At 68.3% G+C, this 57,671-nt stretch carries 49 protein-coding genes and 2 riboswitches (1 of these 51 running past the window's edge); of the genes, 28 read left to right on the top strand and 21 right to left on the bottom strand.

The window, feature by feature from the left end; all coding sequences use genetic code 11:
• The 15 genes from SAOR_RS05455 to SAOR_RS05385 form a co-directional block, all read left to right on the top strand.
• Positions 1-1,150, top strand: partial view of an FAD-dependent monooxygenase gene (locus SAOR_RS05455; protein WP_123591934.1) — the 3' portion only. Its footprint begins 92 nt before the window's first position; only the last 1,150 of its 1,242 coding nucleotides appear in the window; its start codon lies off the left edge, out of view; it ends in the stop codon at positions 1,148-1,150.
• Positions 1,147-2,346, top strand: a complete 1,200-nt coding sequence (locus SAOR_RS05450) for an FAD-dependent oxidoreductase (protein ID WP_123630549.1) — start codon at positions 1,147-1,149, stop codon at positions 2,344-2,346. Before SAOR_RS05455 ends, SAOR_RS05450 begins: the two co-directional genes overlap by 4 nt.
• Positions 2,347-2,405: 59 nt before the next feature.
• Positions 2,406-2,496, top strand: a riboswitch (glycine riboswitch).
• 13 nt (positions 2,497-2,509) lie between these two features.
• Positions 2,510-2,591: riboswitch (glycine riboswitch) on the top strand.
• A gap of 48 nt (positions 2,592-2,639) precedes the next feature.
• On the top strand, positions 2,640-3,752 hold the full coding sequence (gene gcvT, locus SAOR_RS05445; RefSeq protein WP_123630548.1) for a glycine cleavage system aminomethyltransferase GcvT: 1,113 nt from the start codon (positions 2,640-2,642) through the stop codon (positions 3,750-3,752).
• Between the two features lie 84 nt (positions 3,753-3,836).
• Positions 3,837-4,232 (top strand): glycine cleavage system protein GcvH, encoded by a 396-nt coding sequence (gene gcvH / locus SAOR_RS05440; RefSeq protein ID WP_123630547.1) that lies wholly within the window; start codon positions 3,837-3,839, stop codon positions 4,230-4,232.
• 46 nt (positions 4,233-4,278) lie between these two features.
• Positions 4,279-5,658 (top strand): aminomethyl-transferring glycine dehydrogenase subunit GcvPA, encoded by a 1,380-nt coding sequence (gene gcvPA / locus SAOR_RS05435; protein ID WP_123630546.1) that lies wholly within the window; start codon positions 4,279-4,281, stop codon positions 5,656-5,658.
• Between the two features lie 42 nt (positions 5,659-5,700).
• Positions 5,701-6,207, top strand: a complete 507-nt coding sequence (gene tpx, locus SAOR_RS05430; protein WP_123591939.1) for a thiol peroxidase — start codon at positions 5,701-5,703, stop codon at positions 6,205-6,207.
• Positions 6,208-6,273: 66 nt separating this feature from the next.
• Positions 6,274-7,758 carry an aminomethyl-transferring glycine dehydrogenase subunit GcvPB gene (gene gcvPB, locus SAOR_RS05425; protein WP_123630545.1) on the top strand — a complete coding sequence of 495 codons (1,485 nt, stop codon included), beginning with the start codon at positions 6,274-6,276 and terminating at the stop codon, positions 7,756-7,758.
• Between the two features lie 57 nt (positions 7,759-7,815).
• Positions 7,816-8,751, top strand: coding sequence for a carbohydrate kinase family protein (locus tag SAOR_RS05420; protein ID WP_123630544.1), 936 nt, complete (start codon positions 7,816-7,818; stop codon positions 8,749-8,751).
• Positions 8,752-8,788: 37 nt separating this feature from the next.
• Complete coding sequence (locus tag SAOR_RS05415; protein ID WP_123630543.1) at positions 8,789-9,328, top strand: GNAT family N-acetyltransferase; 540 nt, start codon at positions 8,789-8,791, stop codon at positions 9,326-9,328.
• A 78-nt stretch (positions 9,329-9,406) separates the two neighbouring features.
• Positions 9,407-10,198 carry a prolipoprotein diacylglyceryl transferase gene (gene lgt, locus SAOR_RS05410; RefSeq protein ID WP_123630542.1) on the top strand — a complete coding sequence of 264 codons (792 nt, stop codon included), beginning with the start codon at positions 9,407-9,409 and terminating at the stop codon, positions 10,196-10,198.
• A complete protein-coding gene (locus SAOR_RS05405; RefSeq protein ID WP_123591944.1) occupies positions 10,195-11,001 on the top strand; it encodes a thymidylate synthase in 807 nt (268 codons plus the stop codon). The genes lgt and SAOR_RS05405 overlap by 4 nt, the downstream gene beginning before the upstream one ends.
• A gap of 121 nt (positions 11,002-11,122) precedes the next feature.
• Positions 11,123-11,641 carry a dihydrofolate reductase gene (locus tag SAOR_RS05400; protein WP_123630541.1) on the top strand — a complete coding sequence of 173 codons (519 nt, stop codon included), beginning with the start codon at positions 11,123-11,125 and terminating at the stop codon, positions 11,639-11,641.
• A 33-nt stretch (positions 11,642-11,674) separates the two neighbouring features.
• Complete coding sequence (locus SAOR_RS05395; protein WP_123591946.1) at positions 11,675-11,941, top strand: acyl-CoA-binding protein; 267 nt, start codon at positions 11,675-11,677, stop codon at positions 11,939-11,941.
• Positions 11,942-12,123: 182 nt separating this feature from the next.
• On the top strand, positions 12,124-12,771 hold the full coding sequence (locus SAOR_RS05390) for an HAD family hydrolase (protein ID WP_123630540.1): 648 nt from the start codon (positions 12,124-12,126) through the stop codon (positions 12,769-12,771).
• Complete coding sequence (locus SAOR_RS05385; RefSeq protein ID WP_123630539.1) at positions 12,768-13,637, top strand: NAD-dependent protein deacetylase; 870 nt, start codon at positions 12,768-12,770, stop codon at positions 13,635-13,637. Before SAOR_RS05390 ends, SAOR_RS05385 begins: the two co-directional genes overlap by 4 nt.
• Positions 13,638-13,968: 331 nt before the next feature.
• On the opposite strand, the gene SAOR_RS05380 is transcribed toward SAOR_RS05385, so the two are convergent.
• The 10 genes from SAOR_RS05380 to pilM all read right to left on the bottom strand — a co-directional run bounded on the left by SAOR_RS05380 (position 13,969) and on the right by pilM (position 28,670).
• Positions 13,969-15,378 carry an FAD-dependent oxidoreductase gene (locus SAOR_RS05380; protein WP_123590897.1) on the bottom strand — a complete coding sequence of 470 codons (1,410 nt, stop codon included), beginning with the start codon at positions 15,376-15,378 and terminating at the stop codon, positions 13,969-13,971.
• Between the two features lie 77 nt (positions 15,379-15,455).
• Complete coding sequence (gltB, locus tag SAOR_RS05375) at positions 15,456-19,916, bottom strand: glutamate synthase large subunit (RefSeq protein ID WP_123590898.1); 4,461 nt, start codon at positions 19,914-19,916, stop codon at positions 15,456-15,458.
• A 222-nt stretch (positions 19,917-20,138) separates the two neighbouring features.
• Entirely contained in the window at positions 20,139-21,236 is a 1,098-nt protein-coding gene (gene aroB, locus SAOR_RS05370; protein WP_123590988.1) for a 3-dehydroquinate synthase, read from the bottom strand.
• Positions 21,237-21,334: 98 nt separating this feature from the next.
• Positions 21,335-21,865: a shikimate kinase AroK gene (gene aroK, locus SAOR_RS05365; RefSeq protein ID WP_123590899.1), complete on the bottom strand. Its 531-nt coding sequence runs from the start codon at positions 21,863-21,865 to the stop codon at positions 21,335-21,337.
• Positions 21,866-21,927: 62 nt separating this feature from the next.
• The gene (locus SAOR_RS05360) at positions 21,928-23,691 is read right to left on the bottom strand and encodes an Ig-like domain-containing protein (protein ID WP_123630538.1); all 1,764 of its coding nucleotides are present in this window, start codon (positions 23,689-23,691) and stop codon (positions 21,928-21,930) included.
• Between the two features lie 48 nt (positions 23,692-23,739).
• Entirely contained in the window at positions 23,740-25,812 is a 2,073-nt protein-coding gene (locus SAOR_RS05355) for a type IV pilus secretin PilQ (protein ID WP_245965400.1), read from the bottom strand.
• A gap of 74 nt (positions 25,813-25,886) precedes the next feature.
• Positions 25,887-26,393 (bottom strand): pilus assembly protein PilP, encoded by a 507-nt coding sequence (locus SAOR_RS05350; protein ID WP_123590902.1) that lies wholly within the window; start codon positions 26,391-26,393, stop codon positions 25,887-25,889.
• Entirely contained in the window at positions 26,390-27,031 is a 642-nt protein-coding gene (locus tag SAOR_RS05345; RefSeq protein ID WP_123630536.1) for a type IV pilus inner membrane component PilO, read from the bottom strand. The genes SAOR_RS05350 and SAOR_RS05345 overlap by 4 nt, the downstream gene beginning before the upstream one ends.
• Positions 27,028-27,636, bottom strand: coding sequence for a PilN domain-containing protein (locus tag SAOR_RS05340; RefSeq protein WP_123630535.1), 609 nt, complete (start codon positions 27,634-27,636; stop codon positions 27,028-27,030). Before SAOR_RS05340 ends, SAOR_RS05345 begins: the two co-directional genes overlap by 4 nt.
• The gene (gene pilM, locus SAOR_RS05335) at positions 27,633-28,670 is read right to left on the bottom strand and encodes a type IV pilus assembly protein PilM (protein ID WP_185015561.1); all 1,038 of its coding nucleotides are present in this window, start codon (positions 28,668-28,670) and stop codon (positions 27,633-27,635) included. Before pilM ends, SAOR_RS05340 begins: the two co-directional genes overlap by 4 nt.
• A gap of 277 nt (positions 28,671-28,947) precedes the next feature.
• Here pilM and SAOR_RS05330 point away from each other — a divergent pair, with 277 nt between their 5' ends.
• Genes SAOR_RS05330 through SAOR_RS05315 form a run of 4 tightly spaced genes read left to right on the top strand, consistent with a single transcriptional unit; the run spans position 28,948 to position 33,892 of the window.
• Positions 28,948-31,329, top strand: a complete 2,382-nt coding sequence (locus SAOR_RS05330; RefSeq protein WP_123630533.1) for a penicillin-binding protein 1A — start codon at positions 28,948-28,950, stop codon at positions 31,327-31,329.
• Positions 31,330-31,373: 44 nt separating this feature from the next.
• Positions 31,374-32,006: a hypothetical protein gene (locus SAOR_RS05325; protein WP_123630532.1), complete on the top strand. Its 633-nt coding sequence runs from the start codon at positions 31,374-31,376 to the stop codon at positions 32,004-32,006.
• Positions 31,984-33,459, top strand: a complete 1,476-nt coding sequence (locus SAOR_RS05320) for a DHA2 family efflux MFS transporter permease subunit (RefSeq protein WP_123630531.1) — start codon at positions 31,984-31,986, stop codon at positions 33,457-33,459. Before SAOR_RS05325 ends, SAOR_RS05320 begins: the two co-directional genes overlap by 23 nt.
• Positions 33,419-33,892, top strand: coding sequence for a universal stress protein (locus SAOR_RS05315; protein ID WP_123590908.1), 474 nt, complete (start codon positions 33,419-33,421; stop codon positions 33,890-33,892). Before SAOR_RS05320 ends, SAOR_RS05315 begins: the two co-directional genes overlap by 41 nt.
• Before the next feature lie 263 nt (positions 33,893-34,155).
• On the opposite strand, the gene cysQ is transcribed toward SAOR_RS05315, so the two are convergent.
• A complete protein-coding gene (cysQ, locus tag SAOR_RS05310) occupies positions 34,156-34,953 on the bottom strand; it encodes a 3'(2'),5'-bisphosphate nucleotidase CysQ (RefSeq protein WP_123590909.1) in 798 nt (265 codons plus the stop codon).
• A 59-nt stretch (positions 34,954-35,012) separates the two neighbouring features.
• Complete coding sequence (locus SAOR_RS05305; protein WP_123630530.1) at positions 35,013-36,332, bottom strand: DEAD/DEAH box helicase; 1,320 nt, start codon at positions 36,330-36,332, stop codon at positions 35,013-35,015.
• A gap of 335 nt (positions 36,333-36,667) precedes the next feature.
• Here SAOR_RS05305 and trxA point away from each other — a divergent pair, with 335 nt between their 5' ends.
• Entirely contained in the window at positions 36,668-36,994 is a 327-nt protein-coding gene (gene trxA, locus SAOR_RS05300) for a thioredoxin TrxA (RefSeq protein WP_123590911.1), read from the top strand.
• Positions 36,995-37,349: 355 nt separating this feature from the next.
• The gene (gene rho, locus SAOR_RS05295; protein WP_123590990.1) at positions 37,350-38,606 is read left to right on the top strand and encodes a transcription termination factor Rho; all 1,257 of its coding nucleotides are present in this window, start codon (positions 37,350-37,352) and stop codon (positions 38,604-38,606) included.
• Between the two features lie 85 nt (positions 38,607-38,691).
• Here rho and SAOR_RS05290 read toward each other — a convergent pair whose 3' ends face one another.
• From SAOR_RS05290 to rph, 9 genes are all read right to left on the bottom strand, one after another.
• Positions 38,692-39,294 (bottom strand): PqiC family protein, encoded by a 603-nt coding sequence (locus SAOR_RS05290; RefSeq protein ID WP_123590912.1) that lies wholly within the window; start codon positions 39,292-39,294, stop codon positions 38,692-38,694.
• A complete protein-coding gene (gene pqiB, locus SAOR_RS05285; RefSeq protein WP_123630529.1) occupies positions 39,291-40,931 on the bottom strand; it encodes an intermembrane transport protein PqiB in 1,641 nt (546 codons plus the stop codon). The genes SAOR_RS05290 and pqiB overlap by 4 nt, the downstream gene beginning before the upstream one ends.
• Complete coding sequence (locus SAOR_RS05280; RefSeq protein ID WP_123630528.1) at positions 40,932-42,191, bottom strand: paraquat-inducible protein A; 1,260 nt, start codon at positions 42,189-42,191, stop codon at positions 40,932-40,934.
• 76 nt (positions 42,192-42,267) lie between these two features.
• Positions 42,268-43,563, bottom strand: coding sequence for a citrate synthase (locus SAOR_RS05275; protein ID WP_123590991.1), 1,296 nt, complete (start codon positions 43,561-43,563; stop codon positions 42,268-42,270).
• 34 nt (positions 43,564-43,597) lie between these two features.
• A complete protein-coding gene (locus SAOR_RS05270) occupies positions 43,598-44,869 on the bottom strand; it encodes a malic enzyme-like NAD(P)-binding protein (protein WP_123630527.1) in 1,272 nt (423 codons plus the stop codon).
• 120 nt (positions 44,870-44,989) lie between these two features.
• On the bottom strand, positions 44,990-45,178 hold the full coding sequence (locus SAOR_RS05265; protein ID WP_123630526.1) for a CPXCG motif-containing cysteine-rich protein: 189 nt from the start codon (positions 45,176-45,178) through the stop codon (positions 44,990-44,992).
• A complete protein-coding gene (gene hemW, locus SAOR_RS05260) occupies positions 45,178-46,323 on the bottom strand; it encodes a radical SAM family heme chaperone HemW (protein ID WP_123630589.1) in 1,146 nt (381 codons plus the stop codon). The genes SAOR_RS05265 and hemW overlap by 1 nt, the downstream gene beginning before the upstream one ends.
• Before the next feature lie 28 nt (positions 46,324-46,351).
• A complete protein-coding gene (rdgB, locus tag SAOR_RS05255; RefSeq protein ID WP_123630525.1) occupies positions 46,352-46,960 on the bottom strand; it encodes an RdgB/HAM1 family non-canonical purine NTP pyrophosphatase in 609 nt (202 codons plus the stop codon).
• Between the two features lies 1 nt (position 46,961).
• Positions 46,962-47,687: a ribonuclease PH gene (rph, locus tag SAOR_RS05250; protein ID WP_123590993.1), complete on the bottom strand. Its 726-nt coding sequence runs from the start codon at positions 47,685-47,687 to the stop codon at positions 46,962-46,964.
• A 130-nt stretch (positions 47,688-47,817) separates the two neighbouring features.
• On the opposite strand from rph, the gene SAOR_RS05245 reads away from it, so the two are divergent.
• The 7 genes from SAOR_RS05245 to SAOR_RS05215 form a co-directional block, all read left to right on the top strand.
• Entirely contained in the window at positions 47,818-48,681 is an 864-nt protein-coding gene (locus SAOR_RS05245) for a YicC/YloC family endoribonuclease (protein WP_123630524.1), read from the top strand.
• Between the two features lie 343 nt (positions 48,682-49,024).
• Entirely contained in the window at positions 49,025-49,879 is an 855-nt protein-coding gene (locus SAOR_RS05240; RefSeq protein WP_123630523.1) for a cyanophycinase, read from the top strand.
• A complete protein-coding gene (gene cphA, locus SAOR_RS05235; protein ID WP_123630522.1) occupies positions 49,876-52,509 on the top strand; it encodes a cyanophycin synthetase in 2,634 nt (877 codons plus the stop codon). Before SAOR_RS05240 ends, cphA begins: the two co-directional genes overlap by 4 nt.
• A 40-nt stretch (positions 52,510-52,549) precedes the next feature.
• Positions 52,550-53,734, top strand: a complete 1,185-nt coding sequence (gene iadA, locus SAOR_RS05230; RefSeq protein ID WP_123630521.1) for a beta-aspartyl-peptidase — start codon at positions 52,550-52,552, stop codon at positions 53,732-53,734.
• 96 nt (positions 53,735-53,830) lie between these two features.
• On the top strand, positions 53,831-55,135 hold the full coding sequence (locus tag SAOR_RS05225) for an ATP-grasp domain-containing protein (RefSeq protein WP_123630520.1): 1,305 nt from the start codon (positions 53,831-53,833) through the stop codon (positions 55,133-55,135).
• Positions 55,132-57,174 carry a CocE/NonD family hydrolase gene (locus tag SAOR_RS05220; RefSeq protein ID WP_123630519.1) on the top strand — a complete coding sequence of 681 codons (2,043 nt, stop codon included), beginning with the start codon at positions 55,132-55,134 and terminating at the stop codon, positions 57,172-57,174. Before SAOR_RS05225 ends, SAOR_RS05220 begins: the two co-directional genes overlap by 4 nt.
• The coding region (locus SAOR_RS05215; RefSeq protein ID WP_123630518.1) for a M20 family metallopeptidase at positions 57,174-57,671 on the top strand (498 nt) is incomplete at its 3' end. The genes SAOR_RS05220 and SAOR_RS05215, both read left to right, overlap by 1 nt.

Below are 57,671 nucleotides of genomic sequence, written 5' to 3'. Positions count from 1 at the left end.
GCTGGTCGAGGCGGTGCGCTTCGACACGCCTGCGGACGAGCCCACGGATGAGCCCAAGGTCGACAATATGCGGGCACGGACCACGGCCATTGCCTGGGGCACGCGGGCGCTGTTCGAGCAGCTCGGCCTGTGGTCGGCGATGAGCGCGGACGCCGCGCCCATCGAACGCCTGCACGTCTCCCAGCAGGGCGCGTTCGGCCGGGTGCGCGTGGATGCCGCCGACTACGACCTGCCGGCGCTGGGCTATGTGCTGCCCAACACCGCACTGATCGCCGCGCTGCGCGAGCGGCTCGCGGGTCTGGCGGGGGTCGAGATCATCGCGCCGGCGCGCTTCGAGGCGTTGCGCCAGGCTGACGGGGCCGTCGAGATCGACATCGCCCGGGACGACGGCGCCATGGAAACCCGCTCGACCCGGCTGGTCATCGGCGCCGACGGCGCGCGCTCGTCGGTGCGTCAGGCGCTGGGCATCGGCGCCCGCGTGGACGACTACGCCCAGCGCGCGCTGGTCACGGTGATCGAGCCCGAACGCGCCCACGGCGGCTGCGCCTTCGAGCGCTTCACCCCGGACGGGCCGGTGGCGCTGCTGCCGCGGACGCCGACGAGCTGTGCTGCGGTGTGGACGCTGCCGAGCGAGACCGCCGAACGCCGGGTCGCCGCGGACGAGGCCGATTTCACCGCCGCCCTGCAGGCCGCCTTCGGCCAGCGTCTGGGCCGGCTCGCGCTCGCCGGCCCGCGCGGCTCGTATCCGCTGGCCCGGGTGCTGGCCGATCGCGCCCGGGCCACGCGGGCGCTGCTCATCGGCAACGCCGGCCACGCGCTGCATCCGGCCGCCGCGCAGGGCTTCAACCTCGCGATCCGCGATGCGCTGGTGTTCGCGGCCATGCTGCGCGAGCGCCGCGCCGCCGATCCCGACTTCGACCCGGGCGACGCCGACCTGCTGGCCGCCTGGGCCGAGGCCCGGCGGCCCGATCAGCATCGCGTGGCCAACTTCACCGACGCCATCGTCCGGGTGTTCTCCAACCGGGTGCCGGGGCTGGGCGCGGCCCGCGCGGCCGGGCTGTTCGGGCTCTCGCTGGCGCCGGGCCTGCGCGACGACATGGCCCGGCGCAGCATGGGGCTGGCACTGGTGCCGGCCGGGGCGCGGCCATGAGTGCGCCGCGCTTCGACGTGGCCGTGGTCGGCGGCGGCATGGTCGGCGCAGTGCTCGCGGTGGCGCTGTCGCGGGCGGATTTCTCGGTGGCCCTGGTGGAGGCCGAGCGGCCGGCGCCCTTCGACGACGCCTCGGACTACGACCTGCGGCTGTCGGCGATCGCGCCGGGGCCGCGGCGGGTGCTCGACAATCTCGGCCTGTGGGCGCACGTCGAGGCGCGGCGCTGCTGCGCGTTCACCGGGATGAAGGTCTGGGACGCCGGCGGCGGGCCGGAGCTGTTTCTGGAGCACACCGCGGTGGGGCTGCCCGAGCTGGGCCATATCGTGGAGAACGCGCTGGTGGTGGACGCCGCCTGGCGCGCCCTCGACCGCGTCGAGCTGTTCTGCCCGGCGCGCATGGCGGGTCTTTCCCGCGACGCCGACTGCGCCCGGCTCGCGCTTGACGACGGCCGCGAGCTCACCGCCGCGCTGGTGGTCGGCGCGGAGGGCGCGAGTTCGCCGGTGCGTGCGGCTGCGGGGATTCCGACGACGGGCTGGGGCTACGGTCAGCGCTGCACGGTGGGCGCGGTCACGCCGGCCCGCCACCACCGCCACATCGCCTGGCAGCGCTTCACCCAGACCGGCCCGGTGGCGTTTCTGCCGCTGGCCGACGGGCGCTGTTCGCTGGCCTGGCACGCCGACGACGCCCTGGCCGCGGAGCTGGCCGAACTCGACCACGACGCCTTCTGCGCGCGGCTGACCGAGGCCAGCGGCGGCGTGCTCGGCGAGATCGAGCGCATGGACAGCCGTGCCGCGTTTCCGCTGAAGCTGCTGCACGCCGAGCGCTACTGCGATCATCGCGTGGCTCTGGCCGGCGACGCCGCGCACGTGCTGCACCCGATGGCGGGGCAGGGGGTCAATCTCGGCCTGCTGGACGTGGCCGAACTGGTGGCCGCACTGGAGGCCGGACGCGCGGTGGGCCGGGACGCCGGCGACACGCGTTATCTGCGCCGCTATCAGCGCGCGCGGATGGCTGAGAACCTGATGATGATGGGCGCGACCGACGCCCTCAAGCGCGTCTATGGCAGCTCGAATCCGCTGGCCCGCCGGCTGCGCGAGATGGCCGTGGGCGCGGCTTCGAACCTGGCGCCGATCCGCCAGCTGATGATCCATCACGCGGTGGGCCTGTCCGGCGACGGTCCGCGGCTGCTGCGCTGAACGCCACGCCGGCCGCGCTTGGATTGGGGCGCCGGCCCCGGTATAGTCGGGCTTCGATCGCCAAGCGCGTGGGAGAGAACGGGCCCGGCCCGTCGCCGAAGGCGCAATTTCCGCCCGGAAACGCTCAGGCAGAAGGACCGCGCGCCCGTCCGGCCATCCGGACACGATCGACTCTGGAGAGCAGTCCCCGAGCGGGGACTCACCGACGGGGCCAATCTCTCAGGTGAAAGGACAGAGGGGCGGCAGGACGAAAGTCAGGCCGCACCGTGGTCCAACCAACCGAAGAGGCCCGCATGGCAGATCGTACGCCGCTCCACGACGAACACGTGGCGCTCGACGCCCGGCTCGTCGATTTCGCCGGCTGGGACATGCCGATCGACTACGGCTCGCAGATCGCCGAACACAAGGCGGTGCGCGACAACGCCGGCATGTTCGATGTCTCGCACATGGCGGTCGCCGACATCACCGGCGACGACGCGCGCGCATTCCTGCGCCGGGTGATGGCCAACGACGTGGCCCGGATCGACGAGATCGGCCGCGCCCTCTACACCTGCATGCTCAATACCCGCGGCGGCGTGATCGACGACCTGATCGTCTATCACCTGGCCGAGGGCCACTACCGCGCGGTGCTCAACGCCGCCACCACGAACAAGGATCTGGCCTGGCTGCACGGCCAGATCGGCACCTATCGCGTGGCGGTCGAGCACCGCAGCGACCTCGCGATCGTCGCCGTGCAGGGCCCGCGGGCCCGCGAGCTGACCACCAAGGTGCTGGACACGGGCCTGGCCGAGGCCGCGTTCCGGCTCAAGCCGTTCAGTGCGACCACCGAGGGCGACGTCTCCGTCGGCCGCACCGGCTACACCGGCGAGGACGGCTTCGAGATCGTGATGCCGGCCGGCGATGCGGCGCCGTTCTGGCGCGCCCTGAAGAGCACCGGCGTGGCGCCGGTGGGGCTGGGCGCGCGCGACACGCTGCGCCTGGAGGCCGGGCTCAATCTCTACGGCCAGGACATGGACGAGGACACCACGCCGCTGGAATCCGGGCTGGCCTGGACCGTGGCCTTCGAGCCCGCCGACCGCGAATTCGTGGGCCGCGAGGCGCTGGAATATGCCCGCGCGGAGGGCGTGACCATGCAGCGCGTCGGGCTGGTGCTGGAAGGCCGGGGCGTGATGCGCCACGGCGCGAAGGTGCGCGCGGCGGGGTCGAACGTCGCCGCGGCGGCCGCCGCCGGCGAGGTCACCAGCGGCAGCTATGCGCCGACGCTGTCGCGCTCGATCGGGCTCGCCCGGATTCCGAGCGACTGGGACGACGGTGTCGAGGTGGCGATCCGCGACAAGTGGCTGCCCGCGCGCCTCGTCACGCCGCCGTTCGTGCGCAACGGCAAGTCCCGCATCGACGACGCGTAGATCGACGACGATCGGCCGGAGGCATCCGGCCGCATTCTTTTTCCGCATCCAGGCTGCAGGCAAACAAACCGCAAGGGGAATCCGATGAGCGACGTACCGAAGGAACTGTCCTATACCAAGACCCACGAGTGGATCGGCAACGACGGCGACGGCACGATCACGGTCGGCATCACCGACCACGCCCAGGCTTCGCTCGGCGATCTGGTGTTCGTGGAGCTGCCGGAGGCCGGCAAGAAGGTCGGCGCCGGCGACGCGGTGGCCGTGGTGGAATCGGTCAAGGCCGCCTCCGACATCTATGCGCCCGTGGCCGGCGAGGTCGCCGAGGTCAACGAACAGCTCGAGGACGCGCCGGAGCTGGTCAACGAGGACCCGTTCGGCGAGGGCTGGCTGTTCAAGATGCAGGTCGACGACGCCGATGCGCTCGACATGCTGCTCGACGCCGACACCTACGAGGGCATCGTCGAGGACGAGGAGGACTGAGCCGGCCGCCCGCCGCCGTCCGCCTTTTTCCCAACCGCGAGGTTCCATGCCGTTCATCCCGCACACCGAAGCCGACGTCCGCGACATGCTGGCGGTTATCGGCGCCGAGACCATCGATGACCTGTTCGACGAGATCGACCCGAGGCTGCGCAACGTCAGCCTGGACGCGATCCCGGAGGGCGCCAGCGAACAGGAGATCACCCGCCTGATGCGCGAGCGCGCCGGCCGGGACGAGGGCGGTCTGTGCTTCATCGGCGCCGGCGCCTACGAGCACCACATCCCGGCCGCCGTCTGGGAGATCACCACCCGCGGCGAGTTCTACAGCGCCTACACGCCGTATCAGCCGGAGGCCAGCCAGGGCACGCTGCAGGTCGTCTACGAATATCAGACGATGATGTGCGGGCTGACCGGCATGGACGTGTCCAACGCCTCGCTCTATGACGGCGCCTCGGCGCTGGCCGAGGCCGTGCTCATGGCCGTGCGGGCCAACCGCAAGTCGAAGTCGCGGCGCGTGCTGCTGCCGAAGTCGGTGCACCCGTTCTACCGCCAGGTCGCGCGCAACATCTGCGCGAATCAGGCGATCGACTTCGAGGTCGTGGACTTCGACGCCGAGCACGGCACGGTCGACCGGGCCGCGCTCGACCGCTGGGCCGGCGAGGACGTGACCGCGCTGGTCATCCCGCAGCCCAACTTCTTCGGCGCGCTCGAGGACGTCGATGCGCTCACCGACTGGGCGCATGACAACGGCGCGCTCGCCATCGGCGTGGTCAATCCGATGTCGCTGGCGCTGCTCAAGGCGCCGGGACGCTGGGGCGGCGGCGACGGGGCCGACATCGTCGTCGGCGAGGGCCAGCCGCTCGGCGCGCCGCTGGCCGGCGGCGGGCCGTACTTCGGCCTGCTGTGCTGCCGGAAGAAACATGTCCGCCAGATGCCGGGCCGCGTGGTCGGCCGCGCGCTGGACGCCGACGGCTGCGACGGCTACGTGCTCACGCTGCAGCCGCGCGAGCAGCATATCCGTCGCTCCAAGGCGACCTCCAACATCTGCACCAACCAGGGCCTGCTGGTCACCGCGGCCACCATCCACATGAGCCTGCTCGGCCCCGAGGGGCTGCGGCGTACCGCGGCGACCTGTGCCGCCAACACGCGCGCGCTGGTCGAACGGCTGACCGCCATCGACGGCGTGAGCCGCGTCTTCGACGGCCCGTATTTCCACGAGACGGTGCTGCGCCTGCCGATGGCCGCGGACGCCGCGCTGGAAGCGCTCGCCGAGCGGGGCGTCTTCGGCGGCCTCGCGCTCGCCGACCACTACGACGGCCTGAACGATACCGTGCTGGTCTGCGCCACCGAGACCAAGACCGCCGGTGATCTCGACGCTTACGCCGAGGCCTTGGCGGCCGTGCTCGAAACCCATGCCGCGCCGGCCTGAACCGGCCCGCGGCGACCGAATCCAACCATACGAGGACCTGCCATGACCCAGAGCATCACGCTGCGCGGCACGCCGGCCAGCGTCGCGGGCGCGCTGCCGGCGCCCGGCGACCGGCTGCCCGACTTCACCCTGACCGGCACCGATCTCGGCGATCGTCATCTCGCCGATTTCGCCGGCCAGCGCAAGATCTTGAACATCTTTCCGAGCCTGGACACGCCCACCTGTGCGCTCTCGGTCAAGCGCTTCAACGCCGACGTCGAGGCGCTCGACAACGTCGCGTTGCTGCAGGTCTCGGCGGATCTGCCGTTCGCGCATTCGCGCTTCTGCAGCGCCGAGGGGCTGGCCAACGGCGTGACGCTGTCGATGATGCGCGACAAGTCGTTCGCCGAGGACTACGGCGTGCTCATGGCCGATGGGCCGATGGCCGGCCTGTGCGCGCGTGCGGTGGTCGTGGCCGATGCCGACGATCGCGTGCTCCACAGCGAGCTGGTCGGCGAGATCTCCGACGAGCCCGACTACGCGGCCGCGCTGGCCGCGCTCGCGGGCTAGCCGTCGCCGCCGATTCCTGTTTTTCCAGCGGCGGCGCGCGATGCGTCGCCGCAGCGAGGTAACGCCATGACCGAGCAACTGATCTTCGAACGCGGTCAGCCGGGCCGCCGCGCCCACGCCCAGGCGCCGCGGCAGGCGCCGGCGGTGGACGACATCCCGGATGCGCTGGCCCGCGACTCCGACATCGGGCTGCCGGAAGTCTCCGAGATGGACGTGGTACGCCACTACACCCGGCTGTCGCAGCTCAACTTCTCCATCGACACGCACTTCTACCCGCTGGGCTCGTGCACGATGAAGCACAATCCGCGGGCCTGTAACACGCTGGCCTCGCTGCCCGGTTTCCTTGATCGGCATCCGCTGGCGCCGGCCAGCCATGGCCAGGGTCAGATGTGCTGTCTCTACGAGCTCCAGGAGATCCTCACCGAGGTCACCGGCATGGACAAGTGTTCGCTCACGCCGATGGCCGGCGCCCAGGGCGAGTTCACCGGCGTGGCGATGATCAAGGCCTACCACGACCATCGCGGCGATCATCACCGCGACGAGATCCTGGTGCCCGACGCCGCCCACGGCACCAATCCGGCGACCGCCACCATGTGCGGCTGCCGCGTCATCGAGCTGCCCACCGACGCCGACGGCGATGTGGACATCGCCGCCCTGCGCGAGAAGGTCAGCGAGCGGACCGCCGGGATCATGCTCACGAACCCGTCGACGCTGGGCGTGTTCGAGCAGGACATCCTCGAAATCGCCGACATCGTCCACGGCGCGGGCGGGCTGCTCTACTACGACGGCGCCAATCTGAACGCCATTCTCGGCAAGATCCGCCCGGGCGACATGGGCTTCGACGTCATCCACATGAACCTGCACAAGACCTTCTCGACCCCGCACGGCGGCGGCGGGCCGGGCTCCGGCGCGCTCGGCGTGGGCAGCCACCTGCGCAAGTTCATGCCGATCCCGACGATCGGCCGGCGCGGCGACGGCGCGGAGACGCGCTACTACTGGATGACCGAGGCCGATCTGCCGCACACCATCGGTCGCCTGTCGGCGTTCATGGGCAACACTGGCGTGCTGATGCGTGCCTATATCTACGCCCGCCTGCTCGGCCGCGACGGCATGACGCGGGTCGCCGAGTACGCCACGCTCAACTCCAACTATCTGATGGCGCGGCTCAAGGACGCCGGTTTCGAGGTGGCCTTTCCCGATCGGCGGGCCAGCCACGAGTTCATCGTCACGCTCAAGCGCGAGAAGTCGCAGTTCGGGGTGACGGCCGCGGATTTCGCCAAGCGGCTGCTCGACTACGGTTTCCACGCGCCGACGATCTATTTCCCGCTGCTCGTGCCGGAGTGCTTTCTCATCGAGCCGACGGAGACCGAATCGCGCGAGACGCTGGATGCCTTCGTCGAGGCCATGGTCGCGATCCGCGAGGAGGCCCGCGCCGATCCGGAGACGCTGCGTCAGGCGCCGACGAGCCTGCCCGCGCGCCGTTTCGACGAGGTCGCGGCGGCGAAGCGGCTCGATCTCGCGTACGATGCGGGTTCCTCGGCCGCCGCATGACGGGCCCGCGCGCGCGTTTCGCCGCGGCCGAGAATTTCATTTGATCAAGGAAGGTTTATGTCTGCTCTGATCTGCGGTTCTTTTGCCTACGACACCATCATGGTCTACACTGGGCACTTCAAGAACGAGATCCTGCCCGACCGGGTGCACATGCTCAACGTGTCGTTCCTGGTCCCGGAAATGCGCCGCGAGTTCGGCGGCTGCGCCGGCAACATCGCCTACTCGCTCAAGCTGCTCGGCGGCGACGGCGAGCCGATGGGCACCGTCGGCAAGGATTTCGACGATTACGCGGCCTGGATGGACAAGCACGGCATCAGCCGCGATCGGCTCAAGCAGATCGACGACGCCTACACCGCGCAGGCCTACATCACCACCGATCTGGACGACAACCAGATCACGGCCTTCCATCCGGGCGCGATGAACCACGCCCACGAACAGACCGTACCCGCGAACGCGGGCATCGATCTGGGTATCGTCTCGCCCGACGGCAAGGACGGCATGGTCGCCCACGCGGAGCAGTTCGCCGAGGCCGGCATCGACTTCATCTTCGACCCGGGCCAGGGCCTGCCGATGTTCAACGGCGACGAGTTGAACCGCTTCATCGATCAGGCCAGCTATCTCACGGTCAACGACTACGAGGCCAGCCTCATCACCGACCGCACCGGCCTGACGCACGAGCAGATGGCCGCGCGGCTCAAGGCGCTGATCGTGACCCGCGGCGGCGAGGGCTCGCTGATCTACACCGGCGGTCGCAAGATCGAGGTGCCGGCGGCCCAGGCCACCGCGCTGGCGGACCCGACCGGCTGCGGCGACGCCTACCGCGCCGGGCTGATCTACGGCCTGCAGCAGGGCATGGACTGGGAGACCATCGGTCGTGTCGCCTCATTGGCCGGCACCATCAAGATCGAGCGTCCCGGCACGCAGAACCACCACTTCACGCTGGATTCGTTCAAGGAGCGCTACAAGCACGAATTCGGCCAGGACATGGTGTAGCCGACCGCCCCATGTCGTGCGGTGTCCGGGTGGCTGCATGATCGTCATGCCACGCACGCTGGATACCGCACGGCTGCACCTGCGCCCGCCGGTCGCCGCCGACGCCCCTGCGGTGTTCGACTACGCCGGCGATGCGCGGGTCACCCGTTTTCTGGACTGGGCCACCCACCTCGATCTCGATGACAGCCGCGGCTTCATCGACGATGTGCACTGGGGCTGGGAATCCGGCGACGATTTCTGCTGGGTGCTGATCGATCGCGCCTCGGATGCGCTCGTCGGCACGGTCGGATGTCAGTTCGATGCCCACGGCGCCCAGTTCGGTTATGTGCTCGCCCACGACGCCTGGGGCCGGGGGCTGGCCACCGAGGCCACGGCCGCGGTGTTCGATGCCGCCCGCGAGATCGACGACGTCGCCCGCTTCTGGGCCACCTGCGACGTCGACAACCGCGCTTCGGCGCGCGTGCTGGATAAACTCGGCATGCGCGAGGAGGGCGTGCTGAGGCGCTGGTCTGAACGTCCGAATCATCCCGGCGCGAGCGGGCCGCGCGATGTCCGCGTATTCGCCTGGGTGCGCTGACGCCCGGCCGACGCGGATGGCCCGGGCGTGTCGCGGCACATGCCCGATGGCCGGCGACGGCTGCTAAACTCCGCAGCCATGTTCGTACACCCATCCATCGATCCGGTGGCGGTCTCGCTGGGACCGCTGGACGTGCACTGGTATGGCCTGATGTACCTGCTGAGCTTTCTGCTCGGCTGGGGCCTGGGCATCGTGCGCACGGCGCAGGCGCATGTGCACTGGTCGCGCGAGGAGGTCGGCGACCTGCTGTTCTATGTCGTGCTCGGCGTCGTCATCGGCGGGCGCGTGGGCTATATGCTGTTCTACCAGCCCGGCCTGCTGCTCGACAATCCGCTGCAACTGTTCTACATCTGGCAGGGTGGAATGTCCTTCCACGGCGGCATGCTGGGCGTTTTCGCGGCCGCGGCCTGGTTCGCGCGGCATACCCGACGCGGTTTCTTCGACATCACCGACTTCGTCGCGCCGATCGTGCCGGTGGGGCTGTTCTTCGGCCGTATCGCCAACTTCATCAACGGCGAGCTGATCGGGCGCGTGACCGATGTGCCCTGGGCGATGGTCTACCCGCATGTGGACATGGCCCCGCGCCATCCCTCGGAGCTCTACGAAGCCGGGCTCGAGGGGCTGCTGTTGTTCGCCGTGCTCTGGCTGTTCGCCCGCCGTCCGCGGCCGCGCATGGCCGTCTCCGGGCTGTTCCTGCTGGGCTACGGCTGTCTGCGTTTCTTCGCCGAGTTCTTCCGCAAACCGGATGATTTCCTCGGCTTCGTGGCCTTCGACTGGATGACGATGGGTCAGATCCTGTGTGTGCCGATGATCGTGGGCGGCGTGCTCCTGCTGGGCCTGGCCTACCGCCGCGGGCGGGCCGCGGCATGAGTGCGCTGGAGCAGCCGTATCTGGAGCTGATGCGCGAGGTGCGCGATCACGGCACCCGCAAGGCCGATCGCACCGGTACCGGCACGGTCTCGGTGTTCGGCCGGCAGATGCGCTTCGACCTGCGGCGCGGATTTCCGGCGCTCACGACCAAGAAGCTGCACCTGCGCTCGATCATTCACGAGCTGCTGTGGTTCATCGCCGGCGACACCAACATCGGGTATCTCAAGGACAACCGCGTGTCGATCTGGGACGAGTGGGCCGACGCCAACGGCGATCTCGGGCCGGTCTACGGCTATCAGTGGCGCAGCTGGCCGGCGCCCGACGGCGCCAGCGTGGACCAGCTCGCGCGGGTGATCGACTCGATCAGGCTCAATCCCGACTCGCGCCGGCACGTGGTCACCGCCTGGAATCCGGCCCAGGTCGACGACATGGCGCTGCCGCCCTGCCATCTGCTGTTCCAGTTCTACGTGGCGGACGGTCGCCTGTCCTGCCAGCTCTACCAGCGCAGTGCGGATATCTTTCTCGGGGTGCCGTTCAACATCGCCTCCTATGCGCTGCTCACGCACATGGTCGCGCAGGTCTGCGACCTCGAGGTGGGCGATTTCGTGCACACGCTGGGCGATGCCCATCTGTATCTGAATCACCTGGAACAGGCCGACACCCAGCTCGCGCGCGAGCCGCTGGCCGCGCCCTCGCTCTGGCTCAACCCGGCGGTGGACGACCTGTTCGCCTTCACCTTCGACGACATCCGCTTGGTGAACTACGAAAGCCACGCCGCGATCCGCGCGCCGGTGGCGGTCTAACCGGCGCACGGAATCATCGGGCGGCGCGGGGAGCCGACATTGGGGCGCGCATGTCGCGCACGGACTGGACGCGAACCGGCCGGCCTTCGACAATAGCCGGCCGCCTGCAGACCCCGAACGCATGTCATCCTCCGAAGCCGCCGCCCCCGAACTCACTCTGATCGTGGCCATGGACACCGCCGGCGTGATCGGCGCCGAGGGGGGCATGCCCTGGCATATTCCCGACGATCTGCGCTGGTTCAAGGCGCAGACGCGCGGCAAGCCGATCTTGATGGGCCGGCGCACGTTTGACTCCATCGGCCGGGCGCTGCCCCAGCGGCGCAATCTCGTGCTCACCCGGGATCCCGGGTTCGCCGCGCCGGGCTGCGAACGCGTGGCCGATCTGGACGAAGCGATCGCCGCGGCCCGCGCGGACGGCGCCGCGGAGCTGATGGTCATCGGCGGCGCCCAGGTCTACGCGCTCTCGCTGGCGCGGGCCCATCGTCTGCTGGTGACGCGCATCGACGGCCACTACGCCGGCGACACGCACTTTCCCGCGGTCGACTGGTCGGCCTGGCGGCTGGTCGAGACGCAGTCGGTGGCCGCCGCCGGCGAGGTGCCCGCCCACCGTTTCATGACATGGGTGCGGGCCGCGGCTTAAACTGGAGCGGTTACTCACTGCCCCGGAGCACCCATGGCGGACCTGAAGGCCGATTTCGAGCAGGCGCAGGAAGACGTGCAGAAACTGTCGTCGCGCCCGAGCAACGACGATCTACTCGCCCTCTACGCGCACTACAAGCAGGCCACGGTCGGCGACGTGGAAGGCAAGCGTCCGGGGTTCACCGATCTCAAGGGCCGCGCCAAGTACGACGCCTGGGCCAAGCTCGCCGGGACCAAGGCCGATACCGCCATGCGCGGTTACATCGAGAAGGTCAACTCCTTGCTCGACGCCGACAGCTGAGCCTCGGGCCCGCCGCATGTCGCCGGCCGGGCGCGATACGCTGGATGCGTAGCCGTGGTCGCCGGATCACGGGCCGGGTCGGCGGCATGTGAGCCGTCGATCGCCGCCGCTCTGGTCGGTCTGCCGTGGCCGGGCATGACGAACGCATCCCGACCACCGCCGTCGACGTAGAGTCCCGCGCAATGACCGATTCCATTGACTGGCTGGTATTCGATCTCGGCGGCGTGCTGGTGGACGTGGCGCCGCCGGCGGATACGCTGACCGACCTTGCCGCGCGCAGCGACACGGCCGTCGAGCGGCTTGCGCCGCTGCTGCGCGAGCGCTTCACCGCGCGCCCGTTCTCGCTCGCCGAACGCTTTCAGGTGGGCGAGCTCGACGCGCGCGCTTTCCACGCCGCGCTCAACCGGAAACTGACGACGCCGCTGGACTTCGACACGCTGACCGCGGCGCTCGAACGCATGCTCCGGGGCGAAAAGACCGAGACTGCGGCGCTCGTGGCCCGGCTGGGCCGTTGCCATCGCCTGGCCTGCTACAGCAACACCAACGCCGTTCACTGGCGTTATATCGCGCGTGAGTTCGGTTTTTTCGCGCACCTCGATCGCGCCTTCGCGTCGCAGGAGGTCGGCTACGCCAAGCCCGATTCCCGGGGCTTCGCCGCGGTGGCCGCCGCACTGGGCGCGGCGCCGGGCGCATGCCTGCTCATCGACGACCGCCGGATCAACGTCGAGGGCGCCCGCGCGGCGGGTTGGCAGGCGCTGGTCTTCCACGACGCGACTGCGCTCGAGGCCGATCTCGCGGCCCTGGGCGTGAGCGCGCCGGCCGCGGCATGACGCTGCCGCGGGAGATCGCCGGGGACTCGCCCGCGCGTGCCGATCACATCGCCCGGCTGCGCGATTTCATCGCCGCGCATCGGCGGCTTTTCGTGCTCACCGGTGCGGGTATCAGCACGGCCTCGGGTATCCCGGACTATCGCGACCGCGACGGCGGCTGGAAGGGGGCGGCGCCGATCCAGCATCAGGCGTTCATCACGCATCTGGCCAAGCGGCGGCGCTACTGGGCCCGCAGCATGGCGGGCTGGCCGCCGGTCGCCCGCGCCCGCCCCAACGCCGCACACCGGGCGCTGGCGCGGTTGGGACGGGCGGGGCGCGTGCGCCTGCTGGTCACGCAGAACGTGGACGGCCTGCACCAGGCGGCGGGCAGCCGCGCGGTGATCGATCTGCACGGCCGTCTCGATCGCGTGGTCTGCCTGGACTGCGACAGCCGGCTGTCGCGCCACCGCGTTCAGGAGATGTTGATCGAAGCCAACCGGGACTGGCTGCATGACGCCGGCGTCATCCGGCCGGACGGTGACATCGAACTGGGCGACGTCGATTACGACGCGTTCCGGGTGCCGGCCTGTCCGGCGTGCCGCGGCATTCTCAAGCCCGACGTCGTCTTCTTCGGCGGCGCGGTGCCCAAAAAACGGGTGTCCCGGGCCTGGAACGCGCTCGCGCGCTCGGACGCCGTGCTCGTGGCCGGCTCCTCGCTCATGGTCTGGTCCGGCTATCGCTTCGTGCGCGAGGCCGCGGCCCGCGGCCTGCCGATTCTGGCGATCAACCGCGGCCGCACCCGTGCGGACGATCTGATCACCCACAAGCTCGACGACGACTGCGCGGCGCTGCTCGACGCGGCGATCGCGGAGGCCGACGGCGGCTGACGACGAGGCGCGCTGCCGGCGGGGTCGATCACGGCTCGTGTGACCGGTGGATGACGTGTCGGTATCGCTCCGAAGGCAGGCGGGCTGTGATCGGCTTCGCAGGGAGCGGCGGATTCGTGCCGGTCAGGGCTCGGGCAGGCGGGCGAGGCGATGGCTGAAAACCGCAGTGCCGTCGCTCGGCGCGCTCGCAGCGTGACGGCCGTCGCCACACCGACGGCGGCCAAGCGATGGCCTGCGCGTCCATGTCGGCGCGCGGTCCCGATCCCGCCGGCGGCGGCCCGCCGCGGGCGAGCCGCGGTGGGCCGGGCGATCGGTCCGATTCCGGCGGCGGTCAGACCTCGAGGTAGTCGAGGATGCCCTTGGCAGCCTCGCGGCCCTCGAAGACGGCCGTGACGACCAGATCCGAGCCGCGGACCATGTCGCCGCCGGCGAAGATCCGCGGATTGGTGGTCTGATACTTGAAGCGCCCCTGTTCCGGAGCGATCACGCGACCGCCGTCGTCGATCTCGATCGCCTGGCTGTCGAACCATTCCTGCGGATTCGGTCGGAAGCCGAAGGCGATGATCACGCGATCGGCCTCGATGACTTCCTCCGTGCCGGGGACCGGTTCGGGACGGCGCCGGCCGCGCTCGTCGGGCGCGCCGAGCTTGGTGGTGACGACCTTGATGCCCTCGACGTGGGTGTCGCCGATGATCTCCACCGGCTGGCGGTTGAACATGAACTCCACGCCTTCCTCGCGCGCGTTCTGGAATTCGCGCGCCGAGCCCGGCATGTTGTCCTCGTCGCGGCGATAGGCGCAGACGACCTTCTTCGCACCCTGGCGGATCGAGGTGCGGTTGCAGTCCATGGCGGTATCGCCGCCGCCGAGCACGACCACGCGCTCGCCCTTCATGTCGATGTAGTCGCGCGGGTTCTTCTCCAGGCCCAGAACGCGATTGATGTTGGCCACTAGGAAGGGCAGGGCCTCGTGGACGCCGTCCAGATCCTCGCCGGGGAAACCGCCCTTCATGTAGGTGTAGGTGCCCATGCCGAGGAAGACGGCGTCGTATTCGGCCATCAGATCCGCCATGGTCACGTCGCGGCCGATCTCGACGCCGAGCCGGAATTCCACGCCCATGCCTTCCATGATCTCGCGCCGGGTCTCCACGACGCTCTTCTCGAGCTTGAAGGGCGGAATGCCGAAGGTCAGCAGCCCGCCGATGCGCGGATACTTGTCGAACACCACGGCCTGGACGCCGTTGCGGACCAGGATATCGGCCGCGCCCAGGCCGGCCGGCCCGGCGCCGATGACTGCGACCTTGCGATCGGTCCAGACCACGTCCGAGACGTCGGGCCGCCAGCCTTGCTTGACGGCTTCATCGGTGATGTATTTCTCCACCGAGCCGATGCTGATCGCGCCCAGCCCGTCGTTCATGGTGCAGGCGCCTTCGCAGAGGCGGTCCTGCGGGCAGATGCGGCCGCAGATCTCGGGCAGGGTGTTGGTGGCGTGCGACAGCTCGGCCGCCTCGAACAGATTGCCCTCGTTGACGAGCTTGAGCCAGTTCGGGATGTAGTTGTGGACCGGGCACTTCCACTCGCAGTAGGGGTTGCCGCAGGAAATGCAGCGCCCGGCCTGCTGGGCGGCCGTCTCCTTGTCGAACTGGCCGTAGATCTCGGCGAATTCGTGAATCCGGACCGGCACCTCGACCTTTTTCGGGTCCTGGCGCGGGGTTTCCAGAAACTGCAGATGATTCGTTGCCATCGGTTACCTTTTGGTGACGCAGTCGCGCCCGCCGCCGCGCGATGACGCGGCGGGGGCACGGGTTGCGGTCTGTTCGATCAGGCCGCGCGGTTGAGCGTGTCCAGAATCGTCTCCACGCTCTCGGCCTTCGGCTTGACCAGCCAGAACTGGCCGACGTAGTCGCGGAAGTTTTCGAGAATCTCGTGGCCCCAGGCGCTGTCGGTCTCGGCCACGTGGGCCTCGATCAGGTCGCGCAGATAGTGGCGGTGGGCCTCCATGTTCTCCGAGACCACGCGGTGGATGTCGATCAGCTCGTGGTTGTAGCGGTCGACGAACTCGCGCTTCTCGTCCAGCACATAGGCCAGCCCGCCGGTCATGCCGGCACCGAAATTGATGCCGGTATGGCCGAGCACGACCACGCAGCCGCCGGTCATGTACTCGCAGCCGTGATCGCCCACGCCCTCGACCACCGCCGAGGCGCCGGAATTGCGCACGCCGAAGCGTTCGCCGGCCTGGCCGGCGGCGTAGAGTGTGCCGCCGGTCGCGCCGTAGAGGCAGGTGTTGCCGACGATCGCCGCCTCGCGGGCGACGAAACCGGCGCGCGGCGAGGGCCGGATGACGATACGCCCGCCGGCCATGCCCTTGCCGACGTAGTCGTTGGCGTCGCCCTCCAGATAGAGATGCAGGCCGCCGGCGTTGAACACGCCGAAGCTCTGGCCGGCGGTGCCGGTCAGGTCGAGCCGGATCGGCGCATCCTCCATGTCGAGGTTGCCGTGGCGGCGGGCGATCTCGCCGGACAGCCGGGCGCCGATGGAGCGGTTGTTGTTGTGCACCTCATAGGCGAACGTGCCGCCGGACCGGTTCTCGATCGCGTCGAGCGCGTCGGCGACCATGCGCTCGGCCAGTTCGCCCTTGTCGAAGGGCTCGTTGTGCGGCTCGAGGCAGTACATCGGCACGTCTTCGGCGAGCCCGCCGTCCGACAGGATCGGCGACAGGTCCAGGCCCCGCTGCTTGGGCGTCTCGCCCGGCAGCAGTTCGAGCAGGTCGGTGCGGCCGATCAGCTCCTGCAGCGAGCGCACGCCGATCGCGGCCATCAGTTCGCGGGTGTCCTGGGCGATGAACGAGAAGAAGTTCTGCACCATCTCGGGAATGCCGATGAAATGGCGCTCGCGCAGGGTCTCGTTCTGGGTGGCCACGCCCGTGGCGCAGTTGTTGAGATGACACACGCGCAGATACTTGCAGCCCAGCGCCACCATCGGCCCGGTGCCGAAGCCGAAGGACTCCGCGCCCAGAATCGCGGCCTTGATCACGTCCAAACCAGTCTTGAGGCCGCCGTCGGTCTGCACCCGGACCTTGTCGCGGAGCTCGTTGGCGCGCAGCGTCTGGTGGGTCTCCGACAGGCCGAGCTCCCAGGGCGTGCCGGCGTAGCGCACCGAGGTCAGCGGGCTCGCGCCGGTGCCGCCGTCGTAGCCGGAGATGGTGATCAGATCGGCGTAGGCCTTGGCCACGCCGGCCGCGATCGTGCCCACGCCCGGGCCCGAGACCAGTTTGACCGAGACCAGCGCCTTGGGGTTGACCTGCTTGAGGTCGAAGATCAGCTGGGCCAGGTCTTCGATCGAGTAGATGTCGTGATGCGGCGGCGGCGAGATCAGAGCCACGCCCGGCTTGGAGTAGCGCAGCCGCGCGATCATCTCGTTGACCTTGTGCCCCGGCAGCTGGCCGCCTTCGCCGGGCTTGGCGCCCTGGGCGATCTTGATCTGCAGGACCTCGGCGTTGACCAGATAGTGCGGCGTGACGCCGAAGCGGCCCGAGGCGACCTGCTTGATCTTCGACATCTTGTCGGTGCCGTAGCGTGAGGCGTCCTCGCCGCCCTCGCCGGAGTTGGAACGCCCGCCCATGCGGTTCATGCCCTGGGCCAGCGATTCGTGCGCCTCGGGCGAGAGCGCGCCGAGGCTCATACCGGCGGAGTCGAAGCGCGGCGTGATCGCCTCGATCGCCTCGACCTCGTCGATGTCGATCGGCTCGATGTCCTCGCGCAGCTTGAGCAGATCCCGCAGCACGGATGCCGGCCGGCCCTGCACGATCGAGGCGTATTCGCGGTACTTGTCGTACTCGCCGGAGGACACCGCCTCGTGCAGCGTGGCGATCACGTCCGGGTTGTAGCAGTGGTACTCCTCGCCGTGGACGAACTTGAGCAGGCCGCCCTGATTGATCGCCACGCGCGGATTCCAGGCGTTTCGGGCCAGATGCGCGGCATCCGCCTGCAGATGCGCGAAGCCGGCGCCGGCGACGCGGCTGACCGTGCCGGCGAAGCACAGATCGACCACCTCGTCGGCCAGGCCCACGATCTCGAACAGCTGGGCGCCGCGATAGCTGGTGACCGTGGAGATGCCCATCTTGGACATGATCTTGTACAGGCCCTTGTTGATCCCCTTGCGGTAGGTCGCGCACAGGTCGTCGGCGTTGCGGCCGTCGATCTGGCCGCAGCGGATCAGGTCGTTCAGGGACTCGTAGGCCAGGTACGGATGGATCGCGGTCGCGCCGTAGCCGATCAGGCAGGCGTAGTGATGCGCGTCGCGGCAGCTCGCCGTGTCGACGACGATGTTGGCGTCGCAGCGCAGGTTCTCGGCGGTCAGGCGATGATGCACCGCGCCCGTGGCCAGCAGCGCCTGGATCGGCAGCCGGCCCTCCACGATCTCGCGGTCGGAGAGCACGAGGATGGTCTTGCCCTCGTCGCGCACGGCGGCCACGGCGCGGTCGCAGACCGCCTCGATGGCCGCCTGCAGGTCGGTGTCGGCGTCGTAGTTGAGGTCGATGACGGTGTGGGCGTAGTCCGCGTCGGTCAGCGACAGCAGGCGCCGGAACTTGCCGGTGGACAGCACCGGCGAATCGACCACCAGGCGCTTGGCGCGTGCCTCGTTCTCCTCGAAGACGTTGCGCTCGCGGCCGAAGCAGGTCTCCAGCGACATCACGATGCGCTCGCGCAGCGAGTCGATCGGCGGGTTGGTGACCTGGGCGAACTTCTGCCGGAAATAGTCGAAGAGCACGCGATCCACGCGCGAGAGCACCGGGAATGGGGTGTCGTCGCCCATGGAGCCCGTGGCTTCCTGGCCGGCCTCCGCGATCGGGCGCAGGACCTGATCGCGTTCCTCGAAGGAGACGTGGAAGAGCTTTTCGTAGACCTTGACCGTCCAGCGCTCCATCCAGGCCTCGTCGCGCGTGTCGCTCATGCGCGACTCGAGCATGCGGGCGTGCTTCTTGAGCCACTGCTTGTAGGGCGCCCGCGAGGCCAGGCGTTCGTCGATCTCGCGCGGCTGGATGAGTTCGCCGTTCTCGGTGTCCACGGCGATCATGTCGCCCGGCTTGAGCCGTCCCTTGGCCACCACCCGCTCGGGATCGTAGTCCCAGACGCCGATCTCAGAGGCCAGCGTGATGTGGCGATCGTCGGTGATCACGTAACGCGCCGGCCGCAGGCCGTTGCGGTCCAGGCAGCAGGCCGCGTAACGGCCGTCGGTGAGCACGATGCCGGCGGGGCCGTCCCACGGCTCCATGTGCATCGCGTTGTATTCGTAGAAGGCTCTGAGGTCGGCGGACATGTAGTCGACGTTCTGCCAGGCCGGCGGCATCAGCAGGCGCATGGCGTAGAAGATGTCCATGCCGCCGGCGAGCAGCACTTCCAGCATGTTGTCCAGGCTCTGCGAATCCGAGCCGTTCATGGACACCAGCGGCAGGATCGATTCCAGCTCCGGCAGCTTGTCGGACTGGAACTTGGCCGCCCGTGCGGTCGACCAGTTGCGATTGCCGGTGACCGTGTTGATCTCGCCGTTGTGGGCCAGATACCGGAACGGCTGCGCCAGACGCCACTGCGGCAGCGTGTTGGTGGAAAAGCGCTGGTGGAAGACACACAGCGAGGTCTCCAGGCGCTCGTCGGCCAGGTCCTTGTAGAACACGGTCAGATAGCTGGGCATGACCATGCCCTTGTAGGAGAACACCTTCGCCGAGAGCGACGGCACGTAGAACACGTCGTCGTCGGTCAGCGCGTTCTCGGTGCGCCGGCGGGCGAACACCAGCTTGGCCTCGAACAGGGCGGAGTCCATGTCGTCCGGCGCGGTCACGAAGACCTGCTCGAGATGCGGCAGCGTGGCCAGCGCCTGAGCGCCACAGGCCGACTCGGCGTCGATCGGGACCGCGCGCCAACCGGCCACGGCCAGGCCCTCGGCCTCCAGCTGCCGGCCGAGCTCGGCCTTGGCGGCTTCCGCGCGATCCGATTCGGGATGCAGGAAGATGATGCCGCTGGCGTACTGGTCGGCGAGTTCGATGCCGGCCTCGGCGGCGAGCGTGCGCAGGAAGGCATCCGGTTTCTTCATGAGGATGCCGCAGCCGTCGCCGGTCTTGCCGTCGGCGGCGACCGCCCCGCGGTGGGTCAGACGCTCGAGCGCGCCGATGGTGGTCTGAACGAGCCAGTGGCTCGGCTTGTCGTCCATGTTGGCGATCAGGCCGAAACCGCAGGCGTCCTTCTCGAACTCCGGAGAATAGAGTCCGCCGTTCATCTGATGCATATCGTTGTCCTCGCCTCGGGTCGGATTCGGCGCCGGTCGTGGCCGGTCGCGGCGCCCGGTGGAGCACCGGGCCGGACGCCGGGGGAAGGGCGTTGCGTGCCGGCGTAGCGCGCTTGGGGGCGGCCGGATCGGACGCCCGGGGCGTTCCTCTCGTGAACTTGGAGTATAAAAGGCGCCCCCGCCTCGATCAATCGGCGGGGCCCGGCGCCGGCCTGCCGGCGCTCAGGCCGCGAGATAGCGCGCCAGCGTTGCGTCCAGCGCCTGCTCGTCGGCGTCCACGACCTCGGCGTGGCCGATGGCGCGCAGCAGGATCAGGCGCAGGTCGCCGGCCAGAGCCTTCTTGTCGCGCGTCATCAGGGCCCGAATACGCGCGCGGCTGACCTCGGCCGGCGGTGCCAGCGGCAGATTCGCGCTCTCGATCACGCGCTCGATGCGGGCGACGTCGTCGGCGTCGAGCCAGCCCAGGCGCTGCGAGGTGTCCGCGGCCATGCACAGGCCGGCCGCGACCGCCTCGCCGTGGAGCCAGGCGCCGTAGCCCAGCTCGGCTTCGAGCGCGTGGCCGTAGGTATGGCCGAGATTGAGCAGCGCCCGGCGACCGGCCTCGCGTTCGTCGGCGGCCACCACGGCCGCCTTGTTGGCGCAGGAGCGACGGATGGCCTCGACGACGACGGTCGGCTCGCGCGCGTTGAGCGCGGCCATGTTCGTCTCCAGCCAGTCGAAGAAGGGCGCGTCGCCGATCAGCCCGTACTTGATGACCTCCGCCAGCCCGGCGGCGAATTCCCGTGCGGGCAGCGTCTCCAGCACGTCGGTGTCGACGAGCACCCGCCGCGGCTGATGGAAGGCGCCGATCATGTTCTTGCCGAGCGGATGATTGACGCCGGTCTTGCCGCCGACAGAGGAGTCGACCTGGGCGAGCAGCGTCGTCGGCAACTGGACGAAGTCGATGCCGCGCTGATAGCTGGCGGCCGCGAAGCCGGCGATGTCGCCGATCACGCCGCCGCCCAGGGCAACGAGCGTCGCGTCCCGGCCGTAGCCGCCCTCCAGCAGGCGGTCGTAGATGCGCTCCAGCGTGGCCAGCGTCTTGTAGGCCTCGCCGTCGGGCAGCTCCAGGATCTCGACTTCGTGATCGGCGGCCAGCGCGGCCGCGACGCGGGCCGAGTAGTGCCGTGCGATGGTGTCGTTGGTGACCACGAGCACGCGGCGCGCACGGATGGCGCCGCCGTAGGCCGCCGCCTCGGACAGCAGCCCGGGCGCGATCCGAATGTCGTAGCTGCGCTCGCCGAGATCGACGGTGAGCGTCGCGGCTGCGGTGTCGGTCATCGACAGCTCTCCCTGGACTCGATCCGTGGTGCGGCCGGGCCCGTTTCCGGTGACGGATGCGGCCTGTTCGGAATCGCGCCGCGGCGTGCCGGCGCCCATCAGGCCGTACCGATGGCCTCGAGCTGCTCGACGATCTCGCGCGCCAGACGCCGCGCCTGCTGATCGCCGGTGGGCACCACGATGTCCGCGATCGAGCGATAGAGCGGATCGCGCTCTTCCATGAGACGAGTCAGGGTCGCCTCGACGTCTTCGCTGCCTTCGAGAATCGGGCGGTTGCTGGCCTTGCGGGTCCGCGAGATTTGCTGCTCCAGCGACGTCTCGAGGTAGACCACCACGCCGCGCGCCGAGAGCAGATCGCGGGTGGCGGACTCGAGCACGGCGCCGCCGCCGGTCGCCATCACGGTGTTCGGCAAGTCCGACAGCTCGGCGATCATTTCGCGTTCGCGCTTGCGAAAGCCCGCCTCGCCTTCCATGTCGAAGATGAAGGAGATGTCCACGCCCGTGCGTTTTTCGACTTCGTGATCCGAGTCGACGAACGACATGCCCTTGATCTCGGCGATGCGCCGACCGATCGTGGTTTTACCGGCCCCCATCGGGCCGACAAGATAAATGTTTGGATTAGCTGCCATACAATTTTTGTTGGTAAGACCTCTTTTGGAGATTACGCTGTATCGTCATTGCGGTAACTGAATTACCGGTCGACCGCGCAGTCGTCTTCAAACGGGTTATCACCTGACGGCGAGCCCTCAAGATCGAATTCTAGACTCTCATCGCCTTCACTCCCGGCCGAATCGGCGGTAGCGGTCAACCGTACCTTGACGCGCTCTGCAAAACGCGAAAGATATGTAATATCGAAACGCGCCACACCACTACCGTCGAGCTCCGGTGAGGATGGCACCGTAACTACTTGGCCGGGGTCGAGCGTCTCATTATCGTTCCTATCCTCCCGCGGGTCGAGTACACCGTTGTTGTTTTCGTCCTCTGTCCTGCAACCGGTATCCGGCGAATCATTGGCTCGGTAGGCTATAGCTCGGACATTTAGACGCAACGTCGCGTCCGAAACGGGATTGCCGGCCGCATCACTGATCAGCGCCGCGTAGGGCGCGTCGTAGGTAGTGCCATCAGATGCCAACTCAGCCGGGCCACCGGTGCCTAGGCGAATACTCAGGGCCTCGCCGGCGACAGTGATAGTGGTCGAATCTTCGAGGGTCTCATCGGTTGCGACGCTCGAAACGATCTCTACTGGTTCGCTTACTGAACTCGGTGGGGCAGTGTATACCACCCGCGCTGTACCGCTCGTATCCGTGCGTGTCTGCGAAGAGGAAAGTGTGCCGGCACTATCCTCGCCCAGTCGGAAATTGATGGTCTCGTTCGCCACCGGATTGCTGAATCCATCGCGTGCGGTTGCGGTCAGGTTGGTCGTCGAATTGCCGGTTATCGTCGCCGACGCGGCGTTGAGTACCAAGGTAGCGGGTTCTGCCGCCATGAATCTGATAATGCGGGATGCCCTCTTCCCGTCGACCGACGCCGTGACGTTGGTCGCGCCGGCGACATTGGATTGGATCTGTGTAGTCGCTTCACCCTGGGAATCAGTAGTGACGACATCGTGTCCGAGTGTTCCACGTGATGCCGTAAAGGTTATGTCGCTGTCTGCGATCGGGCCGTTATTCCCGCTGTAAACTACCGTGATCTGTTCGGTGTCTCCGACAGTGGGGCTGTCATCTTCTTCGTCGGCCTGGCTGAAGGAGAGACCTTTGCCGCCCACAGTAATCTGCTTTTCTATTTCGGCGCCCCGACTTGAAACGCGAATAGTGTTCCGTCCAGCTTCCTGCTCGCTTACAGTGAAAGTCGCCTCGCCCGCGCTGTTCGTGTCCATCGTGCTCGCGCTCACTTGGGCAGTCGGGTCGGTGTCTACGTCGATGGTCGCGGCCGTGATGGGGTCTCCTGAAGAATCGCTCAGGCGCGTAGTGAAGGTTGCGCTTTCGCCGCGGGCAATGGCGTCAGGGCCTTCAAGCGTGAGTTCGGTGCCGGTGACATCGACTCTGATCTCATCACGGATGCCATCGGCTTCAGCTTGCACCGTAATTGTTCGGTTGGCGTGATCTGGGTCATTGAATAATACGGCTGTCGCGCTTTCTGTGCCTGCAGATTCGGTCTCGAGCCGACCCGCATCGGAACTGAAGGCTACATCTGGTTCGACGACTGAATTGTTGTTCGCATCTCGTAGGAGTGCCGTTAGGTCGACGCCGTTCTCAGACTGGATGGCGGCGGAGGGAAGCGAGGTCGAGCTCGCTATAAGATCGATTTGGGTGGCCGTGTTTCCATTTGGATTCTCGCCGTCCCCGGACTCCGAATCTCCGTCATCGTCTCCGCCGGACGTGGACCCTCCGCAGCCGGCGAGTGTGAGCACGAGAAGTATGAAAACCGAGATTTGAGAATATTTGCGAAAAGTCAAGGTAGCTCCCCCAAAAATAGTATCTTTCCTGATCTGGGCAGTTTATGCTTAGCGGTCGAGCTGAAGCGATTCTTTGAGAATCTTTGGCGTCACGAATAGCAGAAGCTCGCGCTTGTCGCGCTGGCGCTCCGTGCCTCTGAATAGCGCACCAACTAAAGGTAGTTCGCCAAGCAGGGGGACGCGGTCTGTCACATCGCGATTCTCCTGCTCATATATCCCGCCTAAAACGACAGTTTCGCCATCTTTCACTAGTACTTGCGTTTGGATGCTACGGGTATCGATAGCAGGTGCTGATCCTCCGCCCTGTACTGGAGCATCTTGGCCTCTAGAATCTTGGCTCACATCCAAACTCATTATTATTCGGTCATTAGGTGTAATTTGGGGTGTAACTTTTAGACTAAGTACGGCTTTCTTGAATTGCGTTGTCGCTGTGCCCTGCTCGGTAGCTTCGAGGTACGGAATTTCTTCGCCTTGCTCGATATTTGCTTCTTGTCCGTCGGCAGTAATCACTCTTGGAGCAGAAATAATATCGCCCCGATTCTCGGACTCTAGAGCAGAGAGTGCTAAGTCTAAATTGAAGGTATCGCTGATGATGCTGGTGGTGATTATGCCGGCGGGATTTGAAACAGGAAGTTCTACGGAATACCCGGAGTCGACGAGATAGTTTCCCCCGGTGGCGGACTCATAGGCGGCGTTGTCGATGGCGCTCGAAGATACGCCCAGATTCCGGGAAAAGTTCCGGTTGGCCACCACGATGCGCGACTCGATCAGCACCTGGCGCACCGGGATGTCCAGGCGAGCCACCAGCCGGCGGATGTCGTCGATCTTCTCGCGGGTCTCGTTGATGAGCAGGCTGTTGGTGCGATCGTCCACGGTCACCTGGCCGCGCGCGGACAGGAACGACACGTCGCGGCCGCCGGTTTCACCGGTGGCGGCATTGCCGTTGCCGTTTTCGGCCCGGCCGGCGCGCAGAATGTTGGCGATGTCCGCCGCCCGTGCGTAGTTGATCTGGATGATCTCGGAGCGTAGCGGGGCGAGATTGCGGGTGGCCTGGCGGGCGGCCAGTTCGGCCTGCTCGCGGGCGGCGATCTCGGCCAGCGGCGCGACGCTGATGACGTTGTTCTCGCGCCGCATGCCCAGGCCCTTGGCGTTCATGATGATATCCAGCGCCTGATCCCAGGGGACCTCCTCGAGCCGCAGCGCCATGTTGCCGGTGACGCTGTCGGAGACGACCATGTTGACATCGGCGACGTCGGCGATGATCTGCAGGACCGCCCGCACGTCAACGCTCTGGAACGACAGCGAGATCTTCTCGCCGGTGTAGCTTTCCTGCTCGGCTTCGCGCTCGGCCTTCTCGGCCGCGGTCAACGGCTGCAGTTCGACGATGAAGGCGTCGTCGGTCTGATAGGCGACCTGTTCGTACTCGGTATCGGCGACCGGCGTGATGGCGACCTGCGCGCCGCCGTTTCGGGCCAGCGTGTCGATCGCCTCGACCGGGGTCGCGAAGTCCAGAACGTCCAAGCGTTTCTCGAGGCGCCGCGGCAGGGCCACGCCCGGCAGTCTCGCCACGATCCGGCCGCTGTCGTCCGTGTCGACGTCCACGGGCGTGTCGACACCCTGGAGCCCGATCTCGACGCGGCCGGCGCCGTTCTCGCCGCGCCGGAAGTCGATATCGTCGATCGCGGGTCCGTTCGTGCCCGGCCGGGCGGGCGTCGAGGCGGGCACTGGGGCGGACCGCTCGGCGGCCGGTGCGCGCGCCGTGGCGCGGCCGCCGCCGATGTCGACGCGGACCTCATCGCCGCGCCGGTCGATGGCGTAGTCGACCATGTGTGTGAGTTCGACCACCACGCGCGTGCGCCCGCCCGCGGCCGCCAGGGCGACGGCCTGGACCGGCCCGGTGTCGATGCGCTGATAGCGTTCGGCCACGTCCAGGTCGGTATTCGGCAGGTCGATCGACAACCGGGCCGGTTCGTTCACGGTGAACGCCGAGGGCTCCGGTGCGGTGTCGGCCAGCTTGAGCCGCAGCGTGACGCGCTGACTGCTGCGCTCGGCGGCGTCGATCGATATCAGGCGGTTGTCTGCGGCCTGCGCCGCGGTTGTGGCCAGCGCCCAGAGCAGCACGACCAGCCACCACCGGTGCCGCGGTGTGCGCAGAGGCGGGGGCGATAGCATTCGGCTCATACTGCGTGCTTCCCTCATTGCGTGGGTGCCAACGCGGCCGGCTGCTGGACATAGCCGCCGGCGCCGTCGGACACGATCTCGCTCAGGGCGATGCCATTTTCGGATACGGCGGTGACCTCGCCGTAATTCTGGCCCATGTGGTCCCCGCGCTTGATCCGGTGAATGACGTTGTCCGGCGCCTTGATCAGCGCGTACATGGTACCGCCCCGACTGATCGTGCCGACCATGCGCAGCGCATCCAGCGGATAGGCCTCGAGCGGCTCGCGCTCGCGATCCGTGTCCGGTGTCGGCCCGCTTCCGCCCCGCTCCGGCTCGGGCATGTTGGGCGTGAACGGGCCGCGGCGGTCGTCGGCGCGGTAGGTGTAGGGGGTATAGTCGGCGATCTCGGGGATCGGCTCGATCGGCTCGCTGGGACGAGCGCGCACTTCGGCGACGTAGCGCTCGAGGTCGCTGTTGTCGCCGCCACAGGCCGCTAGGCCGAGCGCGACCGCCAGCAACAGCACGACGGCGCGCCGAGTCATGGCGTGTCTCCGCTGGATTCGGTGGTCGCGCCGTCCTCTTCGAGATAGCGATAGGTGTTGGCGGTCATGCTCATGCGCAGCTCGCCGGTGCGCCCGTCCTTGTCTCGCAGGGGCTCGATCTCGACATCGCCGATGGTCACGATGCGCGACAGCGCCGCCACGCCGGAGACGAAACGGCCGAGTTCGTGATAGTCCCCGGTCACGATGAGGTCGTTGGGCAGTATGGCGTAGAAGTCGCGCATCTCTTCCGGACGCGGCTTGAACAACTCCTCCTCGAGGCCGCTGGCGATGCGGGTCTTGGAGATGTCGTTGAGCAGGCTGGGCACTTCGGTGCGGCTGGGCAGTTGCTGCAGCAGCTCGCCGAACTGGGCCTCCATCGTTTCGAGCTGATCGCGGTAGGCGTCCAGATTCGCGACCTGGCGCTGCTTGATCTCGAAACGCTGCTTGAGCTTGCTTTCCTGTGCGCGCGCCTGCGCCAGGGTGTCCTGCTTCGGCAGCACGAAGTACCAGGTGCCGATGCCCATGATGGTCAGCGAGACCGCGGCGATCGCCAGCACGTAGGCGTACAGCGGCCAGCTGCCGATGTTGTGCTGATCCAGGCCGCGTAGCTCTTCGAAGTACTCGTTCAGCGACTTCATGAGCGCGACTCGCTGTCCGATGTGGTCGTCGCGGCTTCGTCGTCGGCCAGGTTCGGATTGACGCTGTCCACGGTTAGCGTGAAATCCGCGTAGCGCTTCGGCCCGGTCTCGCTGGACTTGATCACGATCAGGCGCGGGTCGGCGAACCAGTCGGAGTCGTCGAGGTTGACCATATAGTCCGAGACCCGGGCGTTGGACTCGGCCACGCCGTTGAGCGTGGTCGTGTCGCCCTGCTGGGACAGGGCGGTCAGATAGACGCCGTCCGGCAGCGTGGCCACCAGTTCGTCGAAATAGTGCACGATCGCCGAACGCGACTGCTGGAGCTGCTCGATGATGCGCATGCGCGTGATCAGCGCATCGCGGGTCTGCTCCAGTTCCCGGATTTCGGTCAGTTGCGCGTCCGCGGTCGCGATCCGAGCCTCGAGGAAATCGTTGCGCTCGCGCTGGCCGTCGATCAGGTGATCGTAATAGAGCATGGGCACGACACCGACGAGTACCACGCTGGCCAGCGCCGCGGCGACCAGCACCGTGAGGAACCGCCGGCGCTTGGCCTCGCGCCGGGCCGCGCGCCAGTCGAGCAGATTGATGCGGACGATCTCGCTCATCGGACCGAACGCATCGCGAGCCCGGTGGCGACCATCAGCGCCGGACCGTCGTAGTCGACGTGATTGCGGCGGGCCGCGGTGCCGGCGAGCATGCCGGCCAGCGGATTGCCCACCGTGGCCGGCCAGGACAGGCGCGAGGCGACGGCCTCTTCGATCCCGGGAAACAGGGTCGTGCCGCCCACCAGCACCACCTGATCGATGGTCTCTTCCTGACTCCCGGCCGACATGTAGAACTGAAGCGCGCGCTCGATCTGTCCGGCGGCCCGGTGGGCGAATTCACCGACCTCGTCGGCGATCGCCTCGGGTGCGATCTCGCCCGTGCGCAGACGTCCGCGCAGCTGGTCGATCTCGCTCAGGTCGTGGCGTTCGAGCAGATCGCCGGCCAGCTGCCGGCCGCCGAAGGACAGCTCGCGTGAATACACGTTGCGGCCGCCGTGGCTCACGCTCAGACGCGTCTGCTGGGCGCCCAGATCGAACACGGCGACGTTCGCGCCCGCGGCGGCCAGCGCCGGCGACTGTTCGATCAGCAGGCTGCAGGCGTTCTGCAGCGCGTAGGTCTCGATGTCGACGATGCAGACCTCGAGCCCGGCCATCTCCATAGCGCCGACGTGCGCCTCCACATGGTCGCGCCGGCAGGCCACCAGCAGCACGCGATTGACGTCGGGATTGTTGGTATCGCGTTCGAGCACCTGGAAATCGAGGTTGACCTCTTCCTTGGGATGCGGAATGTATTGCTCCGCATCGAAGGCGATCTGCTGCTCGATTTCCGCGTCGCCGAGCTCGGCCGGCATGTCGATGATCTTGCTGATCACGGCCGGGCCCGAGACCGCGATCGCGGCGCGTCGCGTGCGGCTGCCGCTGCGCTCGAGCGCCCGCTTCATGGACGCCGCCACGGCCTCGGCGTCGACGATCTGCTCGTTGGCGATGGCTTCGGCGGGCAGCGGCTCGCTGGCATAACTGAGCACACGATGGGTATCGCCGCGGCCGTCCAGTTCGAGCAGCCGGATCCGCGAGGCGCTGATGTCCACGCCCATGAACGATCGTGGCCGTCTTTTGAACAATTGCCCGAAGCGCGTCATCGAATTACCTGAGCCCTGATGCGGCCGCTCGCGCGGTCTCTCGGCAGGTATCGGCTTGAATCGGAAAACGTTGAGTCCGCCGCGTCAATCACGTCGGTTCGCCCGGCGGCTTTGGTGGCTGGCGACCCCGGTGTGCCGCCTGCGCCGAACCGCGGGCGCGCAAAAACCGACCGGCGTCGGTATCATGCGCTGCGGTTGTATTGTTCAGCGGCCCGCGGGCCGAGAGATGCCGATGAAAGCCATGCCGCGTGCGGCCCGTTTCGTGGTCTTTTTGATTGCCGGCCTGCTGTCCGCGGCAACGCTGGCCGTCTGCGTGGTTGCGGGCGTCTATCTCTATTTCGGCCCACAGCTGCCCCAGGCCGGCGATATAGGCGAAACCGAGTTCAACGAGCCCCTGCGGATCTACACCGCGGATCGCAAGCTCATCGCCGAGTACGGCGTCGAGCGACGGCTGCCGCGCACCTACGACGAGATCCCGAAGGCCGTGGTGGATGCGTTCGTGGCCGCCGAGGACGACCGCTTCTTCGAGCACCCGGGCGTGGACTACCAGGGCATCATCCGGGCCGCGATTCATCTCATCGAGACCGGACGCAAGACGCAGGGTGGCTCGACCATCACGATGCAGCTGGCGCGCAATCTCTATCTGACCAACGACCGCACCTATGTGCGCAAGATCAAGGAGATCATCCTCGCGCTGCGGCTGGAGTCGAAGCTGAGCAAGGAGCAGCTGCTCGAGCTCTATCTCAACAAGATCTACCTCGGCAACCGGGCCTATGGCGTCGGGGCGGCCTCGGAGGCGTACTACAACAAGCCGCTGGACGAGCTCGACGTCGCACAAACGGCGATGATCGCCGGCTTGCCCAAGGCGCCGTCGCGCTATAACCCGCTGGCCAGCCCGGAGCGCGCCAAGCAGCGGCGCAACTACGTCCTTTCGCGCATGCAGACGCTGGGCATGATCAGCGACGAGACCTACGAACAGGCCATCGACGCGCCGGTTACCGCGGGCGAAAACGACACCGAGCGCGAGGATCGTCAGGAGGCCGATTACGTCGCGGAGATGGTCCGTCAGGACATGATCGCGCGCTACGGCGACAAGGCCTACACCGAGGGATTCGACGTCACCACGACGATCGATAGCGGGCGCCAGGGAGCCGCCGATCGCGCCCTGCGCCGCGATCTGCTGGCCTACGATGCGCGCCACGAATGGCACGGCCCGGAGAAGACGCTGGATACGGCCACGCTGGACGACGCGCAGGCGCTGCGCGAGGCGCTCGAGAAGATGTCGGTGATCGGGGGCCTCGTCCCGGCCGTGGTCGAGCGCGTCGCCCAGCGCAGCGCGACGCTGGTCACCGAACGCTACGGCGAGGTCACGCTCGACGCCGGCCAGATGCCCTGGCTCGGTCAGGGCCAGTCCGCGGGCGCACTGGTCGAGCGGGGCGATGTCGTCCGGCTGGCCCACACCGGCAGCGACGACGAGGATCAAGCCTGGACGTTGGCCGCGATCCCCGAGGTGCAGGGCGCGATGGTCGCTCTGGATCCCGATACCGGCGCGATCGAGGCGTTGTCCGGGGGCTTCGACTTCGACGCGTCGAAATTCAACCGCGCGGTCCAGGCACGGCGTCAGCCCGGTTCGTCGTTCAAGCCCTTCCTGTATTCCGCCGCGCTCGACAACGGCTTCACCCCGGCCAGCATCATCAACGATGCGCCGGTGGTCTACGGCGGCGGTATCGGCGAGGCCTGGCGGCCGCAGAACTACAGTGGCCGCATTCACGGCCCGACGCGGATGCGCGAAGGTCTGGTCCACTCGCGCAATCTGGTCTCGATCCGGCTGCTGCGCAGCATCGGCATCGACGCCGCGATCGACCATATCTCCGAGTTCGGTCTGCCGGCCGAACAGATGCCGCGGGACCTGTCGCTGGCGCTGGGCAGCGCGAGCTTCTCGCCGCTGCAGATGGCCCAGGCCTATGCCGTGTTCGCCAACGGCGGCTACGGCGTCAAGCCCTACTACATCAGCCGCATCGAGGACGGCCGCGGCGATGTCCGCTTCGCCGCGGAACCACGCGTCGCCTGCGCGCGTGTCGCCGACTGCCCGGCACTGGAGGCCACCGGTGGTGACGCCGACAGCGACCGGCTGGCGCCGCGTGTGGTGGACGCCGCCAATGCCTGGCTCATCGGCGACATGATGCGCGACGTCATCCGCCGGGGTACCGGCCGCCGTGCGACCACGCTCGAGCGATCCGATCTGTCCGGCAAGACGGGCACCACCAACGATCAGATCGACGCCTGGTTCGTGGGCTTCAATGCCGACCTCGTGGCGATCAGCTGGGTCGGCTTCGATAAGCTCACGCCCATGGGATCGAGCGAGACCGGCGCGCATGCCGCGCTGCCGATGTGGATCGACTTCATGCGCGACGCCCTGGCCGGCACGCCCGAGGCGATGCCACCGCGGCCGGCCGATCTGGTCACCGTTAACATCGACCCCGAGACCGGCCAGCGCGCCCTGGATGGCGGCGGTATACCGGAAACGTTCCGGCCGAACAACGTGCCGTCCGAGGAGGAGGCCCGTCGCTCCGGGGACAATGCACCGTCCAGCGAGGTCGAGAAGCTGTTCTGAGCCGGTCGTCGCCAGGTGCCCGCGGTTCGTTTTCGGAGTCCGTCATGGCCAGTGCCCGCAAGCAGTCCGCCCAGCGCCAGCACATGGCGCAGCTCGCCGCCCGTCTGATGGCCGAGCAGGGCATCCGCGATTTCCGCGTCGCCAAGCAGAAGGCGGCCCAGCACCTGGGCATCGACGTGCGCAACAGCATTCTGCCGCGCAACAGCGAGATCGAGGCCGCGCTCGCCGAGCATCACCGGCTGTTCGCCGGTGACGAGCAGCCGCAGCGGCTGCAGGCCATGCGCGAGGCCGCGGTCCAGGCGATGCGCCTGTTCGCCGATTTCCGCCCGCGCCTGGTCGGCGACGTGCTCTCCGGCCTGGCCGACGCCCATTCGGATATCCAGCTGCACCTCTTCGCCGAACAGTCGGAAGCCTTCGATCTGTTTCTCCAGGGGCAGGGCATCCCCTACGAACTCGTCGAACGGCGCTATCGCTTCGCCGAGGGGCATCGCTTCTACCCGGCGTTTCGTTTCGTGGCCGGGGAGCATCGCTTCGAGGCGACGCTGTTCGGGGCCACGGAGATCCGCGAGGCGCCGCGCAGCCTGGTCGACGGCGCGCCGATGGCGCGCGCCAACGTGGACCGCGTCGAGCGCCTGATCGCCGACGAGCAGCTGCGTGCGCGCCTCGCCGACCTCTGAGTCGCCCGCGACCGAGGCCCGCAAGTGGCCGGTGACCGTCACCGTGATCCTGGGCACGGTGGCGGTGGTGCTGAATGCGACCGTCGTCAACGTGGCCATTCCGCCGATCATGGCCGATTTCGGCATGAGCCAGATGGCCGCGCAGTGGCTGGCCACGGGCTTCATGGCGGCGATGACCGCGACCATGCTCGCCAGCGCGCGGGTGATGGAGCGCTTCGGCCAGCGACGCACCTTCGAGATCTCGCTCTGGGTCTTTCTGGCAGCCTGCGTGCTCGCCGCGGCCAGCCCCAGCGGCGGCGTGATGATCGCCGCCCGCCTGCTCCAGGGCGCCACCGCCGGCATGATCCAGCCGCTGGCGCTGGTGCTCATCTTCGATGTCTTCCCCGACCGCGAACGCGGCAAGGCCCTGGGGCTCTACGGCATGGGTGTGGTCCTGGCTCCGGCGCTCGGGCCAGCGGTCGGCGGCGTGCTCATCGACTGGCTGTCCTGGCGCGCGGTGTATCTGCCCGGCATCCCCTTCGGTCTGGCCGCGCTCTGGGGCGCGCGCCGGTACCTGGTCGAACACCGCTCGGACGCTCCGCTGGCCTTCGACTGGCTCGGTCTGCTGCTGCTCGCCGTCGGCCTGGCGGCGCTGCTGCTGGGGCTGTCGATGCTCGCCGGCACCGGGGGGTGGGCTCTGCCCGGCATCGTGGTCGGCCTCGCGCTGCTGGCCGGCTTCGTCTGGCGGGCGGCCACCGCCGAGGCACCGCTGATTCAGCTGCAGGTCTTCGCCTATCCGCGCTTCGCGCTTGCCAGCCTGCTGGCGATGGCCTATGGCGCCGGCCTGTATGGGTCCACCTATCTCGTGCCGCTGCTGATGCAGGGCGTGCAGCAGTTCTCCGCGACCGCCACCGGGCTGGCGATGATGCCGGCGGGGCTGTCGCTGACGGTGATCTTTCCGCTCGCTGGCCGGCTGGCCGATCGTCTGCCGGCCCATCGCCTCATGCTCGTGGGCTGTGCCGGTTTTGCCTTCGGCATGCTGGGGCTGGCCTTCAGCCGGCCGGACACCGGCTTTCTGGCGCTGGTGCTGTGGATCGCTTTCGGCCGCATGGCGCTCGGCATCATGATGCCGGCGTTGAACATCGACGGCCTGCGCAGCCTGCCGGCGGCGCACACGCAGCAGGGGTCGGGGGTCATCAACTTCGCCCGCCAGCTGGGCGGTGCACTGGGCGTCAACCTGCTCGCACTGCTGCTGGAATCACGCATCGGCGCGCGCCTGGAGGGTGCCGTCGATCTGCATCGTGTCTACGACCGCGCTGGCGGTGGCCGCGACGTGATCTCGGCCTTGACAAAGGGCTTTTCCGAGACCTTCATGGTGTTGGGATTAGTATTCGTCCTGGCAATGATCGCCGCGGGCTGGATGGGGTATCTGCATGCAAAACTTCGAAAAGATTCTGCTGGCCTACGACGGTAGCGAACAGGGGCGCGTGGCGCTGCGCCGCACCCTGCCACTGCTGGGCACCGGCGAGGTCGAGGTGCATCTGCTGGCGGTGGTGCCCCTGACCGGGGCGGTGGCCGCGGCCGAGGGCTTCTACACCGAGAGCATGTACGAGGCCGAACGCGAGCGCATCGAGGCGATCCTCGACGAAGGCGTGGATCTGCTCAAGCAGCGCGGCGTGGACGCGGAGGGCCATCTGCGCGCCGGCGAGCCGGCGCATCAGATCCAGCGGCTGGCCGACGATCTGGCCGTGGACCTGGTGGTCGTGGGCCACCAGCGCCGCGGGCTGCTGGCGCGCTGGTGGCAGGGCTCGGTCGGGGCCTCGCTGCTCGACCGGCTCAACTGCAGCCTGCTGGTGGTCCAGGCCGCGGCCGAGGAGCTGCCCGGGCGCGACGAGCCGGCGTCCTGAGCGAGCACGCCGGGCCGCGACCGGGCGGATGCGGCCGTATCGCCGAGCCGTTCGATGCGAGGTTCCGCGCTCGCGACGCGGAATGATCGCAGGCGCCTTGCGGCGCGACCGGCGCAGAGGCGGGCCAGCGCATGACGGCGGGGCGCAATGCGATGTCCCGGCTTCGGCGCGTCCGCGGTGGCCGGCTTGGCGCATGGCGTGGCCGGCGTGCCGAGGGGGATGCGGGGCCGTGCGATCGTTAACGCGGGGCCTGTCGCTCGACGCTAGTCGCTGAGGTAGGCCCGCCAGTCGTGCTCGGTGTCGCCGAAGGCGATGAAGTGCGGGTTGAGTATGCTGTCGCCGTCGTTGTAGGCGAGCGCGTGGCCGTGCAGATCGGTGATGGCGCCACCGGCGGCGCGCAGCACGGCGTCACCGGCGCCGGTATCCCATTCGCTGGTCGGCCCGAGACGCGGGTAGAAATCGGCCCGGCCCTCGGCGATGACGCAGAACTTCAGCGAGGAGCCCATGGTCACGGGCTCGTAGTCGGGCATGCGCGCCAGCACGGCGTCCACTTCGCTGCCGCGGTGCGAGCGCGAGACCAGCACGCGCGGCGTGTCGGCCCGCGTCGACACGGCGATGCGCCGCGGCGCGTCGTCGCCGGTCTGGCAGAAGGCGCCGAGCGCGCCGGCGCCGAACCAGAGCGTATCCAGCACCGGCGCGTAGACCACGCCCAGCACCGGCACATGATCGCGGATGAGGGCGATGTTGATGGTGAACTGGTCGTTCTTGTTGACGAATTCGCGGGTGCCGTCCAACGGGTCCACCAGCCAGTGCTCGGCCCAGCCGCGACGCTCGGCGTAGGGTGTTTCCGCGCCTTCCTCGGACAGCTGCGGCGTGTCCGGCGTCAGCCGCGTCAGGGCGGCCTGGATGTGGCGATGGGCGGCGAGATCGGCCTGCGTCAGCGGGCTGTCGTCGTCCTTGGTCTCGACGTCGAAGTCGCTGTAGTAGATCGGCAGCGTCAGCTGGCCGGCCTCGACGGCGATGTCGCACACGGCGTCGAGCAGATCGCGGGTCAGTTCCATGGGTCGCGGTGGCTGGGAGTCCAGCGCCGCATCATACCGGCTGAGACAGCCGCCGTGGTTCAGCCGCGCCCGCCGCTGTGACGCCGCGGCCGGCCGCCGTCACGGCGGCCCCGGGGCTTGCGCCGGCGCGGCGCGGGTCGTGTGATCTCGTCGGCGAAATGGTCCGCGGGCGGCATCTCGGCGTCGATCTTGTGTTCGATGTAGGCTTCGATGTCCGGCAGCGAGTAGACGTATTCCTCGCAGGCGAACGAGATCGCGCTGCCGGTCTTGCCCGCGCGTGCGGTCCGGCCGATGCGGTGAACGTAGTCCTGGGCGTCCTGGGGCAGGTCGAAGTTGATCACATGGCTGACGTCCGGGATATGCAGACCGCGGGCGGCCACGTCGGTGGCGACCATGATCGGCAGTTGGCCGTCCTTGAATTCCTCGAGCAGCCGCAGCCGCTTGTTCTGGGCGACGTCGCCGGACAGCGTCGCCGCGGTGAAGCCGTTGGCGTTGAGGGTGTCCTCGATGCGCTCGGCCATGCGCTTGGTGTTGATGAAGATCAGCGTGCGCTCGGCCGCCAGGCGTCGCAGCGTGCCCACCAGCAGCGTCATCTTGTCGTCCTTGGACACGTGATACAGCTTCTGCGTGATGGCGCCGATGTTGACCGTTTCGGTATCGGTGCGCACCAGCTTGGGGCTGTTCATGTGCTCGTAGGCGAGCTCGAGCACGCGATGCGACAGCGTCGCGGAGAACAGCAGGTTCTGGCGCGCGTCCGGGGCCGGCATCTTGCGGAACAGATAGCGGATGTCGTTGATGAAGCCGAGATCGAACATGCGATCGGCCTCGTCGAGCACGGCGACCTCGATCGCCTGCAGCGTGTAGATCTTCTGCTTGTAGTAGTCGATCAGGCGGCCGGGCGTGCCGATGAGTATGTCCACGCCGTCGGCGATGGCCTGGCGCTGCTCGTCGTAGCCGGTGCCGCCGTAGCAGACCACGCACTTCAGGCCGGTGTCGGCGGCCAGCGGCAGGGCGTCGTTGTAGATCTGGTCGGCGAGCTCGCGCGTCGGTGCGAGTATCAGCGCCCGCGGCTGCGAGGCACCGACGGGGGCCTGGGCGCTCGGCTGCCTCGGCTGGCGCATCAGCCGGTCCAGCGTCGCCAGCAGGAAAGCCGCGGTCTTGCCGGTACCGGTATGCGCCTGACCGGCGATGTCGGTGCCGGACAGCGCCAGGGGCAGCGTTTCCGCCTGGATCGGCGTGGCGTGAGTGAAGCCGCGCTGGGTCAGGCCGGCGACGATCGTCTCGTGCAGGCCGAGGCTGTCCAGGCGGGTCTCGGTCAGCAGGCTGCCCGGGTCGTCGGTGGCGTTCGGCGGGGCGGCGTCGGTCGAGGTGTCGGTCATAGATGGCCTGGCTTGAAAGCAGGGACCCGGCAGGCGTTGCGATTTCGGCGTGCCGGGGGTTGAAAAACGCGTGCAGATAGGCTCCAATGGCAGGCAGTAACGCGAATACGCGATTTCGCTGCCCTGTCCGGGCACATCGCCCGTCCTCTGGCGCTGTTTTCTGCAATCCGCACTATAACAGCTTGTCGTCTCCGACGACCGTCGAGCGGCAGGCAGCCGCGCACCTTGCAAACAACTGTTCGTGCCCTCAATTATCCGCCCGTACGCGCCTCGACGGACTGCGTCGGGCGCCGCAACAGCCCACTTTCCATTCGAGGTCCCTCGCGAGGACGCCCATGAGTGAAAACATAGTCAAAGTGACCGACGACAGCTTCGAGCAGGATGTGTTGTCGGCCAGTGGTCCGGTGCTGGTCGACTACTGGGCCGAATGGTGCGGTCCCTGCAAGATGATCGCGCCGGTGCTGGACGAGATCGCCGACGAATACGACGGCCGGCTCACCATCGCCAAGCTCAACATCGACGAGAATCCCAACACGCCGCCTCGCTACGGCATCCGTGGCATTCCCACGCTGATGCTGTTCAAGGATGGCGATGTGGCCGGCACCAAGGTCGGTTCCGTTTCCAAGACCCAGCTGACCGAGTTCGTCGATCAGCACATCTAGACCCCCGAGCCGCCGCCGGCATTCGCCGGCGGCCGGGCTCCCCCGCCCGCCTATTCATGTCGAAGCGTGCGCGCTTCCTCGCAAACCGTAGATAGCCGTGTCTGAAGATACACTCGATGAACGCCAGTCGAAGGATTCCAGCAACGGCGGCAACGGCGGTGGCAACAACCGTCGCGGTCGGCGCCGCAAGAATCCGAACGGCGGCAACAAGCCGCGGAACAACAACAACAGCAATAACAACGGCAACCGCAGCCGCGGCGGTTCCGGCAACAAGGGGCCGAACAATCCGCCGAACGAGGATATCGACGAGGCGGAGTTCGAGGCCTATGCCGGTGCTGCCGGGGACGGCCCAATCCTGAATCTGTCCGAGCTCAAGCAGAAGACCGCCGCTGAGCTCATGGAAATGGCGCAGGAGATGGAGCTCGAGAACATCTCCCGCATGCGCAAGCAGGATCTGATCTTCGCCATGCTCAAGGGGCATGCGAAGTCCGGCGAACGCATCTACGGCGACGGCGTGCTCGAGATTCTGTCCGACGGTTTCGGTTTCCTGCGCTCGAACGAGGCCTCCTACATGGCCGGGCCCGACGACATCTATGTCTCGCCCAGCCAGATCCGGCGCTTCGCGCTGCGCACCGGCGACAACATCCGCGGCCGGATCCGGCCGCCGAAGGAATCCGAGCGCTACTTCGCGCTGCTCAAGGTCGACGACATCAACGAGGACCCGCCCGAGAAATCCAAGGGCAAGGTCCTGTTCGAGAACCTCACGCCGCTGTTCCCGACCGAACGGCTGCACATGGAGCTCGGCAACGGGTCCACCGAGGACATCACCGCGCGCACGATCGATCTGGTCGCGCCCTTCGGCAAGGGCCAGCGCGGTCTGATCGTCTCGCCGCCCAAGGCCGGCAAGACGATGATCATGCAGAACATCGCGCAGTCGATCGCGCACAATCACCCCGACTGCCATCTCATCGTGCTGCTCATCGACGAGCGGCCCGAGGAAGTCACGGAGATGGAGCGCGGCGTGCGCGGCGAGGTCGTGTCCTCGACTTTCGACGAGCCGGCCTCGCGGCACGTGCAGGTCGCGGATATGGTCATCGAGAAGGCCAAGCGGCTGGTCGAGCACCGCAAGGACGTGGTCATCCTGCTGGACTCCATCACGCGCCTGGCGCGCGCCTACAACACCGTGGCGCCGTCCTCGGGCAAGGTGCTGACCGGTGGTGTCGATGCCAACGCCCTGCAGAAGCCCAAGCGCTTCTTCGGCGCCGCGCGCAACGTCGAGGAGGGCGGCAGCCTGACGATCATGGCCACCGCGCTGATCGAGACCGGCTCCAAGATGGACGAGGTCATCTACGAGGAGTTCAAGGGCACCGGCAACATGGAGCTCCATCTGGATCGCCGGATCGCCGAGAAGCGCATCTATCCGGCCATCCACGTCAATCGCTCGGGCACCCGCCGCGAGGAGAAACTGGTGCCGCCGGAGGAACTCCAGCGCATGTGGGTTCTGCGCAAGCTGCTGCACGGCATGGACGACCTGGCCGCGATGGAACTGCTCATCGACCGCATGAAGCAGACCAAGACCAACGCCGAGTTCTTCGAGTCGATGAAGCGCTGATCGACGCCGCGCTGCAGACGCATTAAGGCGGGCCGCGGCCCGCCTTTTTCGTGTGCGTCTCCCGCCCGGAACGGCCCCGAGACGATCAGTCGGCGTCGTTTTCCAGTCGTGGCGCGATCTCGGCGGCGATCGCTTGCGCGCTCTGTCGCCAGCCGCGGGACAGGCTGGCCACCAGCGCTTCGTAGCCGTCCTCTGACAGCGGTATACGGCGCTCGAAACGTGCCTGCGCCAGCTGCCGGCCGGCGGCGTCGGTCAGCGTCCACTGCCCGGCGATATGGGCCGACCCGTCGTAGTGGCCCATGAATTCGTCGACCCGAGTGCCCAGATGCAGCGCGGCATCCGGTTCGCCGCGACCAGCGCGCTGCACGAATACCCCGTCGAGCTCGGTGGCCAGTCCCGCGTAGAGGCCGTCGGTGAGCTGCGCGCTCAGCGGCGAGGCCCAGCGGTTGTCGTTGGCCAGGACCACGCGGTGGGCGGCGGTCTGATAGACGATGCCGCTGGCGTCCAGAAACGGCGCCACGTCCACCGGTTCGACGACTATCGCAGGGCGGCCGGCGGCCGGCGACGCCGCGCGTGTCGGCGTGCTGTGGTCGAGCATGTACAGCGCCGGGCCGCCGCCGGCGCCGGTGGCGCAGCCGGCCAGGGCGAGCACGAGACAGAGGGCGGCGATTCGGATCGGTGCAATCATCGTGCGGCCTTCGGGATCGGGTCCTCGGCGTCGGGTGGACCGAAGATGAGAGCGTTGGGATCGTCGCGCAGCGTGCGCGCGAGCGGCGCGACGTCGTCGAGCACGCGGTTGAGCCGGTTCAGTGAGCGGTTGAACTCATCGTAGGCCGGCGCGCCCTGCCGGTAGCCGCGCAGCGTGTCGCGAAGATCCTCGAGCACGCCCCGGAGCTCGCCCGGCAGATTCTGTGTGCCCGGTTTTTCGAGCAGCGCGTTGATGTTCTGTGTGGCCCGATGCATCTCGTCCAGGGTCGCACTCGTGGTCTCGAGTGTCTGCTTGATATCGTTGGCCACGGGCCGCAGGTCGAGGCCGTTGAGCTTGTCCATCAGCCCCGAGAGCTGCTGCTGCAGGTTGGTGATGCTGCTGGGTTCGCTCGGGAACACCGGATAGTCGCCGATCTCGGCCGCGGCGTATTCGCCCGCACCGCCGTCGAACTGCAGGTTGATGAACATCGAGCCGGTAAGCAGATTGCCGGACTTGATCGTAGCGCGCAGCCCGTTGTCGAAGAATCGACGCATGTTCCGGCGCCATTCGTCGCGCGACCAGTCGATCCATCCGGTGCCCAGGCGCTGTGGTTCGATCGCGATCAGGACGGGTATCTTGAAGTCGGTGAACTCGTCGAACTCGAAGTTCGAGCGGAAGAAGGGCACGGCCCGCACCGTGCCCACGCGGATGCCACGATACTCGACGGGTGCGCCGGGATCGAGCCCGCGCACCGAGTCATCCAGAAGCATGACGTACTCGATCCGTTCGTCGAAACGCTCCTGAACGGCAGCGTTGCGGGTCGGATACAGCGCGTACGTCGCGCCGTCGTCGGCGGTCTCGCCGGCTTCGACTCCGTCGGGTTCGCCAAAGGTCACGCCGCCGGCGAGCACGCTCTGAAGCGAGCCCGTCTGGACGTCGATCCCGTCCGATCCCAGATGGAAATCGATGCCGGACCGCAGCCAGAACTGGGTGCTGTCCGTCACGAGCCGCGCGAACGGCTCGCGCACGAATACGCTGTATTCCATGCGCCTGTCGTCGACGATGAAATCCGCCGCCTCGATCTGGCCCACGGTCTGACCCTGATAGATGATCGGGTCGCCGACGGCCAGCGAGTTGTCGGTCTCGCTGGTCAGGGTCACGGACACGCCCGGCTCGTCGGTCGAGCGCGCCGGCGGGTTGGTGAGCACCGAGAACCGGCGCCGCGACGTCTCGTCGCTGCCCGGGCGCAGACGGATGTAGGCGCCCGAGAGAATCGTGTTGAGGCCGCTGACGCCCTGGCGGCCGACGCGCGGCTTGACCACCCAGAACTGGCTGTCCTCGACCAGCAGGTCGGCGGTGTCGGGGTCCATCCGCACGGTGGCGATGGCGCCGTCGTAGTCGTCGGCCAGGCGCACGCTCTCGACACGGCCGACCTCGACGCTGCGCACCTTGATCGCGGTCTTGCCGGCTTCCAGACCCTCGGCCGTCTCCACGGCGAGCGTGATCTCGGGCCCGCGCGAGATCATGTTCTGGTAGAGCAGCCAGAGTCCGATGAGCGCCGCGCCCAGCGGGATCAGCCAGACCGGCGAGGGCCGGCGCCGGCGGCGTTGGAGGGTGGCGGTGTCTTCGCGTTCCATTCAGCGGTCCCCGGTGGGTGCGTCGCGCCACAGCGCGCGGGTGTCGAAGGTGAGCGCGGCGATCATGGTCACGACCACCACCGCGGCGAACGCGAGCGCGGCCGCGCCGGGGCGGATCGCCATGAGCGCACCGGCCTGGACCAGCGCGCCGAGCACGGCCACCACGAAGACGTCGATCATCGACCAGCGGCCGATCTTCTCGGTCAGACGATACAGGCGCATCTGGCTGCGCGAATCGGCATGCCCGCCGCGGCCGGCGATTCGACACAGCCAGGCCAGAGCCGCGATCTTGCTGATCGGCACCACGATGCTCGCCACGAAGATCACCAGCGCGATGGGCCAGGATCCGTGCGCGGCCAGGCTGATCACGCCGCCGACGATCGTCTGCGGGTCGGTGCTGCCGAGCGTGGTGACCGCCATGATCGGATAGACGTTGGCCGGGATGTAGAGGATCGCGGCGGTGACGATCAGGGCCCAGGTCAGCTGCAGGCGGTCGGCGCCGTGGCTGAGGTGTCGCCGCCCGCAGCGCGGGCAGCGGTGGTGCGGATTGTCGTGAAACGGGGCGTCGCAGCCGGCGCAGACGACCAGTCCCTGGCGGCGCCCGCTGCGTCCGGCACGTACCTCGGGCGCCAGGGGCGGCACCGGCGCCAGCGCGTCCCACAGCGTGACCCAGTCGATCAGCATGAGCGTGCGCAGCAGACACAGCGCGTAGCCACAGAAGGCCACGAACGAGGCGCCGATCTCGATCTCGGCCAGCGAGACCACCTTGATCAGACTGACCAGCACGCCGACGATGAAGACATCGGCCATCATCCAGGGCTCCATCGGCCGGAGCATGCGGGCGAGCACGAGCGCGCCGGGGACTCGCGCGCCGGACTGCGCGGCGGCGGCGATATATAACAGGGCCGCCAGATAGGCGCCGGGCAGGAGCACCGTCGTGGCCAGGAGAATCGCGGCGAGGCTGGGATAGTCGTAGCCGAGCATGGCGCCGGCGGCGTCGACGAACGACATCGTGTGGCCGACGCCGCGGGTCGAGAAGCTCAGGAAATCGAAGGCGAACACCAGCCCCAGGAGTACGAGGCTGGCCAGCGCCCAGGCCATGGGACGCTGCATGTCCCGCTGGGCCGGGCCGGCCACGTGATGATGGCAGCGCGGGCAGTGGGCGGCCTCGCCGGGTGCCCGTGCCGGCAGGTGCATCACCCGGTCGCATTCGCGGCACAGCGCCGGGCGCGTCGATGCGGATCGCGAAAAATCGCTCATGCTCGCAGCCTACGCATGCACACCGCGGGGCGACGCATCGCCGGGGCACGGTCGGTGACCGCGCCCCTACGGCCGATCAGCGCTTGTCGATGTTGACGTAGTCGCGCAGCTTGTAGCCGGTGTAGACCTGACGCGGGCGGGCGATGCGCATGCCCGGATCCGCCATCATCTCCGACCAGTGCGCGGCCCAGCCGACCGTGCGCGCGATCGCGAACATCGGCGTGAACATGTTGATCGGGATGCCCAGCGCCTGGTAGATGATGCCGGAATAGAAATCCACGTTCGGGTAGAGCTTGCGCTCGACGAAGTAGTCGTCCTCCAGGGCGATGCGCTCGAGCTCGAGGGCCAGCTCGAAGAGCCGGTCGTTCTGCATGCCGTAGTGCTCGAGCACCTCGTGACAGTAGCCGCGGATGACCGTGGCGCGCGGGTCGAAGTTCTTGTAGACGCGGTGCCCGAAGCCCATCAGCCGGAAGGGATCGTTCTTGTCCTTGGCCTTCTCGAGATACTTCGGCACCTGCGAGGCGTCGCCGATCTCGTTGAGCATGTTCAGCACCGCCTCGTTGGCGCCGCCGTGGGCCGGGCCCCAGAGTGCGGCGATGCCGGTCGACAGGGCGGCATAGGGGTTGGCGCCGGTGGAGCCGGCCATGCGCACCGTGGAGGTCGAGGCGTTCTGCTCGTGGTCGGCATGCAGGATGAACAGCACGTCCAGCGCCTTGGCCGCGACCGGGTCGACCTCGTACTCCTCGGCCGGCACGGCGAAGCACATGCGCAGGAAGTTCGAGGCGTAGTCGAGATGGTTCTTCGGCCCGATCTTGGGCTGGCCGATCGAGTGCTTGTAGGCGGCCGCCGCGATCGTGGGCATCTTCGCGATCATGCGATGCGCGAAGATCTCGCGATGATCCGGATCGCGGATGTCGGTGGTGTCGTGATAGAAGGCCGACAGCGAGCCCACGATGCCGGTGAGTATGGCCATCGGGTGGGCGTCGTAATGGAAGCCGTCGTAGAACTTGACCAGCGACTCGTTGAGCATCGTGTGATGCGTGATCGCGTGGCGGAAATGATCCATCTCCGAGGCGGTCGGCAGTTCGCCGTTGAGCAGCAGGTAGCAGACCTCCAGGAAACTCGACTTCTCCGCCAGCTCCTGCACCGAGTAGCCCCGGTACATCAGCATCCCGTTCTCGCCGTCGATGTAGGTGATGTCCGACTGGCAGCTGCAGGTGGCGGTGAACGCCGGATCGTAGGTGAACACGCCCTGCTTGCCGGCCAGACCGCGCACGTCCACGCCGGGTGTGCCGAGCGTGCCCTCGACCAGCGGCAGTTCGGTGGTGGTGTCGTCCTGCGGATTGCTCAGCTTGAACGCTTGCGTCGTCATCTCCATCTCCCGGTGTTGTCCACAGTGGGTCGATCTAGTCCCGATCGGTTTCGACCACCGGCTGCGGATAATGCGAAGGGTATTCGGTGCGTGCCACCCCGGTGTCCACGGCGGCGCGGGCCACCGCCGGCGGGATGTAGTCGATCAGGCGCGGGTCGAACGGGCTCGGCACGATGTAGTCCGGGCCGAACGCCATCTCGCGCTGCTCGTGTGCCTCGAGCACGCTGTTGGGTACGGGCTGGCGGGCGAGTTCGCCCATGGCGCGGGCCGCGGCCACGCACATCGCCATGTTGATCCGGCGCGCGCGCACATCCAGCGCGCCGCGGAAGATGTAGGGAAACCCCAGCACGTTGTTGATCTGGTTCGGGTAGTCGCTGCGGCCCGTCGCCATGATGAGGTCGTCGCGCACGCTGCGGGCGTCCTCGGGGGAGATTTCGGGCGTCGGGTTGGACAGCGCGAAGACGATCGGCCGCGCCGGCATGGTCGCGATCTGTTCCTTGGAGACCGTGTCCGGCCCCGACAGGCCGATGAACACGTCGGCCTGCGCGATCGCGTCGTCGACGCTGCGCAGATCGGTCTTGGTGGCGAACTGGGCCTTGTGTTCGGACAGATCGTCGCGATCGGCATGGATCACGCCGCGGCGGTCGCACATGAAGACGTTGTCCAGCTGCGCGCCCATCTCCAGCAGCAGCTTCATCGAGGCGACCCCGGCCGCGCCCGCGCCCATGCACACGATGCGCGCATCGGCGAGCGTCTTGCCCTGCAGTTCCAGGGCGTTGATCAGACCGGCGGCGACGATGATCGCGGTGCCGTGCTGGTCGTCGTGAAAGACCGGAATGTCCAGGCGTTCGATGAGCGCGGCCTCGATCTCGAAGCAGTGCGGCGCGGCGATGTCTTCCAGGTTGATGCCGCCGAAGGTCGGCGCGATGCGCTCGACCGTGTCGATGAAATCGGCCGGATCGTCGGCGTCCACCTCGATGTCGAAGACGTTGACGTCCGCGAACTTCTTGAACAGGACCGCCTTGCCCTCCATCACCGGCTTGCTGGCCAGGGCGCCCGTGTCGCCGAGCCCGAGCACGGCGGTGCCGTTGGAGATCACGGCCACCAGATTGCCCTTCGAGGTGTAGCGGTAGGCGTCCTCGGGATCGTCCCGGATCGCCTTGACCGGTTCGGCCACGCCGGGCGTGTAGGCCAGAGACAGCTCGCCGTAGGTCGTGAATGGCTTGGTGACCGATATCGCCAGTTTCCCCGGCTTGGGCTTGGCGTGATAATCCAGCGCTTCCTGTTTGCGGGAATACTCGGTCATGCAGTCTGTCGGATCCGGCCTCGGACGTTCGCGCGGCTCGATGAGTTCGGCGAAGTCACGGTAAACGAATCGCCAAGTATACCGTCGGGCCGGCGCCGCGACCAGCGATCGCGGGCGCGATCACGCATTCTCCGGCTGGGCGTCGATGCCGACGAGTTCGCCGTCGGCGGTCACCGCGACGGTCAGTTCGATCGGCTGGCAGCAGACGAAACAGTCCTCGACGTAGCGCTGGTCGCCGGCGCTGCAGTCGATCAGCACGGTGATCGCCTCGCCGCAGTACGGACAGGTCACGGTGGCCTCCTCCAGCATCAGGGCACGAGCTCGGCGAGGATGTCGTCGAGGTAGTGCCAGCCGCGTTCGCTGGCCTGCAGGCCGTGGCCGTCTGCCACGAGCAGGCCTGCGGCGAGCGGCCGCGCGACGTGGTCGAGCAGCGCTGCCCAAGCCAGGCCAGTGCGTGTCTCGTAGTCGCGGCGGGCGAGCCCGTCGCGCCGGCGCAGGGCGTTGAGCAGACACTCGAAGCGCAGCGTCTCGGCGTCGGGCGTGCGCTGCTCGGCCAGGGCGGCGGGCGTGCCGGCCACGCTCATGTAGCCGGTGGGCCAGCGCAGGCGCGCGCTGCGCCGGATCGCGCCGTCGTCGCCGCTGAGCTTGCCGTGGGCGCCGGCCCCGATGCCGATGTAGTCGCCGAAACGCCAGTAGTTGTCGTTGTGCCGACAGGCCACGCCCGGCCGGGTCCAGGCCGAGACTTCGTACTGGGTGAAGCCCGCGGCCTCGAGCCGCGCCGCCCCGGCCTCGAAGATGTCGGCCACGGTGTCGTCGTCGGGCAGGGCGGGCGGCCTGCGGAAGAAGGGCGTGTTCGGTTCCAGCGTGAGCTGGTAGTAGGAGATATGGCCCGGGTCCAGCGCGATCAGGCGCTCGAGATCGGCGATGCCGCCGGCCCGCGTCTGCTGCGGCAGACCGAACATGAGGTCGCAGTTCAGACGCTCGAAGCCGGCGGCGCGGGCATCCGCGATCGCCGCCTCGGCGTCGGCGGCATCATGGATGCGTCCGAGCGCGGCGAGACAGTCGTCGTCCAGGCTCTGCACGCCGAGCGAGAGCCGGTTGACGCCGGCCGCGCGCAGGTCGGCGAAGCGGCCGCGCTCGGTGGTGCCGGGATTGGCCTCGAGCGTGATCTCGCAGTCGCCGGCCAGCGGCGTGATCCCGTCGATGGCCGCGAGGATGCGCGCGATCGACGCGGCCGAGAACAGACTCGGCGTCCCCCCGCCGAAGAACACGCTTTCGATCGGGCGCCTGACCCCGGCCGCCGCCATTCGCCAGTCGGCCAGCAGGGCGTCGACATAGGCCTGTTCGGGCAGCTGCCCCGGCGCCCGGTGCGAGTTGAAATCGCAGTAGGGGCATTTCTTCACGCACCACGGGAGATGCACATAGACCGACAGCGGGACGTCGGCGGCGTGCACGCGCGGTGTGGTCCGCGCGGGATCGGCTTCAGCCGCCTGCACGCAGGCGCTCAATGAGTTCGTGCATCGCGCGGGCGCGATGACTGACGCGGTTCTTGTGCTCGGCGCTCATCTCGGCTGCACTCGCGTTCTCGGATTCGACCCAGAACAACGGATCGTAGCCGAAACCGTGGTCGCCGCGCGGCTCGGTGAGCACCCGGCCGCGCCAGACGCCGTGGGCGATGATCGGCACCGGGTCGTGGGCGCTGCGGGTGGCCACCAGGCAGCAGTGAAAGGCCGCGCCGCGCTCGGCCGCGGGTATGTCGCCGAGCGCGGAGACCAGTTTGGCGTTGTTGGCCGCATCATCGCCGTGGACGCCGGCGTAGCGGGCCGAGCGCACCCCGGGGGCGCCGTCCAGCGCATCCACGGCCAGGCCGGAATCGTCGGCGATCGCGGCCAGCCCGGTGTGCGCGGCGGCGTGGCGCGCCTTGATCAGGGCGTTGTCGACGAAGCCGATGCCGGTCTCCTCGGCGTCGGCCACGTCGAATTCGCTCTGGGCGCTCAGGTCGATGCCGAGGCCGTCCAGCAGCGCGCGCATCTCCGCCAGCTTGCCGGCGTTGCCGGAGGCCAGCACCCAGCGCCGGGGCAGGCCGTTCATGCTATTCCCCGCGGGCGCCGCGCTGCGCGGCGAGCAGTTCGCCGATGCCCTTCTCGGCGTGGCCGAGCAGGGCGTCGAGCTCCTCGCGCTGGAAGGCGTGGCCTTCGGCCGTGCCCTGGATCTCGACGAAGCCGCCGGCCTCGTTCATGACCACGTTCATGTCGGTCTCGGCCTGCGAGTCCTCGGCGTAGTCCAGATCCAGCACCGGCGTGCCGTCGTAGATGCCCACCGACACGGCCGCGATCTGGCCGTGCATGGGGCTGCTCTTGAGTTTGCCGCGCTGGACCAGGGTGTCCATGGCGTCGGCCAGGGCCACGTAGCCGCCGGTGATCGCCGCCGTGCGGGTGCCGCCGTCGGCCTGGAGCACGTCGCAGTCGATGGTCACGGTGCGTCCAGCCAGCGCGTGCATGTCCATGACCGCACGCAGGCTGCGGCCGATCAGGCGCTGGATCTCGACGGTGCGGCCGCTCTGCTTGCCGCGCGCGGCCTCGCGCGCGCCGCGCGTGTGGGTGGCGCCGGGGAGCATGCCGTACTCGGCGGTGAGCCAGCCCTGGTCGGCGCCGCGCAGCCACGGCGGCACGCGTTCCTCGACGCTGGCCGTGCAGAGCACGCGGGTGTCACCGAAACTCACCAGTACCGAGCCGGCGGCATGCTTGGTGAACTGGCGCTCGAAGTGCAGGCTGCGGAGTTCGTCGGGCGCGCGCCCGCTCGGTCGGGTGGTCAAGATCTGGCCTCGCTTGGGTCGACGGGAGCCCGGTGTAGGGGCGCAAGAGTGTAACAGCGCCGGCGGTCGGCCCGGCCCCGGCAGCTGTGCGATACTGCCCGGCCAGCGTACCGCCAACCCGATGCAGGCTTTCATGACCCGCAGCATGACCGGATTCGCGCGCAGCCAGAGCCAGGGCACGTGGGGCGAGCTCGTCTGGGAGTTGCGTAGCGTCAATCATCGTTATCTCGACATCCATCTGCGCCTGCCCGAAGCGCTCCGATTTCTGGAGCCGGCGATCCGCGAGGCCGTCGGCCGGCATCTGTCGCGCGGCAAGGTCGAGGTCGGTGCGCGGTTCGCGCCGGCCGAAGCCAGCCGTGCGGTCGAGATCGACTACGCGCGCCTGGACGCGGTCAGCGAGGCGCTTTCGGAGATCCGCGCGCGGGTCATCGACTGTCAGGCGCCGGATGCGCTGCGTCTGCTGACCTTCCAGGGCGTTCAGCGCGAGACCGAGCCCGATACCGAGGCCCTGCAGCGCGATGCCCTGGCGGCGCTCGGCCAGGGGCTCGAGCAACTCAACGCCGCGCGAGCCGAGGAGGGCGCGCGCATGGAGGCCATGCTGCGCGAGCGCGCCGCGACCATCGGCGAGCGCGCCGAGGCCGCCGCCGCCCGGCTGCCGGTCGTCAAGACCGCCTGGGCGGACAAGCTCAAGGCACGGCTGGCCGAGCTCGACGTCGAGGCCGACCCCTCGCGGCTCGAGCAGGAGATCGTGTTCACCGCTCAGCGCATGGACGTGGCCGAGGAGCTCGATCGTCTGCACAGCCACGTGGCCGCGCTCGAGGACGCGCTCTCCCGCGACGAGCCCATCGGCCGGCGGCTCGACTTCCTGATGCAGGAATTCAATCGCGAGGCCAACACGCTCGGCTCCAAATCCCAGGATGCGGAACTGACCGAGCATGCGGTCGAGATGAAGGTGCTCATCGAGCAGATGCGAGAGCAGGTCCAGAACATCGAGTGACCGCCGCCCGCGCCGACTCGCGCGATTCGCAGCGACGGGAGCGCGCCCGAGCCGGCGGGTGACGGGTCGGGCCGACCGGCAGTAGCAAGAGTCGTCGCCGGAGCCGCGGGTCGGTCGCCGGGCGATCGGCCGATCGAGCAATCCGCGACGTTTGTCTGGCGGCGGCTCCCCGGGCGACGCGATCGGCGTTGCGCGCTTTTGCTGGCTTGTTGCGGGCGTCGCGAGTACTCTTGATGCAGGCGGGCCATCCGGACGGTATGGCTTGCGTACGGGCCACCGCGCTGCGGTGTTCGTCGCATGAGTTCACCCGCCGGGAGGTGTCGCTTACGCGACGAGAACGCCCATGCCATCTGTCGCTTCCCGCACCCGCGGCACCCTGGTCGCCATAGGCGGCGCCGAAGACAAGACCTCCGAGCGGGTGGTCTTGTCGCGAGTGGTGTCGCTGGCGTCGGCACCGCATCCGGAAGTCGCCGTGATCGCCACCGCCAGCGGGATTCCGGAGCAGGTCCTCGCGGCCTACGAGTCCGTGTTCAGTCAACTGGGGGCGCGCTGCGTGCACTCGCTGCCGGTGAGCACGCGCGAGGAGGCCGCCTGTGCGGAGACCTTGCGCGCGATCGAGCGCAGCGACATCGTGTTCTTCACCGGCGGCGACCAGCTTCGGCTGACCCATATGCTCGGCGGTTCACCCCTGCTGATCGCGATCCGGCAGCGGCTGCGGAGCGGCGCGGTGATCGCCGGCACCAGTGCCGGCGCCATGGCCCTGTGCACCACCATGATCTACAACGGCAACGCATCGGACGCGCTGCGCAAGGGCGGCGTCAACATGAGTTCGGGGCTCGGTTTCGTCGACGGACTGATCGTCGACACCCATTTTCTCGAGCGCGGCCGGTTCACCCGCCTGATGGAGGTCGGCGCGACCAATCCCGAGGATCTGGGCGTCGGGCTCGGTGAGGACGCGGCGGTCATCGTGCATCCGAATGGCATCCTCGAAGCGGCGGGGCCGGGGCACGTCATTCTCGTCGACAGCCGCGATCTGGCCCGCTCGAACGTCGCCGAGCTGGCGATCGGCGAGCCGGTGGCGGTGGAGAACATGGTCATGCATGCGTTGATCAGCGGCCATGGCTTCGATGTCGCCGCCCGCCGCTATCTGTCACCCCGGGAGGTCGAGGCGCGCATGCAGCCCGGCGCGTCGTCGTGAAGATACTCGAACACCGGGCGCTGCGCGGACCGAATTACTACAGCCGCTACCCCGCCATGCTGATGCGTCTGGACATCGGCGCGCTCGAGGCGCGGCCGAGTGACTGTGTGCCCGGTATCGTCGATCACCTGAGCCGGCTGATGCCGAGCCTGGCCGAGCATCGATGCTCGGTCGGCCGGCCGGGCGGATTCCTCGAACGCCTCCAGCGCGGGACGTGGGCGGGGCACGTGGTCGAACACGTGGCCATCGAGCTGCAGAATCTGATCGGTTTTTCGGTGGGCTACGGCAAGACCGTCGATTCCTATGAGACCGGCATCTACAACGTCGTCTACCGCTATCGGGACGAGGCCTGCGGACTGGCGGTCGGGGTCGAGGCGGTCGATCTGACCGAGCGGCTTTTCGACGGCCGGGACATCGACCTGGAGCCGGTCCTGTCACGCCTGAAGGCGGTGCGCGACGCGCACATGCTCGGGCCGTCGACCGCGGCCATCGTCGACGAGGCCCGGCGTCGCGGTATTCCCTGTACGCGCGCCAGCGACGAGAACAGCTACCTGCAGCTGGGCCATGGGCACCGCCAGCAGCGCATCCAGGCCACGGTGACCGGCAATACCAGCCTGATCGGCCACGGCATCGCCGACGACAAGAACTGGACCAAGCAGATTCTGGGCGACGCCGGGATCCCGGTGCCCGACGGTCGTACCTGCGACAGTGTCGAACAGGCGCTCGAGGCCGCCCGCGCGCTCGGCTATCCGGTCGCGGTCAAGCCGATGGTCGGCAACCATGGCCGCGGCGTGAGTACCGACGTGGGCGACGACGAGGCGCTGCACGCGGCCTACGAGGCGGCCCGGCTGCGCCACGACACGGTGGTGGTCGAGAACCACATCAGAGGCGAGGATCATCGCCTGCTCGTGATCGACGGCCAGCTGGTGGCGGCGGCGCGACGACGCCCGGCACATGTGATCGGCGACGGCGAGTCGACATTGCAGGCGCTCGTCGATGCCGCGAACCGCGATCCACGGCGCGGCGTCGGGCACGAGAACCTGCTGACACGCATCGATATCGACGAGCAGTCGCATCGGCTGATCGCCCAGCAGGGCCACAGCCTCGACAGCGTGATCGCCGCGGACGCGATCGTCTGGCTGAAGTCCACCGCCAATCTGAGCACCGGCGGCACCGCGGCCGACGTCACCGACGACGTGCATCCGGAGGTCCGCTACGCCGCCGAACGCATCGCGCGCCTGATCGGGCTCGACATCATCGGTATCGATCTGCTCGCCGAGACGCTGACCCTGCCGCTGGCCGAACAGTCCGCGGCGGTGGTCGAGGTCAATGCAGGGCCGGGCTTTCGCATGCACCTGTCGCCCACGCACGGCCGGGGCCGCGATGTCGGCCGGCACGTGGTCGACATGCTGTTCGGCCCGGCCGAGGGCGCGGCCGGAGCCGACGGGCGCGTCCCCATCACCGCCGTGACGGGCACCAACGGCAAGACCACGACGGTACGCCTGATCGCGCATCTGCTGCGCCAGGCCGGGCGCCGGGTCGGCCTCGCCTGTACCGGGGCGATCGAGATCGACAACCACGTGATCATGCAGGGCGACTACAGCGGTCCCCAGGCGGCCGCCATCGTGCTGCGCGAGCCCACGGTCGAGCAGGCGGTGCTGGAGGTGGCACGCGGCGGCATCATGCGCCGCGGGCTGGGCTTCGACGAATGCGAGGTGGGTGTGCTGCTCAATATCGCCAGCGATCACCTGGGCGACCACGACATCCACACGCTCGACGAACTGGCCCGCTGCAAGAGCGTGGTGATCGACGCCGTGCGCGCCGGCGGCACGGCGGTGCTCAACGCCGACGACCCGCGGGTGCTCGCCGCCCGGGAGTGGGCGCGCGGCGCGATCGTGTTCTTCACCCTCGATCCGGATTCGGTGCCGGTGCGCGAACATGTCAGCGAACACGGCGCCGCCTTCACGGTGCACGAGGGCTTCATGGTGCTCCGCCAGGGCCAGGTCGAGGCGCGCATCATCGCGGTGGCGGATATTCCCATCAGTTTCGGCGGCCGGGCGCGCTTCAACATTGCCAACGCCCTGGCGGCGGCCGCCGCCGGCCATGCGCTCGGCCTGACCGCGGGCGACCTGCAGATGGGCCTGCAGACCTTTCATCCGACCCTTGGGCAGAATCCCGGCCGCACCAATCTCATCGAAGTCGATGGCCTGCGGGTGCTCATCGACTACGGCCACAACGTGCCCGCGCTCGAAGCGCTGGACGAGCTGCTGGGCAGTTTCGGTGCCGCGCGCAATCTGTGTGTCGCCAGCGCGCCCGGCAATCGCCGGAACGAGGACATCGAAGCGCTCGGCGGTCAGCTCGCGCGCATGTACGGCGTGGTCTACATCTGCGAGACACAGCCGCGCGGCCGGCCGTTCGGCGAGGCCGCCGAGCTGATGCGCCGTGGCGCCGAGGCCGCGGGCGGCGCCTGCCGGATCGAGGTGGTTCTGGACGAACACGAGGCGGTCGGTCGCGCCCTCGAGGCCGCGGACGCGGAGGATCTGCTCGTGCTGCTGGTGGATGACGTCGACGCGGCCATCGCACAGCTCAGGGCGCGCGGTGCCCGCGCCGCGCCGGCGCCCGGTGCGTGATGATGACGCAGCCGATCTTTCCACCCGGCGGGCCCCTTCTATGACGGGAGGGCCGGGCGATGAGGCGTTGATCACGCTGCTGCGGGTGGGGCGGATCCACGCGCCCGAGCCGCTGGCGGCGACCGATATCCTGATCGCGGACGGCCGGATCGCGGCGCTGGGGCGTGATCTCGCGATCCCGGCCGGCTGGCCCATGAAAGTGCTGGAATACGGCGACCTGACCGCGGTGCCGGCCTTCATCGATCAGCACGTGCACGTCACCGGCGGCGGCGGCGAGGGCGGCTGCGGCACGCGCTGTTCGGAGATCGAGGCCGCCGATATCGCCGCCATGGGCATCGGCACGGTGGTCGGCGTGCTGGGTACGGACAGTGTCAGCCGCTCGCCCGCGGACGTGCTCGCCAAGGTGCGCGGCCTGCGCGCCGAGGGCATCGCGGCCTATATGTACACCGGCGCCTACCGGGTGCCGCCGCCGACGCTGACCGGCGATCTCCAGCGGGATCTGGCCTGGATACCCGAGGTGATCGGTCTCGGCGAGATCGCGATCTCGGACCATCGCTCCAGCCAGCCGCAGGCCCACGAAATCGCGCGGCTGGTCTCGGAAGTACGGGTCGGGGCGATGCTCGCGGGCAAGCGCGGCATCTGTCATTTCCATCTCGGCGACGGCGCGCGCGGACTCGAACCGCTGCGGCGGCTGCTGCGGGACACGGAGATTCCTGCGGATCAGGTGATCCCGACCCACGTCAATCGGCGCCACGCGCTGCTCGAGGAGGCGGCCGCGTTCTCGCTGGAATTCGGCGCGACCGTGGACGTGACCGCATTCGACGATTGTCCGGGCGAGCACGAATTCTCCGCCTTCAACGCCGTGTCGCGCCTGCTCGCGCGGGGCGTGCCGGCGGACCGGATCACCATGAGTTCGGACTGCAACGGCAGCCTGCCCGTCTTCGACGGCGAAGGGCACTACGCAGGCATGCGCATCGCCGGCAACACCGCGCTGCTGTCGGACTGGCAGCGGCTGGTGCGCGAGTCGGTGCTGCCGATGGAACAGGCGCTGGGGCTGATATCGGGCCACGTCGCGCGCGTGCTCGGCCTCGAGGCGCGAAAGGGGCGCCTCGCCGCGGGTTTCGACGCCGATATCGCCCTGCTCGACGACGAGCTGCAGCCGCGGCATACGTTCGTGGCCGGGCGTCGTATCGACCCGGAGCGGCGTGCGGCGCGGCCGGCATGAGCTGCAGGGGATGACAACACGCGAGCGGCGCGGGCAGGCCGCAACCACTCGTTTCTCGAATCTTGTGCCGCGCACCGCGGCCCATGGAGCCGCCGGATGACACAGCACAATGTGTTCGTATTGGGTCTGGACATGTTCAATCGGCGCAAGCTCGAAAACACGAGCGCCGCGTCGGAGTGCCGCTTCATCGGCCTGCTGGATCCCGCCGAGATCATGGAGGCGGATTATTTTCCGATCGCCGACATGCTCGAGCGCGCCGTGGCGCAGATCGAGGCGCATGACGGGCCGCCGCATGCCGTGATCGGCTATGTGGATTTCCCGGTCAGCACGATGATTCCGATCATCGCCCGTCGCTTCGGCCTGCGCGCGCCAACGCTGGAAAGCCTGCTGCGCTGCGAGCACAAGTACTGGAGCCGTCTGGTACAGCGCGAGGTGGTGGCCGAGCATGTTCCGGCCTTCGAGCTGGTGGACCCGTTCGGCGACGATCCCGCCGGCGCGCTGACGCTGGATTATCCGTTCTGGATCAAGCCGGTGAAATCGGCCGGCTCGTTCCTGGGATTCCGGGTGGACGACCGCGCGGCCTTCGATCACGCGCTCGCCACGATTCGCGAGCACATCGGCATCTTCGCCGAGCCGTTCGACCACATCCTGGCCCATGCCACCCTGCCGCCGGCGGTGGCCGACGTCGGCGGGCATTACTGTATCGCCGAATCGCTGATCGGCGGCCGCCAGTGCACGCTCGAAGGCTATGTGTTCGACGGCGCGGTGCATTTCCACGGCGTCATCGACTCCATCCGCGCGCGCGACCGGCCGACGTTTCTGCGTTACCAGTATCCGTCGCGTCTGCCACTGGCCGTGATCCGGCGCATGGAGGCGATCGCGCGCACCGTGCTGGCGCATATCGAGTTCGATCAGTCGGCGTTCAACATCGAGTTCTTCTGGGACGCGTCGGCCGACCGGGTCTGGCTGCTGGAGATCAACACACGGATCGCCCAGCACCACAGCGACCTGTTCGAGAAGGTCGACGGGGTATCCAATCACGAGGTGGTGGTGGACGTGGCCCTCGGGCGAGCGCCGCGGTTCGTGCACGGCCAGGGCGAGTTCGCCCATGCCGCCTGCTGTTTTCTGCGCCACTATCGCGACGGCGTGGTCGGGCGGGTGCCGGAGGCCGCCGAGATCCAGGCGCTGGCGGCCTCGGTTCCGGGTATGATCTTCGAACCGCATGTGGAAGCCGGCACCCGCCTGTCGGCGCTCACCCATCAGGAAACCTACAGCTATGCGCTGGCGCTGCTCTATCTCGGCGGCGACGATCCGCAGATGCTGCGTGAACACTATCGCCTGTGCCGGCGGACGCTGAACTTCGACATCCGCCCCGTCGCCAACGAGGACACCCAGCCATGAGACGCGTGCGGATCTTTCCCAACCCGGTGCGCGAGGTCGACGGCGTCTGGATCACGATGGCCGACGGCGTGCGGCTGGCCGCCCGGATCTGGATGCCCGAAGATGCGGAATCCGAGCCGGTGCCGGCGATCCTGGAATACATCCCGTACCGCAAGAGCGATCACACCCGCGCCCGGGACGATCTGAATCATCCGTATTTCGCCGGCCACGGCTATGCTTCGATCCGCGTCGACATCCGCGGCAGCGGCGACTCCGAGGGCGTGCTCACCGACGAGTACACCAGTCAGGAGCTCGAGGACGGCGTGCGCATCATCGACTGGCTGGCCGCCCAGCCATGGTGTGACGGCAATGTCGGCATGATCGGCATCTCCTGGGGCGGCTTCAACGGCCTGCAGATCGCCGCCCTGCAGCCGGAGGCGCTCAAGGCCGTGATCACGGTCTGCTCGACCGACGACCGCTACGCCGACGACGTCCACTACATGGGCGGCTGCATGCTGCTCGACAATCTGTCCTGGGCGTCGGTGATGTTCGCCGGCAACGCCAGCCCACCGGACCCGGCCGTGGTCGGCGACAATTGGCGGGCCATGTGGCTCGACCGGCTCAAGGGCAGCGGGCTCTGGCTGGATCAGTGGACCCGGCACCAGCACCGCGACCCCTACTGGAAACACGGCTCGGTGTGCGAGGACTTCTCGCGTGTCCAATGCCCCGTATTCGCGGTCAGCGGCTGGGCGGACGGCTATTCGAACGCCGTGTTCCGGCTGCTGGCGCGGCTCGAGGCGCCCTGCAAGGGCCTGGTCGGCCCGTGGAGCCATCGCTACCCGCACCTCGGCAAGGCCGGACCCGCCATCGGTTTTCTGCAGGAGTCGCTGCGCTGGTGGGATCACTGGCTCAAGGGCGAGGACACCGGCGTAATGGACGAGCCGGCGCTGCGCGCGTGGATGCTCGACAGCATCGCCCCCGCGCGCAGCTACGAGGTGCGCCCGGGCCGCTGGGTCGGCGAGGCCGGCTGGCCGTCGGCGCATATCATCGAGCGCCGATTCGCTTTGGGCGACGGGACGCTGGTTGATGCCGTGGACCCTGACGCGACCGACGCCCCGACCGACGCATCGGCGCCGCGCAGTATCTGTTCGCCGCTCAAGACCGGCCTGATGGCCGGCAAGTGGTGTTCCTACGCCAACGGTCCGGATCTGGCCGGGGACCAGCGCGACGACGATGCCGGCTCGCTGGTCTTCGATACGGCGCCGCTCGCCGAATCACTGGAGATTCTGGGGGCGGTGGTGGTCGAGCTCGAGCTCGCGGTGGACCGGCCGCTGGCCATGATCGCCGCGCGCCTCAACGACGTACGGCCCGACGGCAGCGTCACGCGCGTGACCTACGGCGTGCTCAACCTCACCCATCGCGACAGCCACGAGAATCCCGAACCGATGGTGCCGGGCGAGCGCTATCGCATCCGGCTCGCGCTCAACGATATCGGCCAGCATTTTCCGGCCGGCCATCGGCTGCGGCTGTCGCTGTCGTCCTCCTACTGGCCGCTGGTCTGGCCGTCGCCGGAGCCGGTGACACTCACCGTCTGGCCGTCGGCGAGTCTGCTGCGCCTGCCGGTGCGGCCACCGAACGACGCCGATCGCCGCCTGCCCGAGCTGGCCCGGCCGACGGGATCGATGCCGACGCCGAACACCGTGATCGAACCCGGCGCCAACGACTGGCAGATCGTGCACGACCTGGGCAGCGGGCGTTTCAGCCTCGACGTGACCGACGCCGAGGGCGTCTACCGTCTGGAGAACACCGACACGCAGATCGAGCAGCGCGGCACCGAGCGCTACACCGCGGTCGGCGACGACGTGCTCTCCGCCGAGGGCGAGGCCCGCTGGACGCTGGGTTTCCACCGCGAGGGCTGGCGCGTGCGCACCCATACCGAGACACATATGCGGGTCGACGCCGACTATTTCTATATCCGTGCAACGCTGATGGCCGAGGAGGACGGCGAGCCCGTCTACCACGACGAATGGAACATCAGCGTGCCCCGGCATCACGTCTGATGGACGATCGCACGACACTCATCGACGGCCAGCGGCTGCGGGAGCGGCTGGTGGACCTGGTGCGCATTCCGTCGGTGACCGGCGACGAAGAGGCCGCCATACGCCGCATCGCCGACTGGCTGAGCGCCTGCAACGCCGAGGTCGACTACTGGTATGACGGCATCGGCAAGCTGGTCGTCGACCCGGATTACCCCGGGCACGAGATCGAGCGCGCCTGGGTGCCGGTGGTCGCCGGCACCATCCGTGGGACCCGGCCCGGGCCCACTGTCCTGCTCACCGGGCATGTGGACGTGGTCCCACCGGGCGACTACAGCCAGTGGACGCGCGATCCCTTCGCCGGCGTGATCGAGGACGACCGCCTCTACGGGCGCGGCGCCTCGGACATGAAATCGGGTCTGGTCGCGGCGCTGGAGGCGTTCGAGGCGTTCGCCAGCGGCCCGCGGGATTTTCCGGGGCGGGTGGTCTTCGTCGCCGTTCCGGCGGAGGAGGACAGCGGC

This window comes from Salinisphaera orenii subsp. orenii MK-B5 (assembly GCF_003788635.1).
Lineage (GTDB): Bacteria > Pseudomonadota > Gammaproteobacteria > Nevskiales > Salinisphaeraceae > Salinisphaera > Salinisphaera orenii.
This window is presented reverse-complemented; position numbering and strand designations above follow the sequence as displayed.

Coding starts and splice junctions, on each gene's coding strand:
- SAOR_RS05450 (WP_123630549.1), top strand. CDS start 1,147: ATGAGTGCGCCGCGCTTCGACGTGGCCGTGGTCGGCGGCGGCATGGTC.
- gcvT (WP_123630548.1), top strand. CDS start 2,640: ATGGCAGATCGTACGCCGCTCCACGACGAACACGTGGCGCTCGACGCC.
- gcvH (WP_123630547.1), top strand. CDS start 3,837: ATGAGCGACGTACCGAAGGAACTGTCCTATACCAAGACCCACGAGTGG.
- gcvPA (WP_123630546.1), top strand. CDS start 4,279: ATGCCGTTCATCCCGCACACCGAAGCCGACGTCCGCGACATGCTGGCG.
- tpx (WP_123591939.1), top strand. CDS start 5,701: ATGACCCAGAGCATCACGCTGCGCGGCACGCCGGCCAGCGTCGCGGGC.
- gcvPB (WP_123630545.1), top strand. CDS start 6,274: ATGACCGAGCAACTGATCTTCGAACGCGGTCAGCCGGGCCGCCGCGCC.
- SAOR_RS05420 (WP_123630544.1), top strand. CDS start 7,816: ATGTCTGCTCTGATCTGCGGTTCTTTTGCCTACGACACCATCATGGTC.
- SAOR_RS05415 (WP_123630543.1), top strand. CDS start 8,789: ATGATCGTCATGCCACGCACGCTGGATACCGCACGGCTGCACCTGCGC.
- lgt (WP_123630542.1), top strand. CDS start 9,407: ATGTTCGTACACCCATCCATCGATCCGGTGGCGGTCTCGCTGGGACCG.
- SAOR_RS05405 (WP_123591944.1), top strand. CDS start 10,195: ATGAGTGCGCTGGAGCAGCCGTATCTGGAGCTGATGCGCGAGGTGCGC.
- SAOR_RS05400 (WP_123630541.1), top strand. CDS start 11,123: ATGTCATCCTCCGAAGCCGCCGCCCCCGAACTCACTCTGATCGTGGCC.
- SAOR_RS05395 (WP_123591946.1), top strand. CDS start 11,675: ATGGCGGACCTGAAGGCCGATTTCGAGCAGGCGCAGGAAGACGTGCAG.
- SAOR_RS05390 (WP_123630540.1), top strand. CDS start 12,124: ATGACCGATTCCATTGACTGGCTGGTATTCGATCTCGGCGGCGTGCTG.
- SAOR_RS05385 (WP_123630539.1), top strand. CDS start 12,768: ATGACGCTGCCGCGGGAGATCGCCGGGGACTCGCCCGCGCGTGCCGAT.
- SAOR_RS05380 (WP_123590897.1), bottom strand. CDS start 15,378: ATGGCAACGAATCATCTGCAGTTTCTGGAAACCCCGCGCCAGGACCCG.
- gltB (WP_123590898.1), bottom strand. CDS start 19,916: ATGCATCAGATGAACGGCGGACTCTATTCTCCGGAGTTCGAGAAGGAC.
- aroB (WP_123590988.1), bottom strand. CDS start 21,236: ATGACCGACACCGCAGCCGCGACGCTCACCGTCGATCTCGGCGAGCGC.
- aroK (WP_123590899.1), bottom strand. CDS start 21,865: ATGGCAGCTAATCCAAACATTTATCTTGTCGGCCCGATGGGGGCCGGT.
- SAOR_RS05350 (WP_123590902.1), bottom strand. CDS start 26,393: ATGACTCGGCGCGCCGTCGTGCTGTTGCTGGCGGTCGCGCTCGGCCTA.
- SAOR_RS05345 (WP_123630536.1), bottom strand. CDS start 27,031: ATGAAGTCGCTGAACGAGTACTTCGAAGAGCTACGCGGCCTGGATCAG.
- SAOR_RS05340 (WP_123630535.1), bottom strand. CDS start 27,636: ATGAGCGAGATCGTCCGCATCAATCTGCTCGACTGGCGCGCGGCCCGG.
- pilM (WP_185015561.1), bottom strand. CDS start 28,670: ATGGGCGTGGACATCAGCGCCTCGCGGATCCGGCTGCTCGAACTGGAC.
- SAOR_RS05330 (WP_123630533.1), top strand. CDS start 28,948: ATGAAAGCCATGCCGCGTGCGGCCCGTTTCGTGGTCTTTTTGATTGCC.
- SAOR_RS05325 (WP_123630532.1), top strand. CDS start 31,374: ATGGCCAGTGCCCGCAAGCAGTCCGCCCAGCGCCAGCACATGGCGCAG.
- SAOR_RS05315 (WP_123590908.1), top strand. CDS start 33,419: ATGCAAAACTTCGAAAAGATTCTGCTGGCCTACGACGGTAGCGAACAG.
- cysQ (WP_123590909.1), bottom strand. CDS start 34,953: ATGGAACTGACCCGCGATCTGCTCGACGCCGTGTGCGACATCGCCGTC.
- SAOR_RS05305 (WP_123630530.1), bottom strand. CDS start 36,332: ATGACCGACACCTCGACCGACGCCGCCCCGCCGAACGCCACCGACGAC.
- trxA (WP_123590911.1), top strand. CDS start 36,668: ATGAGTGAAAACATAGTCAAAGTGACCGACGACAGCTTCGAGCAGGAT.
- SAOR_RS05290 (WP_123590912.1), bottom strand. CDS start 39,294: ATGATTGCACCGATCCGAATCGCCGCCCTCTGTCTCGTGCTCGCCCTG.
- pqiB (WP_123630529.1), bottom strand. CDS start 40,931: ATGGAACGCGAAGACACCGCCACCCTCCAACGCCGCCGGCGCCGGCCC.
- SAOR_RS05280 (WP_123630528.1), bottom strand. CDS start 42,191: ATGAGCGATTTTTCGCGATCCGCATCGACGCGCCCGGCGCTGTGCCGC.
- SAOR_RS05275 (WP_123590991.1), bottom strand. CDS start 43,563: ATGACGACGCAAGCGTTCAAGCTGAGCAATCCGCAGGACGACACCACC.
- SAOR_RS05270 (WP_123630527.1), bottom strand. CDS start 44,869: ATGACCGAGTATTCCCGCAAACAGGAAGCGCTGGATTATCACGCCAAG.
- SAOR_RS05265 (WP_123630526.1), bottom strand. CDS start 45,178: ATGCTGGAGGAGGCCACCGTGACCTGTCCGTACTGCGGCGAGGCGATC.
- rdgB (WP_123630525.1), bottom strand. CDS start 46,960: ATGAACGGCCTGCCCCGGCGCTGGGTGCTGGCCTCCGGCAACGCCGGC.
- SAOR_RS05245 (WP_123630524.1), top strand. CDS start 47,818: ATGACCCGCAGCATGACCGGATTCGCGCGCAGCCAGAGCCAGGGCACG.
- SAOR_RS05240 (WP_123630523.1), top strand. CDS start 49,025: ATGCCATCTGTCGCTTCCCGCACCCGCGGCACCCTGGTCGCCATAGGC.
- iadA (WP_123630521.1), top strand. CDS start 52,550: ATGACGGGAGGGCCGGGCGATGAGGCGTTGATCACGCTGCTGCGGGTG.
- SAOR_RS05225 (WP_123630520.1), top strand. CDS start 53,831: ATGACACAGCACAATGTGTTCGTATTGGGTCTGGACATGTTCAATCGG.
- SAOR_RS05220 (WP_123630519.1), top strand. CDS start 55,132: ATGAGACGCGTGCGGATCTTTCCCAACCCGGTGCGCGAGGTCGACGGC.